The following is a 55,661-nucleotide window of genomic DNA, read 5'->3' on the forward strand; positions in this document are numbered from 1 at the left end:
AGGAACGGACGCTTCCTTCGTACTCACCCTCTCGGGCTTTCCTCCGGGCTTCGTTCTGCTTTCCTGCTGTTCTTGCGTTTCCGACTCTATCAGACTCTTTCGGGCCCGATTTCCCCGGTGCTTTCCAGTTCCCGCGCTTTCGCGCTTTCCCTTTCCGGCGATTCCGACTCTATCAGATCCTTTCGGGCCTGACCCCCGGTCAGCGGGGCTTGCCTGCGGGGCTGTTGGGCCCTTGCGGCGAGTGAGACAGTAGCGGATTCCCCGCCCCCGAACCTAATCGGCGGCGGCGTCCTCGGACGCGGATTCCTCATTCGCAAATACGCATGAAAACGGGACGACAAAGTGAGTCGTTCGTTCGAATGTGTAGGTGCGGGATGGCTGTCCGGGGACCGACCGGGGTCGGCGCTCACTTCGGACAACTCGAAGAACCTTACGGATCGGGTACACCTGTGTCAACCCCCGACTGGCCGGCCGCGCTCGGCGCAAACCTCTCGTCGCCTTCCTCCCGTTCCGTCTAGGGTGGTGCCATGACTTCGCATGCGCTCACGCTCAACCTCCGTTGGTGGGCCGCCTGACGGCGGCCGACGCAACCCGAGCACGCATGCGCTCACGGCCGCCGCTCCGGCGGCCGTTCTGTTTGCTCCCCCGGGAGTGGTCCGGTCGCCCCACGCGGCGGTCCCCCACCACACCCACGAGGGAGAGCAGGACATGACCACCGTCTTCAGCGGAATCAAGCCGACCGGGCACCTGACCCTGGGAAACTACCTGGGCGCCGTACGCCAGTGGGTCGCCGCCGACCAGCAGCCGGACGAGGCCCTGTTCTGCGTCGTCGACCTGCACGCCCTGACCGTCGAGCACGAACCGGCCCGCGTACGGCGGCTGACCCGCCAGGCGGCGACGCTGCTGCTCGCCGCCGGGCTCGATCCGCAGCGGTGCACGCTGTTCGTGCAGAGCCACGTCGACGAGCACACGCGGCTGGCGTACCTGCTGGAGTGCACCGCCACCGACGGAGAGCTGCGCCGGATGATCCAGTACAAGGAGAAGGCGGCGACGGCGCAGGCCGCCGGGAACGGCGTGCGGCTGTCGCTGCTCACCTATCCGGTGCTGATGGCCGCCGACATCCTCGCCTACCGGGCCGAGGAGGTGCCCGTGGGTGAGGACCAGCGCCAGCACGTCGAGCTGACCCGGGATCTGGCCGTGCGCTTCAACCAGCGGTACGGGCACACGTTCACGGTGCCCCGGGCCACGCACCCGGCGGTGGCCGCCCGGGTCATGGACCTCCAGGAGCCCACCTCGAAGATGGGGAAGACCGGGGCGGACGGCACGGGCGTCGTCTACCTGCTCGACGAACCGGAGGTCGTGCGCAGGAAGGTGATGCGGGCCGTCACCGACAGCGGCGTCGGCGGCGTCGTCCACGACCGGGCGGCGCGCCCCGGAGTCGCGAACCTGCTGGACATCCTGGCCGCCTGTACGGGCGGGGACCCGGTACGGCTCGCCGACGGCTACACCGGGTACGGCGCGCTGAAGCGGGACGTCGCCGACGCGGTGGTCGAGCTGCTGCGGCCGGTGCGGGAGCGGCATGCCCGGCTGGCGGCCGATCCGGCGGAGGTGGACAAGGTGCTGCGGGAGGGTGCGGACCGGGCCCGGGGGCTGGCGCGGCCGGTGGTCGACCGGGCGTACGGGGCCATCGGGCTGCTCGCTCCGTAGAGCCGCCGTGGAGTTCCGCGGCCGCGTGGACGACGGCTGACGGGTACGGGCCGCCGGACGGCCGGCGGCCCGTACGCGCGGCTCAGCTGTTGCCGGAGGCGAGCTCGCGGCTGCGGTCGCGGGCCGCTTCGAGGGCGGCGATCAAAGCGGCGCGCACGCCGTGGCGTTCGAGCTCGACGATCGCGTTGATCGTCGTACCGGCCGGGGAGGTGACGGCCTCGCGGAGCTTGACCGGGTGCTCGCCGCTGTCGCGGAGCATCACGGCGGCGCCGATGGCGGCCTGCACGATCAGGTCGTGGGCCTGGGCGCGGGGCAGGCCCAGGAGGATCCCGGCGTCGGTCATCGCCTCCACCAGGAAGTAGAAGTACGCCGGTCCTGACCCGGACAGGGCGGTGGCCGCGTCCTGCTGGGACTCCGGGACGCGCAGGGTCTTGCCGACGCCGCCGAAGATCTCCTCGGTGTGGGCGAGGTGCGCGGCGGTGGCGTGACTGCCGGCCGAGATGACGGACATGGCCTCGTCGACGAGGGCGGGGGTGTTCGTCATGACGCGGACGACGGGGGTGCCGGGCGCGAGGCGCTCCTCGAAGAAGGAGGTCGGGATGCCGGCGGCGCCGCTGATGACCAGGCGGTCGGCGGGGACGTGCGGGGCGAGCTCGTCGAGGAGCCTGCCCATGTCCTGCGGCTTGACGGTGAGGATGAGGGTGTCGGCGCGCTTGGCGGCCTCGGCGTTGCTCACGGCCTCGACGCCGTAGCGGGCGTGGAGTTCCTCGGCGCGTTCCGGGCGGCGGGCGGTGACGAGGAGCTTGGAGGCGGGCCGGCCGCCGCGGATCATCCCGCTGAGCAGGGCCTCGCCGATCTTGCCGGTACCGAGGACTGCGACTGTCTGGGTCATGCCGGATTCACCTCGCCGAACGCGCTGCGTATGTCTGCGTATGACTGCGTACGGGATCATCCTTGCACTCGAGGCGGGGGGCCGGGGGCGGTGTCCGGTCCGTGGGCGGCCGCCGAGCCGGCCGCCCGGCCGGCCGTGCTAGGGGGTGCGGCGGCGGAGGGTGGCCGCGCCGAGGGCGAGGACGAGCAGGGCGCAGCCGGCGACGATCACGGCGTCGCGGACGAAGTCGGCGGTCATGTCGGTGTGGCTGAGGACCTGGCTCATGCCGTCGACCGCGTAGGACATGGGCAGGACGTTCGAGACGCCCTCGAGGACGGGGTGCATGGTGTCGCGGGCCGCGAACAGGCCGCACAGGAGCAGTTGCGGGAAGATCACCGCCGGCATGAACTGGACGGCCTGGAACTCCGAGGCGGCGAAGGCGGAGACGAAGAGTCCGAGCGCGGTGCCGAGGAGGGCGTCGAGGAGGGCCACGAGGAGCAGCAGCCAGGGGGAGCCGACGACGTCGAGGCCGAGGAGCCAGAGGGCGAGCCCCGTGGCGAGGAGGGACTGGAGGGCGGCGACGGCGCCGAAGGCGAGGGCGTAGCCGGCGATGAGGTCGCCCTTGCCGAGCGGCATGGCGAGGAGGCGTTCCAGGGTGCCGGAGGTGCGCTCGCGCAGGGTGGCGATGGAGGTCACCAGGAACATGGTGATGAGGGGGAAGATCCCGAGGAGTGCGGCGCCGATGCCGTCGAAGGTGCGCGGGTCGCCGTCGAAGACGAAGCGGAGCAGCGTCAGCATCAGGACGGGGACCAGCAGCATCAGGGCGATGGAGCGGGGGTCGTGGGCGAGCTGGCGCAGGACTCGGCCGGCGGTGGCGGTGGTGCGGGCGGTGTTCATCGCTGGGGCTCCCGGGCTGCGGTGGCGTCGGCGGCGGCCTGGTCGACGAGGCGGAGGAAGCCCTCCTCGACGGTGGTGGAGTCGGTACGGGCGCGCAGGGCGTCGGGGGTGTCCTGGGCGAGGATGCGGCCCTCGCGCATGAGGAGCAGGTCGTGGCAGCGCTCGGCCTCGTCCATGACGTGCGAGGAGACGAGGATGGTGGCTCCGCGGGTGCGGGTGATCTCGTGGAACAGGTTCCACAGGTCGCGGCGCAGGACGGGGTCGAGGCCGACGGTGGGTTCGTCGAGGACGAGGAGCTCGGGGGTGCCGAGCAGGGCGACGGCCAGCGAGACGCGGCTGCGCTGGCCGCCGGAGAGGTTGCCGGCGAGGGCGTCGGCGCGGGTGGTGAGGTCGACGTCGGTGATGGCCTGCCGTACGGCGGCGGCGCGGCGGTCGGCGGCGGCGCGGCCGGGGTCGAGGACCGCGGCGAAGTAGGCGAGGTTCTGCCGGACGGTGAGGTCGTCGTAGACGGAGGGCGCCTGGGTGACGTAGCCGATGCGGGAGCGGAGCTCGGCGTGGCCGGCGGGGCGGCCGAGGACGTCGAGGGTGCCGGTGACGCGGGCCTGCGTGCCGACGACGGCGCGCATGAGGGTGGACTTGCCGCAACCGGAGGGGCCGAGGAGGCCGGTGATGCGGCCGCGGGAGACGTCGAAGGCGATGTGGTCGAGGACGGTGCGGGGGGCTCGGCCGGTGCCGCGCCGGACGGTCAGGCCGGCGGCGTGCACGGCGGCCCCGGCGGGGGCGGCCGGGGCTTCCCGGGTGCGTGGGGCTCCTTCGGGCAGATTATTCATCATGTGATGAATAATGCGCCCGGCTGGGCCGGGGGTCAATCCCGGGGAAGCGGGGGAAGCAGGCTCTCGGGGAGGAGCCGCCGGCTATTTCTTGCGCTTGGGGCGGCGCGCTGCCGGGTTGCCCGTGCGGGAGCTGCGGCGGCGGGCGAAGTCGGCCACGGCGCGCTCGTACTCGGCGCGGCGCAGCTTCTCGCCCGGTGCCTCGACGAGGCAGCGCAGGAAGTACGCGATGAGGGAGCCGATGAAACCGATCGCCTTCAGGCCCTTCAGGGCGGCCTCGTCGGAGGAGGGGGCCGGGCGGCGGCCGAAGGACTCCCAGGTCTTGGCGAAGGCGATGGAACTCGCGATCGCGAAGAGGACGACGACGGAGATGCTGAGGAAGGGCCCGACGTTGCCGAGCTCCAGGCCCTCGTAGGAGAGGCGGAGCAGCAGCGCGGCGGCGACGGCGGTGACCAGCGACCCGGCGGCGACGGCGGCGCGGCGCAGGGCGTAGCCGCCGTCGTGGTGCACCCAGGTGGTGCCGAAGAAGCGGATCGGCTCGGGCTCGGGTCCGGCGGCGGCCGGAGCCGGCTCGGCGGCCGGGACCGGCTTCGCTGCCGGGGCCGGCTCGGCGGGGGTCTGGTCGCGCTGGTCGTCGTTCACACCGGCGATTATTCCCCGCCGCACCGGCTGGACCGAGCGTGTCTCACGTGTCAGACGGGCGGCCGCCCACGGCCTGCTCCGAAAGACGCGGCCTAACCGCAGCGCGCGGCGACGTAGCCGTCGCTGCCGGTCTTGACGTAGGCGTCGGAGACGAACTGGCCGTTGCCGACGCAGTCCCAGAGGTTGGTCGTGCCGTACGGGCCGGAGACGGTGGTGCCGGCGCACTGGCAGCGGATGGCCACCCGGGCCCCGAGCGGCAGGACGGCGACGACCGGGTAGCCGGTGCCCGGGCCGCTGCGCACGTTGAGCTGGACGCCGGGTGCGACCGGGTAGGACGTGTAGCCGGATTCCCCGGCCAGGGTCTGGACGTCGTTCGCCGCGTCCTCAACTGCCATCGGTCATTCCCCCCTTGAGCATGACGCTCTGCAACTCGCGCAGGGTAGCAGGCCCTTGCCGCTTCATATGCGCCATCGACTAGGCTCCGGCGGGGGTGGTCGGCAGTGCATCCACTGCGCGCGGAGCGGGCCGGTTTTCCGGAGTACGCCGGGCAGTACCGGCTGGAATCCGTCCTGGGTTCCGGAGGCATGGGAGTGGTGCATCTGGCCACCTCGCCGTCCGGACTGCGGCTCGCGGTCAAGGTCGTCCACGGGCAGCACGCGCGCGATCCGGAGTTCCGGGCCAGGTTCCGCCAGGAGGTCGCGGCCGCCCGGCGGGTGAGCGGTGCGTTCACCGCGCCCGTCGTGGACGCGGACCCCGATGCCGAGCGGCCGTGGATGGCGACCCTGTTCATCGACGCCCCCACGCTCGCCGAGCAGGTACGGGAGCGGACCCTCGGACCCGGGGCGCTGGCCAGGCTCGGTGCCGGGCTGGCCGAGGCGCTGCGGGACATCCACCGGGCCGGTGTCGTGCACCGGGACCTCAAGCCCGGCAACGTCCTGATGGCGGCGGACGGGGTGCGGGTCATCGACTTCGGGATCTCCCGGCCCGCCGACAGCGATGTGCGGACCGAGACCGGAAAGCTGATCGGGACACCGCCGTTCATGGCGCCCGAGCAGTTCCAGCGGCCGCGGGAGGTCGGTCCGGCGGCCGACGTGTTCGCGATGGGGGCGGTCCTCGTCCACGCGGCGACCGGGCGCGGGCCGTTCGACTCCGACAGCCACTACCTGGTCGCTTACCAGGTGGTGCACAGCGAACCGGACCTGACGGGGGTGCCGGCCTCCCTGGTCCCGGTCATCACGCGCTGCCTGGCGAAGGACCCCGCCGACCGGCCGACGCCCGACGCCCTGCTGGGAGAGCTGCGCGCCGCCGCGTACCCCACGGGGGAGGAGACCCGCGCCTTCATCCCCCAGCCGCGGCGGCCGGTCCCGGTGGCGGTGCCGTCCGCCGCCGACGATGTCACGCACCGGCGCGTACGGGTCCCCGAGGGCCCGGTGGCGCGGCGCCGGCCGCGACGGCTCCTGCTCGCGCTCGCCCTCGCGCTGCTGCTGTCGGGCGGAGCCGCCGGAGCCTACGCCCGGTTCGGCGGCGGTGAGGACCCGGGGCAGCGGCGTACGGCGCCGCCTCCGCGGGGAGCGGCCGCGTCCGCGCCGTCCCCGGCCCCGTGGTCGGTTCCCCTCGGTGACCGCGCCCCCGGAAACACGGTGTCGGGGTGCGCGGCCGGGCCCGGCGCGCTGTACTGCTCGACGCCGGGCCTGGTCGCGGCCCGGCTGGACCCGGCCGACGGCGCGGTCGTCTGGTCGGTGCCCGCCCCGGGCACGGGCCCCCGTACGGCGGGCGCGACCGCCATCGCCCCCGCCCTCACGGCCGCCGGGAACGGTGGCCTCGTACTCGCCGCGACCCCCGGCAGCGGGCTGCTCCGGGCGCTGGATCCGGCGACGGGCGCGCCGCGGTGGCAGAAGGACGTCGCCCCGCACGCGACCGTGCTGCCGGCCGGCGCGAAGGTGCTGGTGGCCGGGGCGGACGGGACGGTCACGGCGCTCGACGCGGCCACCGGCGAGGCCGGCTGGAGCAGGCGCCCGGGGCGGACGGGCTCCGTGTGGCTCACCGGTCCCGAGCAGCCGGGGGGCACCCCAGACCTGTACGTGTCGACGCGCGCGGACGACGGCGGGTCCTCGCAGGTCTCGGCGGTCGATCCGGCCGACGGCACGGTGCGCTGGCAGCTGCGCGCTCCCGGGCTGCTCAAGCCGGTGGGGGTGGCGCAGGGCGGTCTGTACCTGCTGGCGGGTGATCTGCAGGGGATGTCGGTCGCGGTCGTACGGGTCGACCTCGCCACGCGGGCGGTACGGCGCACTCCGCTGGCGGTCGCGCAGTTGCAGGCCGAGGCGGCCGTGGGACCGGACGGGGTCGTCTACCTCATCGGCGTCTCGGGGGCGCTGACGGCGATCGACGGCGAGAAGGAGGCGTGGCGGCTGGAGACGGCCGTGGCGGCGGCCTCCCGGCCGGTCGTCGACGGCGACCGGCTGTTCTTCATGGCGGCCGACGGGCGGCTGATCGCGGTCGACGCCCGGGCCGGACGCCCGGCCGGGCAGACCGACCCCCGGATGGGGACGGGGCGGGGCACCTTCACGGCCACGGTCCCCCCGCCGGTGGTCGCCGACGGGCGGGTGTACGGCAGTGCCCCCGACGGGACGGTGTTCTCGGTGGCCGCCGCCGACCCCTCGGCGTGGTGAAGCCGCCGACCCGCGGTGAACGCCCGGGGGGCCGCTCGACGCCCCTGACGCGTGGCGCGCGTGGCGAACGCGCGAGGCCCCGCACCGGCGGGGTGCGGGGCCTCGCGGAGGTTCGGCGCGGGGGTCAGCCCAGGCGGGAGACGTCCCGGACAGCGCCCTTGTCGGCGCTCGTGGCCATGGCCGCGTAGGCGCGCAGGGCGGCGGAGACCTGGCGCTCGCGGTTCTTCGGCGCGTAGACCCCGCCGAGGGCCGCGTGGCGGGCCGCCAGCGTCTCCTGGTCGACCAGCAGCTCGATGGACCGGTTGGGGATGTCGATCCGGATCCGGTCGCCGTCCTCGACGACCGCGATGTCGCCGCCGGAGGCCGCCTCCGGGGAGGCGTGGCCGATGGACAGGCCCGAGGTGCCGCCGGAGAAGCGGCCGTCGGTCACCAGGGCGCACACCTTGCCCAGTCCGCGGCCCTTGAGGAACGACGTCGGGTAGAGCATCTCCTGCATGCCGGGGCCGCCGCGCGGGCCCTCGTACCGGATGACGACGACATCGCCCGGCTTGATCTCCTTGCGCAGGATCTTGTCGACGGCCTCGTCCTGCGATTCGCAGACGACGGCCGGGCCCTCGAAGGTCCAGATCGACTCGTCCACGCCGGCCGTCTTCACCACGCAGCCGTCGACGGCGATGTTGCCGCGCAGCACGGCGAGGCCGCCGTCCTTGGAGTACGCGTGCTGGACGGAGCGGATGCAGCCGCCCTCGGCGTCGAGGTCGAGGGTCTCCCAGCGCTCGGACTGGGAGAAGGCGGTGGCGGAGCGCTTGCAGCCGGGGGCCGCGTGCCACAGCTCCATGGCCTCCTCGGAGGCGGTGCCGGAGCGGGCGTCCCACTGCGCGAGCCAGTCCTCCAGGCCGTCCGAGTGGACCGTGGTGACGTTCTTGTTGAGCAGTCCGCCGCGGTGCAGCTCGCCGAGGATGGCCGGGATGCCGCCGGCCCGGTGGATGTCCTCCATGTAGTACGTGCCGCCGGGCGCCACGTTCGGGGCGACCTTGGCCAGGCACGGGACGCGGCGGGAGACCTCGTCGATGTCGGTGAGGTCGTACTCCAGGCCCGCTTCCTGGGCCGCGGCCAGCAGGTGCAGGATCGTGTTCGTGGAGCCGCCCATCGCGATGTCCAGGGCCATGGCGTTCTCGAAGGCCTCGCGGGTGGCGATGCTGCGCGGCAGGACGGAGTGGTCGTCCTGCTCGTAGTGGCGCCTGGTGATCTCGACGACCGTGCGGCCGGCCTCCTCGTACAGGGCGCGCCGGGCGGTGTGGGTGGCCAGGACCGAGCCGTTGCCCGGCAGGGCCAGGCCGATGGCCTCGGCGAGGCAGTTCATCGAGTTGGCGGTGAACATGCCCGAACACGACCCGCAGGTCGGGCAGGCGTTCTCCTCGATCCGCAGGACGTCCTCGTCGGAGACGTTCTCGTTGGAGGCGTCGACCATCGCGTCGATCAGGTCGAGCTTGCGGACGGTGCCGTCGACGAGGGTGGCCTGGCCGGCCTCCATCGGGCCGCCGGAGACGAACACGACCGGGATGTTGAGGCGCATCGCGGCCATCAGCATGCCCGGCGTGATCTTGTCGCAGTTGGAGATGCAGATCAGCGCGTCGGCGCAGTGCGCTTCGACCATGTACTCGACGCTGTCCGCGATGAGGTCGCGGGAGGGCAGCGAGTACAGCATGCCGGCGTGGCCCATGGCGATGCCGTCGTCGACGGCGATCGTGTTGAACTCGCGCGGGATGGCGCCGGCGGCTCGGATGGCGTCGGAGACGATCCGGCCGACGGGGGCCAGGTGCGTGTGGCCGGGGACGAACTCGGTGAAGGAGTTGGCGACCGCGATGATCGGCTTGCCGATGTCCTCGCTCGCTACGCCCGACGCACGCATAAGGGCGCGTGCGCCCGCCATGTTGCGGCCGTGGGTGACGGTGCGGGACCTCAGCTCGGGCATCGGGTTCACTCCCCATGAGTGCGACCGGCCCCTGCGGGCGCGGCCACGGCTGTGGATATGGATCAGTTACGAGGTTACGCCTCCGGCCCGGGATACGGACGGCGCGTCCGCATGCCGGGATGGGCGGCTCATTCCTCGGTCAGATAGCGCTGGAGGGTGGGGGCCACCAGGGCGACGATGTCATCCGGATCGGCGGACGCGAGGGGCTCGACCTGGACGACGTAGCGCAGGATCGCGATGCCGACCATGTGGGAGGCGGCCAGTTCGGCGCGGAAGGTCGGGTCGGGCACGTCGAGGTCGGCGGCGACCCTCTCCAGGACCCGACGCAGGACCAGCCCGCGCAGCACCTTCGCGGCGGCCTCGTGCGTGAGGGCGGAGCGGATCACGGCGAGCAGCGGGACCCGGGTGACCGGGTTCTCCCACACCCCGAGGAAGTACCGGGCCAGCCGCTCCCCGATGCCGTCCGGGCCCTCCCCGATGATCGCGGGGACGATCAGGGCCGGCTCCATGCTCAGCTCGATGGCGGCGGCGAAGAGGTCGTCCTTGCTGCCGAAGTAGTGGTGGACCAGGGCCGGGTCCACGCCGGCGGCCTTGGCGACGCCGCGTACGGAGGTCTTGTCGTAGCCGCGCGCGGCGAACTCGGAGCGGGCGGCGAGGCGAATGCGCTCCTGGGTGCCGGGGCCCTCCTCCACCTCGTCCTGGCGGGGCCGGCCGGGGCCGCGGCGGCGCTTGACGGGCTCGGGCCGGGGCTCGGTCACGGCCGCCGGGCCCTGCCGCGGGACGCCCCGCCGCGGGAGGAACCGTCGCGGGGGGACCCGTCTCGGGAGGCCCCGTCGCGCGGCGCCCGCTCGCGCGGTGCGGGGGTGGCGGCGAGGTGCAGGCGGGTGAAGGCGAGCGCCTCGGCGAGGTCGGCCTCGCGCTCGGCCGACGACATGGCGCGCCGCGTGTTGACCTCGATCACCACGTGCCCGTCGAAGGAGCCGAGGGCGAGCCGCTCCAGCAGCTCGGCGCAGGGCTGCGTACCGCGGCCCGGGACCAGGTGCTCGTCCTTCGCCGAGCCGTTCCCGTCGGCGAGGTGGACGTGCGCGAGCCGGTCCCCCATCCGGTCGATCATCCCCAGGGCGTCGGTCCGGGCGGTCGCGGTGTGCGACAGGTCGACGGTGAAGTGCCGGTAGTCGTCCTTCGTGACGTCCCACTCGGGCGCGTAGGCGAGCATCTCGCGGTCCCGGTAGCGCCAGGGGTACATGTTCTCGACGGCGAACCGGACGTCGGTCTCCTCGGCCATCCGCCAGATCCCGCTGACGAAGTCCCGCGCGTACTGCCGCTGCCAGCGGAACGGCGGGTGCACCACGACCGTGGAGGCGCCCAGCCGCTCGGCCGCCGCCCGGGCGCGCCGGAGCTTGGTCCAGGGGTCGGTCGACCACACCCGCTGGGTGATCAGCAGGCAGGGGGCGTGGATCGCGAGGATCGGCACCTGGTGGTGGTCGGACAGCCGGCGCAGCGCGTCGACGTCCTGGCTGACCGGGTCGGTCCAGACCATGACCTCCACGCCGTCGTAGCCGAGGCGCGCGGCGATCTCGAAGGCGGTCGCCGTGGTCTCCGGATAGACGGAGGCGGTGGACAGGGCGACTTTCGCGGTCGGGACAAGGACTGGTTCTGCCACGGAGACAGGGTACGGGGTGCGGGAGGGCCGGCCCCGGGCGCGTGGCCCGAAGCGGCGTTCAGGCGGGGCGCGTACCGGTCTTCAGGCGGGGCGCGTAGCGGTCTTCCGACGCGGCCCGTCGCGGATGCGAGGCGTGGCCGCTCGCGGCCCGGAGGTGCGGTTCGTCGGCCCCCGGACGTGGTCCTTCGGTCAGGACTGCCCCGTCGGCAGGTGGTCCAGCCTGCGCAGGATGACGCCCTCGCGCAGTGCCCACGGGCAGATCTCCAGGTCGTCGACCCCGAACAGGTCCATCGCGCCCTCGGCGACCAGCGCTCCGGCCAGCAGCTGGTGCGCCCGGCCCTCCGAGACGCCGGGCAGTTCCGCCCGCTGGGCCGTGGTCATCGAGGCCAGCCGCGGCACCCACTCCTCCAGCGACGCGCGGCTCAACTCGCGCTGCACGTGGAGGCCCTCCGCCGAGCGGGCGGCGCCCGCGATGCGGGCCAGCTGCTTGAAGGTCTTCGACGTGGCCACGACGTGGTCCGGGGTCCCGAAGCGGCTGAACTCGCGCACCGTCCGCGCGATCTCCGCCCGCACGTGCCGGCGCAGGGCCCGGATGTCGAGGGCGTCCGGCGGATCACCCGGGAGCCAGCCCGCCGTGAGGCGGCCCGCACCCAGCGGGAGGGAGACGGCCGCGTCCGGCTCCTCGTCGATGCCGTAGGCGATCTCCAGCGAGCCGCCGCCGATGTCGAGGACCAGCAGCTTCCCCGCCGACCAGCCGAACCAGCGGCGGACGGCCAGGAACGTGAGCCGCGCCTCGTCCTCGCCGCTCAGCACGGCAAGGTCGACACCGGTCTCCGCCTTGACGCGGGCCAGGACCGCGTCCGCGTTGGTGGCCTCGCGCACGGCGCTGGTGGCGAAGGGCAGCACGTCCTCGCACCCCTTGTCCTCGGCGGCCTGCACCGCGTCGGCGATCACCGCGACGAGGCGCTCTATGCCCTCGGACGTGACGGCGCCCGCGTCGTCGAGGAGCTCCGCCAGCCGCATCTCCACCTTGTGCGAGTGCGCCGGCTGCGGGCGCGCGCCGGGGTGCGCGTCCACCACCAGCAGGTGGACCGTGTTCGAACCCACATCGAGGACACCGAGTCTCATAGGGGGGAACGCTACTGCGGGCAACGCGCGGGCCTCACGGGAGGGGCGCATACGCTTGGGTTTGTGCCACATACGAAGAAGGCCAAGCAGACCGGGTCCGGCGACAAGGCGGGGGCCAAGGCCGCCAAGGCCGGGGCCGCCGCGCTCGCGGCCGCGCGGGCCGCCGACGAGAAGGGCCTGGACTTCCCCAGGGCCTGGGTGGAGTTCCCCGACCCCGCCGACGAGGAGCAGGTCTTCCGCTGCGACCTGACCTGGCTCACCTCCCGCTGGACCTGCATCTTCGGCAGCGGCTGCCAGGGCATCCAGGCGGGCCGGGCGGCGGACGGCTGCTGCACGCTCGGCGCGCACTTCTCCGACGAGGACGACGAGAAGCGCGTCGCCGGGCACGTGGCCCGGCTGACCCCCGAGCTGTGGCAGTTCCACGACGTGGGCAGCGAGTCCGGCTGGACGCAGGACGACGACGACGGGGAGAAGCAGACCCGCCGGTGGGACGGCGCGTGCATCTTCCTCAACCGGCCGGGCTTCCCCGCCGGCGCCGGCTGCTCCCTGCACATCCTGGCGCTGAGGGAGGGCCGGGAGCCGCTGGAGACCAAGCCCGACGTCTGCTGGCAGCTGCCGGTCCGCCGTACCTACGAGTGGATCGACCGGCCCGACGACACCCGGGTGCTCCAGGTGTCGATCGGGGAGTACGACCGGCGCGGCTGGGGCCCGGGCGGGCACGACCTGCACTGGTGGTGCACGTCGGCGACCTCCGCGCACGGCGCCGGGCAGCCGGTGTACGTGTCGTACCGCCCCGAGCTGATCGAGCTGATGGGCAAGGAGGCGTACGAGGAGCTGGTGAAGCTGTGCGAGGCACGGCTCGCCTCGCTGCTGCCGATGGCCCCGCACCCGGCCGACCCGGCGCCCCCGGCTTAGCCGTTCCCCGGCCCGGGTCCCCCGCCTGGGCTTTCCGTCGGCGCCGGCCGTCAGGTCGTCGGGGCCGACGGGTCGGGCTCCGGCTCCGGGTCGGGTTCCGGTGACGCCGTTCCTCCCGACGTCGGCGTGGGCGTCGGGGTCGGAGTGGGCGTGGGGGTCGGATCCGGGGTCGGCGTGGGGCTCGGCGGCGGGGTGGGCGTGGGAGTCGGGTCCGGAGTCGACGGCGGCTCCGGGGCCGGGGCCGGGCGCCCCCGGCCGTGGATGGAGACGACCGCGCCGGCGGGATCCACACCCACCCGGGCCGTCCAGCTCCCCACGGGCTGCGCCTGGCGGTCGACGCTGATCCACAGAGTGACCGATTCTCCAGGGGCCAGCGTGCCCGCCGTCCGGCTCGCGTGCAGCCAGGGCGCGTCGGACCACAGCCGCCAGTCCACCGGGGCGCCGCCGGACGCGGTGAGGGTGAGCAGCGTGGTGCTTCCGCGGGAGGACGCGGCCACGGTGAGCCGGCCGGGGGCGCCGGGCCGGTCGGAGGCCGGCGCGGGTCCGGTGCTGATCACCTCGACGGAGACGTCGGGTCCGGCGCCGCCGGGGGCGAACGCGACCCCGCCGGTGGTGGAGGAGGTGTTCCCGGCGTTCTCGTAGGCGGCCAGCGGGTGCCCGCCGACGTGCGGCGGCAGGGGGAGGTCGGTCTCGCTCGCCGAGATGCGGGTGGCGGCCTCGCCGACGGGATCGCCGCCCTCCGGCGCGCCCCGGTGAGCGGCCCACAGGGCCAGGACCGGCGCGGCGACGACCGTGGCCACCACGGTGGTGGTCACCGCCCGGGCCCGCATGCGGTCGCGGCGCGCCGCCCGGTCCTTGGGGTCCATCGGGAAGCCGGTGCGGTCGAAGCGCGGCGCGGGCCGCCGCCCCCGCCCGCCGGAGCGGAGCATCGCCGCGTGGACGGCGGTGCGGGGCGCCGGGACGAGCGGCAGGGCCGTGGTCCCGGTGCCGCCGGAGCCGGGCCAGGGGGCTGCGGCCCCGACGCGTTCGGCGACGCGGCGGCAGCGCGGGCAGTCGTCGACGTGGCGGACGAGCTCGGCGCGCAGGGTGGTGGACAGCAGGACCTGCCCGTCGCCGGTGAGCCGGGAGACGCTGGGGCAGTTGCCCGTCTCCACCACGGCGAGGGCGGTCCGGGTGCGCTCCACCTCGCAGGCGGCGCCGGACAGCAGCTCGCGGGCGGCGGCCGGGGGCGTGCCGATGACGGCGGCCAGTTCGGTGACGCCGAGGCGGTGGCGGACGGCCAGTTCCAGGGCCTCGCGCTGCTCGGGCGTGGTCCCGGCGGCCTCGGGCCACGCCAGCCGGGCCAGCTCGGTACGGCGGTACGCGCTCACGTCAAGCGTCCGGCGGGCGCCGCCGGGCGGTCTGCCTTCCGTCTCCCCGTCCGGCGCACGTCCCGGATCGGCGTGCCCCGGCGCACGCCGGGCGCAGTGCGTTCCCTGTCGTACGCGCCGCTGCTCCGCCAGCCGGTGCAGGCAGCCCCAGCGCGCCAGCGCGTAGAGCCAGGCCCGCCGGTCCCCTTCGTCGGGGCAGCGGCCGGGGTGCCGTTCGGCCACGGCGAGCACGTCGCCCAGCACGTCGGTGGCGGTGTCGTGGTCGCACAGGACGGAGAGGCAGTAGGTGAACAGGCCGTCGAGGTAGGGCTCGTGCCGGAAGGGCGGCGGCGCCTCCCCCTCACGGCCCGTGCGCCCTTGCGCCCGGTGTGCGCCGGAGCGTGACGAGGAGTGGGCTTGGCTGCTGCTGTTCACTCGGCGACCGTAGGCGGCGCGCCGGGATACCTCCGGAAGCCTTACCCGGATTTAGCCCTTACGGGTGAACAGATCGGTGGAGCGCTGACGGGGCGGTTGCCGGGTGCGGCCCGGCGGCAGAGGGGCGGCGGCGACGGCGTTGTCGGTGCCGGCGGCTACCGTGTGCGGCATGGCTGCCCGCACCGCTCGTTCATCCGCCAAGGACCGGCCGTCCTACCGCTGCACCGAATGCGGCTGGACGACCGCGAAGTGGCTCGGGCGGTGTCCCGAATGCCAGGCGTGGGGCACCGTCGAGGAGATGGGCGCGCCTGCCGTGCGGACCACCGCCGCCGGCCGGGTGTCGACCGCCGCCGTGCCGATCGCCCAGGTCGACGGCCGGACGGCGACCGCGCGCAGCACCGGCGTGGACGAGCTGGACCGGGTGCTCGGCGGCGGACTCGTGCCGGGCGCCGTGGTGCTGCTCGCCGGGGAGCCCGGCGTCGGCAAGTCGACGCTCCTGCTCGACGTCGCGGCGAAGGCGTCGAGCGGCGACCACCGCACGCTGTACGTCACGGGCGAGGAGTCCGCGAGCCAGGTGCGGCTGCGCGCCGACCGGATCAACGCGCTCAGCGACCACCTCTACCTGGCGGCCGAGACCGACCTCTCCGCCGTACTGGGGCACCTGGACGCGGTGAAGCCCTCCCTCCTCATCCTGGACTCCGTCCAGACCGTCGCCTCCCCCGAGATCGACGGCGCACCGGGCGGCATGGCCCAGGTCCGCGAGGTCGCCGGGGCCCTGATCCGCGCCTCCAAGGAGCGCGCCATGTCCACCCTCCTCGTCGGCCACGTGACCAAGGACGGGGCGATCGCCGGCCCCCGCCTGCTGGAGCACCTGGTGGACGTGGTGCTGAGCTTCGAGGGGGACCGGCACGCCCGCCTGAGGCTGGTGCGCGGCGTCAAGAACCGGTACGGGGCCACCGACGAGGTGGGCTGCTTCGAGCTGCACGACGAGGGGATCACCGGGCTCGCCGACCCGAGCGGCCTGTTCCTCACCCGGCGCGCCGAGGCGGTCCCCGGCACCTGCCTGACGGTGACGCTGGAGGGCAAGCGCCCGCTGGTCGCCGAGGTGCAGGCGCTGACGGTGGACTCGCAGATCCCCTCGCCCCGGCGCACCACCTCGGGCCTGGAGACCTCGCGCGTCTCGATGATGCTGGCGGTGCTGGAGCAGCGCGGCCGGATCACCGCGCTGGGCAAGCGCGACATCTACAGCGCCACGGTGGGCGGGGTGAAGCTGACCGAGCCGGCCGCCGACCTGGCGATCGCGCTGGCCCTGGCCTCCGCCGCCAGCGACGTCCCGCTCCCGAAGAACCTGGTGGCGATCGGCGAGGTCGGCCTGGCCGGCGAGGTGCGCCGGGTGACCGGCGTGCAGCGGCGGCTCGCGGAGGCGCACCGGCTCGGGTTCACCCACGCCCTGGTGCCGTCGGATCCGGGCAGGGTGCCGGCCGGCATGAAGGTGACGGAGGTCGCCGACATGGGCGACGCGCTGCGGGTCCTGCCGCGCGGGCGCTCCCGCACGCCGGCCAAGGAGCGGGACGGGTCGTAGCGGCACCGGGCCCGGAGGCGGTCCCTTGCTGGTCAGAGGGCCCCTGCGGGCTCCGAGCGGGCCCCGCCCGGCCAAGCCACGGCGGGGCCGCAGCGCACGCCGGTAGACTTCGGGATGGTCCGCCCGGCCGTACGCAGGCGGCGCAACCCGCGACCGGAGGAGTGCAGTGGCAGCCAAGGACGGGGCAGCAGCATCCGGCAAGTCGGGCGCGAGCTCCAAGCAGGAGGCCATGATGCGCGCCTCGCTGAGCGCGGTCGCACCTGGTCAGCCCCTGCGTGACGGCCTGGAACGGATTGTCCGCGGCAACACCGGCGGCTTGATCGTGCTGGGCATGGACAAGTCGGTCGAGGCCATGTGCACCGGTGGTTTCGTGCTGGACGTGGAGTTCACGGCGACCCGGCTGCGCGAGCTGTGCAAGCTCGACGGCGCGCTCATCCTGGACAAGGACATCACCAAGATCCTGCGGGCCGGCGTCCAGCTGGTGCCGGACGCGTCCATCCCCACGGAGGAGACGGGCACCCGGCACCGGACCGCGGACCGCGTCTCCAAGCAGTGCGGCTTCCCGGTGGTGTCGGTGTCGCAGTCGATGCGGCTGATCGCGCTGTACGTGGACGGGGAGCGGCGGGTCCTGGAGGAGTCCGGGGCGATCCTGTCGCGGGCGAACCAGGCGCTGGCCACGCTCGAGCGGTACAAGCTGCGCCTCGACGAGGTCGCGGGCACGCTGTCGGCGCTGGAGATCGAGGACCTGGTCACGGTCCGTGACGTGACGGCGGTCGCGCAGCGGCTGGAAATGGTCCGCCGGATCGCGACCGAGATCGCCGAGTACGTCGTGGAACTCGGCACCGACGGCCGGCTGCTCTCGCTCCAGCTGGACGAGCTGACGGTGGGGATCGAGCAGGAGCGGGAGCTGGTGATCCGGGACTACGTGCCGGAGCCGACGGCGAAGCGTTCCCGCACGGTCGAGGAGGCCCTGCCGGCCCTGGACGCGCTGTCGCACCCCGAGCTGCTGGAGCTGGGGATCGTGGCGCGGGCGCTGGGCTACACCGGTTCGCCGGAGACGCTGGACTCGGCGGTGTCGCCGCGCGGGTACCGGCTGCTGGCGAAGGTGCCCCGGCTGCCCGGCGCCATCATCGAACGTCTGGTGGAGCACTTCGGGGGCCTGCAGAAGCTGCTGGCGGCGAGCGTGGACGACCTGCAGACGGTGGACGGCGTGGGCGAGGCCCGCGCGCGCAGCGTCCGCGAGGGCCTGTCCCGCCTGGCCGAGTCCTCGATCCTGGAGCGGTACGTCTGAGGCGTGTCTTCCGGACCTGATCCGGAAGACACTCCCTAGTCCTGCTTCAGTACGAAAGAGGTCCGGGCGACCGGCATGCCCGGGGCCTTGACCTCGACCACGTAGGTGGCCGGACCGGCGGCGCCCGCCGGAGGCGTCTGGCACTGGTCGGGGGCACTGAACCCGCGGTTCCATTCGAGCGACTGCTTCGTCTCCCCTTGCGCGGGGAGCCGGAAGAACGCGCTGCCCGGGCCCGTGGGGCAGTCCGCCGAGGACCACACCGCCTTGCCGGTGCTCGCCTGAAGGATGGTCAGGACCGCCTGACGCGGCCCGAGATCGACCTTGCAGGTGGCGCCGGTGACATTGCGGGCGACGAGTTCGAGACGGGGCTTCTCGTTCGCCTCGTACTCGTTCTTCACGCTCTTGACCTCCCACTGCAGTGCCGTCGGCACGCACGTGGGCAGGGCCGGGTCCGCCGGGACCGGGGCGCCGCCGCCCTGGCCGGCGCCCGCGTCGGAGCCGGCCGCCCCGCCGGTGCCCGTACCGCTGCCCGGTTCGCCGTTCTTGCCCGCGCCGGCGGAGCCCCCGCCCTCGGAGCCGGTGCCGCCCGCGCCCGACTCCCCGCGGCCGCCCGGGGCCTGGCTGATCGCCGGGCCCGTGCCCGACGGGCCGGGGGTGATCGGGGCGTGCGGATCGGGCCGGCCCTGGCCCTTGCCGTTCGTACTCGACTTCCCCCCGCCGGAACTGACGGTCCATACGGCGAGGAGCGCCAGGAGCGCGACGACGGACGCCAGCACGGCCCTCCGTCGCCAGTAGATGGAGGAGGGGAGCGGCCCGACCGGATTGCGCAGAGATCCCACGGACGGAACTTTACGAGAATCCGCGGCCCGATCGGCGCCCCCCATGCCGCGCCGCGGGTTTGTTCTGCGGATGATCAGTCCGGAGGCGCAGCCGGAGCGCAGGAAATCGGCCATGAGTTTGATGCGGGACCCCTGATCTGTCAGTACCGTCGGTGACCATGGACAGCACCGCCCTCTACATCGACGTCACCGAGTTCGCCCGCACCACGCCCGGCTGGGTGCGATCGGCGTTCGCACACTGGACGGAGTACGGGCTGCTGCTCTTCGGCGTCCTCTTCCTGGCCGTCTGGTGGCGTTCGCGCCGGCGGGCCGACCCCCGGGCGGTCGCGCTCGCCGTCCTGGCCCCGGTGGTCACGGTCGCCGCCTACGCCGTGTCGGAGCTGGTGAAGTCGGTGGTGGACGAGGAGCGGCCGTGCCGGGCGGTCGCCGGGGCCGTCGCCCCGCTCGTGGCCTGCCCGCCGACCGGCGACTGGTCCTTCCCCAGCAACCACTCGGCCCTCGCCGGCGCCGCCGCGGTCGCGCTGGTCATGGCCGCGCGCCGGCTCGCGCTGCTGACCGTCCCGCTCGCCCTGCTGATGGCCTTCTCCCGCGTCTTCGTCGGCGTGCACTACCCGCACGACGTGGCGATGGGCCTGCTGCTGGGCGGTTCGCTGGCCGCCCTGCTCGTCCTGGCGCTCACCGGCCCGGGCGGCCGGGCCGTCGCCGCCGTGCGGGCGAGCGGCGCACCGTCAGTTGTCCGGTTCACCGGCCCGGGCCCCGCACGGGAGGGACGAAACGTGTCAGGATGCCGTCTGCCATGACTGCATCCCCCCTCGCCTCCGCCGCGTCCCCCGACTCCTCCGGCTCCCCCGACTCCGAGTCCCCGGCCGTCCCGCACGCCCTGCACTCGCCCGTCATCGCATGGTTCGACGAGCACGCCCGCGACCTGCCCTGGCGCCGCCCCGAGGCCGGCGCCTGGGGGGTCATGGTCAGCGAGTTCATGCTCCAGCAGACCCCGGTCAGCCGCGTCCTTCCGGTGTACGAGCAGTGGCTCGCCCGCTGGCCCCGCCCCGCCGACCTGGCCGCCGAGGCGCCGGGCGAGGCCGTACGGGCCTGGGGGCGGCTGGGCTACCCGCGCCGGGCGCTGCGGCTGCACGGCGCGGCCGTCGCGATAACGGAGCGGCACGGGGGCGATGTACCGCGCGAGCACGCGCAGCTCCTCGCGCTGCCGGGGATCGGCGAGTACACCGCGGCCGCCGTGGCCTCCTTCGCGTACGGGCAGCGGCACGCCGTGCTCGACACCAACGTCCGGCGGGTCTTCGCGCGCACCGCCACCGGGGTCCAATACCCGCCGACCGCCACCACCGCCGCCGAACGCCGGCTGGCCCGGGCCCTGCTGCCCGCGGACGAGAGCACCGCGGCCCGCTGGGCGGCGGCCTCGATGGAGCTCGGCGCGCTGGTGTGCACCGCCAAGAACCCGGCCTGCGCCCGCTGCCCGGTCGCCGGACTGTGCGCGTGGCGCCTCGCCGGGAAGCCGGCGCACGAGGGGCCGCCGCGGCGCGGGCAGACCTACGCCGGGACGGACCGGCAGGTGCGCGGCCGGCTGCTCGCCGTGCTCCGGGAAGCGCTGGAACCCGTACCGCAGGCCGTGCTCGACACGGTCTGGGACGAGCCGGTGCAGCGCGCCCGGGCCCTCGACGGACTGGTCTCCGACGGGCTGGTAGAACCTCTGGAGGGGGCGATGTACCGGTTGCCGCAGACCTGACCGGAGCAACCGGTAGTCGACTCAACGATTCCGCTTCCAGGGCCGAAATCCCCAGCTCACGGGCGCTGTTACACAACCTATGGGTGTCCGTGCGTCCACCGAAGTCTGGCCCGCACAGGCTCGTGACAACCCCTCCGTACCGTCTGATCCGCAAGGCAGCGGACGAGCGGTTGCACGGAACGGAGGCGGTCTGAGATGGCGCACGGCGAGGTACTCGAATTCGAGGAGTACGTACGCACTCGGCAGGACGCGCTGCTGCGCAGCGCCCGGCGCCTGGTTCCGGACCCCACCGACGCGCAGGACCTGCTGCAGACCGCCCTCGTGCGCACCTACGGCCGCTGGGACGGGATCGCCGACAAGTCCCTGGCCGACGCCTACCTGCGCCGCGTCATGATCAACACGCGTACCGAGTGGTGGCGTGCCCGCAAGCTCGAAGAGGTCCCCACCGAGCAGCTCCCCGACGCCTCCGTGGAGGACGGCTCGGACCAGCGCGCCGACCGCGCCCTGCTCATGGACATCCTCAAGGTGCTCGCGCCCAAGCAGCGCAGCGTGGTCGTGCTGCGACACTGGGAGCAGATGAGCACGGAGGAGACGGCTGCCGCGCTCGGGATGTCGGCGGGTACCGTGAAGAGCACGCTGCACCGCGCGCTGGCCCGCCTCCGGCAGGAGCTGGAGAGCCGGGACCTGGACATGCGTGCGCTGGAACGCGGTGACCACACCATCCGGTACGAGGGGCGTGAACGGTGCGCGGCCTGAACGGCCCACGACTGACCGGCAGACGGTCGCTGATCCTGGTGTCGGCGGGGACGGTCGTCCTCGTCGGCACAGCCGTGTTCGCGGTCGGTTGCGCCACGGGCGGTACCGGCCTGCGCGACGGCGGCCCCGCCCGGACGGACCCGGTGGCCAAGGCCGCCCCGACCACCGCCTCCCCCGACCCCTCCTCCGCGGCGTCCGCGGCCGCCTCCGGCAAGCCGTTGAAGAAGGTCGACCCGGTGGCGCTGCTGAAGGCGGACCCCAAGGTCAGCGCCGAGGTCAAACGGGACCTCAAGCCCTGCACGGGCAGGGAGTACCCCGTCGACGTCAGCTACGGGAAGGTCACCGGCAGCGCCGTCGTCGACATCGTGGTCAACGTCCTGTCGTGCGCCGACGCGCTCGGACGCGGCTCCTACGTGTACCGCGCGGACGGCGCGACGTACGAGAATGTCTTCTCGGACGAGCAGCCGCCCGTCTACGCGGAGATCGACCGGGGCGATCTGATCGTCACCAAGCAGGTCTACGCCAAGAGCGACCCGCTCGCCTACCCGTCCGGCGAGGACGTCATCACCTACCGCTGGGACGGCGAGCGGTTCACCGAGCAGGACCGGGTGCACTCCGAATACAGCAACGTGGTCGACGGCGGCAGCCAGCCCGCGCCGGCCCCGTCCCAGAAGAACTGACTGCCGCACAACCGAGTACCGAGGAACCGAGGCGAGGCTCCCGCATGGCCGAGACCCATGTCCTGTTCGTGGAGGACGACGACGTCATCCGTGAGGCCACGACCCTGGCGCTGGAACGCGACGGGTTCGTCGTCACCGCCATGCCCGACGGCCTGTCCGGCCTGGAGTCCTTCCGGGCGAACCGGCCCGACATCGCCCTCCTCGACGTGATGGTCCCCGGCATGGACGGCGTCAGCCTGTGCCGCCGCATCCGCGACGAGTCCACCGTCCCGGTGATCATGCTGTCGGCGCGCGCCGACTCCATCGACGTGGTGCTGGGCCTGGAGGCGGGCGCCGACGACTACGTCACCAAGCCGTTCGACGGCTCGGTGCTCGTCGCCCGGATCCGCGCGGTGCTGCGCCGCTTCGGCCACGCGGGCGGGCCGCGCAACGGTGGTCCGGGCTCCGTCGACGAGGGACAGGACGACGAGCGCGGGGTGCTCTCCTTCGGCGACCTGGAGGTCGACACGGAGGGCATGGAGGTGCGCAAGGCGGGCGCGGCCGTGGCGCTGACCCCGACCGAGATGCGGCTGCTGCTCGAGTTCTCCTCCGCGCCCGGCACCGTCCTGTCGCGCGACCGGCTGCTGGAGCGGGTCTGGGACTACGACTGGGGCGGTGACACCCGGGTCGTGGACGTCCACGTCCAGCGGCTGCGCACCAAGATCGGACAGGACCGGATCGAGACGGTCCGGGGCTTCGGATACAAGCTCAAGGCATGAGGCGGTTCACCCTGCGCACGGGGATCCGCTGGAAGATCACCATCGCCGTCGCCGCCGTGGGCGCGCTCACGGCCGTCGCGCTGAGCCTGGTGGTGCACAGCGCCGCCCGCGTGTCCATGCTGGAGAGCGCCCGCGAGGTGCAGCTGGACCGCGTGCAGTTCATCTCCCGCAATGCCGAGGCCGGCCGCAAGCCGCCCATGGGCGCCAAGCTCAACGACCCCGACCTGCCGGCCCCGCTGCGGGAGAAGGCGCGCTCCGGGCGGCGCGGCACCTACGTCCAGGAGTCCGCGAAGGGGGCTCCCGAGGTGTGGGCCGCGGTCCCCCTCGAGAACGGGCAGGTGCTGTCGCTGCACACGCAGTTCCGGGAGAGCGCCAACATGGTGCGCGACCTGGACCGGGCGCTGGTCGTCGGCTCCCTGGCCGTGGTCGTGGGCGGTTCGGCGCTGGGCGTGCTGATCGGCGGGCAGATCTCGCGCCGGCTGCGCAAGGCCGCGGCGGCCGCGCAGCGGGTGGCGCACGGGGACCCCCAGGTGCGGGTGCGGGACGCGGTCGGGGGCGTCGTACGGGACGAGACGGACGACCTCGCGCGGGCGGTGGACGCCATGGCCGACACCCTCCAGCAGCGGCTGGAGGCCGAGCGGCGGGTGACCGCGGACATCGCGCACGAGCTGCGGACCCCGGTGACGGGCCTGCTGACGGCGGCCGAACTGCTGCCTCCGGGCCGGCCGACCGAGCTCGTACGGGACCGCGCGCAGGCGATGCGCGTGCTGGTCGAGGACGTGCTGGAGGTGGCCCGGCTGGACAGCGCGTCCGAGCGGGCGGAGCTGCAGGACGTGGCGCTCGGCGAGTTCGTCGGCCGGCGGGTGCGGGCGCTGATGCCGGAGGCGTCGGTACGGGTCGTCGCGGACGAGATCGTCAGCACCGACCCGCGGCGCCTGGAGCGGATCCTGGGCAACCTGCTGGCCAATGCCGCGCGCTACGGGCAGCCGCCGGTCCAGGTCGACGTGGAGGGCCGGGTCGTGCGGATCCGGGACCACGGGCCGGGCTTCCCCGAGGCGCTGCTGCGCGAGGGACCGAGCCGCTTCCGCACCGGGTCGACGGACCGGGCCGGGGTGGGGCACGGACTGGGGCTGACCATCGCCGAGGGGCAGGCGCGGGTCCTGGGCGCCCGGCTGACCTTCCGCAACGTGGCCGCCCCGGGCGGCTACGACCGCGAGGGCCGCGCGGCGGGCGCGGTGGCGGTGCTGTGGCTCCCGGAGCACGCGCCGACGGCGACGGGCAGCTTCCCGGTGATCACCCCGTAGGAGCGCGCCGGCGGGGTGGCGGTGCGTCGGCAAGCCGGGGGTCGCGGATCCGTACCGGGCCGTACGCCCCGGCAGGGCCGTGACTTAGCATCCAGTGGCATGAGCGACGGCACGAATCCACAGAGCAACCCGCAGCCCGAGCCCGCCCCGGGGAGCGGTGGCTACGGGTTCCCGCCGGGGCCCCCCGAGCAGGGCGGGTACGGCTTCCCGCCCGGCCCGTCCGTCCAGAGCGGCTACGGTTTCCCGCCCGGCCCGCACGGCCCGGCCGCGCAGGACGCCGGCGGCTACGGCTTCCCTCCCGCGGGGCAGTCGAACCCGTACCAGCCGGACGGACAGCAGCCCGACCCCTACCGGCAGGACCCCGGAGCGCAGCAGACGCCGTGGTCGCCGGCCCAGGCGGGCATACCGGGGCCGATCGGCGACCAGCCGGACTGGGAGGCCCTGGCCGACCGCTCCGCGGCGGAGCGCCGCAGGAAGCGGCTGTGGATGCTGGGCGGCGGGGTGACCGCACTGGCGCTGCTCGCCGGCGGCGGAACGTTCTTCCTGCTGGGCCGCGAGGAGGACCCGCAGGTCCCCACCGACGACCCGGCGGTCTCGGCGTCCGCCTCGCCGGGCGGCGCCTCGGGCTCGTCGGCTCCGTACTCCCCCACCGTCGAGGGCGACGCGACGCTGCTGCGCGACAGCAACGGGAAGATCGGCATCCGGCTGGGCCCCGACACGCAGATCGCACCGGTGGGCAAGCGGTTCCAGATCGTCTCGAAGGGGACGTCGAAGTCCTACGCGCAGGCCGCCGAGCCGGCCGTGGACGTGACGAAGAGCTTCTCCGTCACGGCCCGCCTCTACAACTCGGCCGCCAAGGGGTCGCGGATCGCCGTGAGCCAGGGCGACGGCGAGTCCTTCTCGTTCGAGCTGGGCATCGATCAGGTGAACGGCAAGCAGGCGTGGATCTTCCGGGTGCAGACCGGGGACAAGGGCGCCGCCGCGACCACGCAGACCGTCGTCGCCGAGGGCCTGCCCATGGTCAAGACGCCGACGACCGTGATCGGCTCCTACGACGCGGAGAAGAAGGCCATCGCCCTCTACGTGGACGGCAAGAAGGCCGGCGAGGCCGCCGTGCCCGGCATCTGGCAGGCCCCCGGCCCGCTCCAGCTGGGCCGCTCGCGCCACCACGGCATCTGGTCCGGCGCCTGGCAGGGCGGCATGCACAACATCCGGATCTACGAGACGGCGTTCTCACCCGAGCTGGCGGCCGCCTACAAGGAGGGCAAGATGCCCGCGGCGACGAAGCCCTCGCACTCCTGGCTGCTCACCTAGGCCCTGTGGTCAACGTCCTGCCTGGCCCGCGCCTCAGAGGGAGACGCCGACGGTGCGCAGGAAGGCCACCGGGTTGACGGACGAGCCGTAGTTCGGGGTGGTGCGGATCTCGAAGTGCAGGTGCGGGCCGCTGGAGTTGCCGGTGTTGCCGGACAGCGCGATCCGCTGGGCGGCGGAGACCTTCTGGCCGATCCGGACCTGGATCTTCGACAGGTGCGCGTACTGGGAGTACGTGTTGTTCGCGTGCTTGATCACGATGGCGTTGCCGTACGCGGGGCCGTCGCCGCCGCCGTTGGGGCCGGCCTTGACGACGGTGCCGGCGCCCGCGGCCTTGACGGGGGTGCCGGTCGGAACGGCGAAGTCCTGGCCGGAGTGCTTGCGCGCCCACATGGCGCCGCCCTTGCCGTAGGTGGCGGAGAGCGTGTACTTCTCGAGCGGCTTGGCCCACAGCCCCTTCTTGGCGGCTGCGGCCTTGTTCGCGGCGTCGGCGGCCTGGGCGGCCGCCTGAGCGGCGACGAGCTCGGCGGTGCCGGCGAGGGCGGTCTGCGTCGTGTCGGCGAACGCCGCGGTCGTCCCGGCCCCCAGGGCCAGCGCCGCACCGAGGGCGGTCGCGCCGACGGCGATACGGGTACGACGGGTGGTGACGCGCTTCGCGGACATGTAGGAGACCTCCGGGGCCGGGGACAAAGACGTGGTTCACGCCCGCCACGGGCATGAAGTGACCCGGCACGGTGAGGCGTGTGCCGGGCGGGCTCATCCTTGGTAACCCGGGCCCCCGTACTTCCCCAAACCTCCGCATTACTAGCCGAACTCGTAGACCTGGTGGGTGTGACGCAGTCGTTTGACCAGGCGATTACTGGGTCGCTGCGGAACAAATCGGGTGACTGGATCTACGAAAGGTTCTAGTAGGTCCGATTTGTCCTGTGCGGCTTGTCACCGCCGGAGGACCTCCGGCTCCCCCGCCCCGGGACCTTCGGCTGCCCGCGGGGTCTTCGGCGGGCACGACGAAGGGGCGGCCCCGGAACCTCTCGGTTCCGGGGCCGCCCCTTCGTACGGCTACCGCTCTGCGGCGGTCACGCGCCCTTCGACAGGTCCGGGCCGGAGCCCGTGGCCTCGATCGGGGGAAGGTCGGGCAGGGCCGACTTCTCCTCGCCGCGGAAGGTGAACTTGGCGTCCTCGCCCTCACCCTCCTTGCCGACGACCACGATGTGACCGGGGCGCAGCTCGCCGAAGAGGATCTTCTCCGACAGGATGTCCTCGATCTCGCGCTGGATGGTCCGGCGCAGCGGCCGGGCACCCAGGATCGGGTCGTAGCCGCGCTTGGCGAGCAGGAGCTTCGCGTCGCCGCTCAGCTCGATGCCCATGTCGCGGTCCTTCAGGCGCTCGTCCACCTTCGCGATCATCAGGTCGACGATCTGGATGATGTCTTCCTCGGTGAGCTGGTGGAAGACGACCGTGTCGTCGACACGGTTGAGGAACTCGGGCCGGAAGTGCTGCTTGAGCTCTTCGTTGACCTTCGCCTTCATCCGGTCGTAGCCGGTCTTGGTGTCACCCTGGGCCGCGAAGCCCAGGTTGAAGCCCTTCGAGATGTCCCGGGTACCCAGGTTGGTCGTCATGATGATGACCGTGTTCTTGAAGTCCACGACCCGGCCCTGGGAGTCGGTCAGGCGACCGTCCTCCAGGATCTGGAGAAGGGAATTGAAGATATCCGGGTGGGCCTTCTCGACCTCGTCGAAGAGGACGACGGAGAACGGCTTGCGGCGCACCTTCTCGGTGAGCTGGCCGCCCTCTTCGTAGCCCACGTAGCCGGGGGGCGAACCGAAGAGGCGGGAAACCGTGTGCTTCTCGCTGAACTCCGACATGTCGAGGGAGATCAGCGCGTCCTCGTCACCGAAGAGGAATTCGGCGAGCGTCTTGGAGAGCTCGGTCTTACCGACACCGGACGGGCCGGCGAAGATGAACGAGCCACCCGGGCGCTTCGGGTCCTTCAGACCCGCACGGGTACGGCGGATCGCCTGGGAGAGCGCCTTGATGGCGTCCTTCTGGCCGATGACCCGACGGTGGAGCTCGTCCTCCATGCGGAGCAGACGCGAGGACTCCTCCTCGGTGAGCTTGAAGACGGGAATGCCGGTCGCGGTCGCGAGGACCTCGGCGATGAGCTCGCCGTCGACCTCGGCGACGACGTCCATGTCGCCGGCCTTCCATTCCTTCTCGCGCTTGGTCTTCGCCGCCAGCAGCTGCTTCTCCTTGTCACGGAGAGACGCCGCCTTCTCGAAGTCCTGGGAGTCGATGGCCGACTCCTTGTCGCGGCGCACGCCCGCGATCTTCTCGTCGAACTCGCGGAGGTCCGGCGGGGCGGTCATCCGGCGGATGCGCATCCGGGAGCCGGCCTCGTCGATCAGGTCGATCGCCTTGTCCGGCAGGAAGCGGTCCGAGATGTACCGGTCCGCCAGCGTCGCCGCCTGGACGAGGGCCTCGTCCGTGATGGAGACGCGGTGGTGGGCCTCGTAGCGGTCGCGCAGGCCCTTGAGGATCTCGATCGTGTGGGGGAGGGAAGGCTCCGCCACCTGGATCGGCTGGAAGCGGCGCTCGAGGGCCGCGTCCTTCTCGAGGTGCTTGCGGTACTCGTCGAGCGTCGTGGCACCGATGGTCTGGAGCTCACCACGGGCCAGCATGGGCTTGAGGATGCTCGCGGCGTCGATCGCGCCCTCGGCGGCGCCCGCACCCACCAGGGTGTGGAGCTCGTCGATGAACAGGATGATGTCGCCGCGGGTGCGGATCTCCTTGAGCACCTTCTTCAGGCGCTCCTCGAAGTCACCGCGGTAGCGGGAACCGGCGACCAGGGCGCCGAGGTCAAGCGTGTAGAGGTGCTTGTCCTTGAGGGTCTCGGGGACCTCGCCCTTGACGATCGCCTGCGCCAGGCCCTCGACGACGGCGGTCTTGCCGACGCCGGGCTCGCCGATGAGGACCGGGTTGTTCTTCGTACGGCGGGACAGCACCTGCATGACCCGCTCGATCTCCTTCTCGCGCCCGATGACCGGGTCGAGCTTGGATTCGCGGGCCGCCTGGGTGAGGTTGCGGCCGAACTGGTCCAGGACGAGCGAGGTCGAGGGCGTGCCCTCGGCCGGGCCGCCGGCCGTGGCCGACTCCTTGCCTCCGCCGGTGTAGCCGGAGAGCAGCTGGATGACCTGCTGCCGGACCCGGTTGAGATCGGCGCCCAGCTTCACGAGGACCTGGGCGGCGACGCCCTCGCCCTCGCGGATCAGGCCGAGCAGGATGTGCTCGGTGCCGATGTAGTTGTGGCCGAGCTGGAGGGCCTCTCGGAGCGACAGCTCCAGGACCTTCTTCGCCCGCGGGGTGAAGGGGATGTGCCCGGACGGGGCCTGCTGGCCCTGGCCGATGATCTCCTCAACCTGCTGGCGAACAGCCTCGAGCGAAATCCCGAGGCTCTCCAGGGCCTTAGCGGCGACACCCTCACCCTCGTGGATCAAGCCCAGGAGGATGTGCTCGGTGCCGATGTAGTTGTGGTTGAGCATCCGGGCTTCTTCCTGAGCCAGGACGACAACCCGCCGCGCACGGTCGGTGAACCTCTCGAACATCGTTTATCGCTCCTCAGAGCGGTCGGGCAGTTCGGGGTCGGTCCCCGCCCTGTCCTTCCGCATGCTAGTCCCGCGGGGCGGGACAGCTCATTCCAACTGCCGACATCCGTCCGCGGCTCACCCCCGCATCCGCGGGGAAAACCGGCCCGAAGAGCCGACAACTGCTCCAACCCGATGGTGCGAGACGATGTTCCCGCAGGCCAGGCAGATACCCGTCCTGCGTGTACGCCGATGGCGAACGGACGCCGTTCAAATCAGCGTGTCGCCCCGCTCCACTAGGAATGTCTTACCCGCCGGGACTGACACTCCATGCCCGCGCCGTCGCTTCCCTCCGCTAAGGGCGAACACAGTTCCGTCCCGAATGTGGGACTCCGCCCCTGCGGTGTTTACGTTCCGCAATGGACCGCGTGCCCTGGGTCACAGGAGGCCGTAACCCGGGCGCCCGCCGGGAGGTTGCTCAGGGCATGGCCCCCAGCACCGTCGCAGCCGCCGCCGTCCCGCTGCCCCGCCTTCCGGCCGAGGAGGCCGGTCGGTGCGTGCCCGCCGCGGGTGACCACGCCTCCTGGTACGAGCGCGTGCTCGGCTGGCCGGTCACGGAGGGTCCCCCGGTCCAGCTCGCCACCGGGTCCCGGTTCGACGTCCTGGAGCTGCCGTCCGATGCGGGGACGGCGCTCCTGCGCAGGCCGGTCGACACGGGCCCGGTCGCCCTCACGGGGCGCAGGATGCGGTTCCTGGTGGCGCCGGGGAGCGCGGAGGAACTCGAGGGGCTGCTGGACTGGCTGGAGTGGGGCGGGATCGCCCTGGACCTCACGGCCCTGGGCCCGGGCGGCCGGATCGCCGCCCCCGCTCCCCCGGGGCCGCCGCCCCGCCCCCGGGAGGCCGCCGTGTGGCTGCGGCCCCCCGAGCAGGGGTGCGAGGCACTGCTGCCCGCCCTGCCGGGTTCACCCGGGCCCGGCCACGGGCCCGACCTCGTGCGCCTGGTGGCGGCAGCGGCGACGGAATGCCACCGTGCGCGCCTCAGGCGCGGTGCCGAGCGGTGCGGTCAGCCCTTGGCCTTCTCGTAGGCCTCGCGGATCTCGGCCGGGACGCGGCCGCGGTCGTTCACGTTGTAACCGTTCTCCTTCGCCCACGCGCGGATCTCCGCGGTGTCGGGGTTGCCGGTCCCGGTCGAGGCACGGCCCTTGGCACGGGCCGCGGTCGCGCGCCCACCGGTACGGCGGCCGCCCTTGGTGTACGGGTCGAGCAGACCGCGGAGCTTTTCAGCGTTGGCGGTGGTGAGGTCGATCTCGTAGGTCTTGCCGTCCAGAGCGAACGTCACCGTCTCGTCCGCCTCGCCGCCGTCGAGGTCGTCGACAAGAAGGACCTGAACCTTCTGTGCCACCGGGATTTCCTTTCATCGAAAAGCAGTACGCGGAAAGGAAACCGCTTTTGCCTGGAAAACACAAACCCCCGGGGAGAGGTTCAGGACCGCATCGGGGCGGGAAACGTGCGCGATTCGGACATAGGCCACAGGTGCGCGGAGCACCGGAAAAGCCGGGGCTCCGATCAGAGGTGCAGAAGCATCCGGCTGTTGCCCAAGGTGTTCGGCTTCACCCGTTCGAGACCGAGGAACTCGGCGACGCCCTCGTCATAGGAACGCAGGAGCTCCATGTAGACATCGGTGTCGACCGGGGTCTCGCCGATCTCGACGAAGCCGTGCTTCGCGAAGAAGTCCACTTCGAAGGTCAGGCAGAAAACCCGGCTCACCCCGAGCTCGCGGGCCGTCCGCAACAACTGCGCGAGCACCAGATGGCCGACGCCGGCGCCCTTGAGGCCGCGGTCGACGGCGAGAGTGCGTACTTCGGCGAGGTCTTCCCACATCACGTGGAGAGCGCCGCAGCCGACCACCTGGCGGTCGGACTCGCGTTCCGCGACCCAGAACTCCTGGATGTCCTCGTAAAGGACGACCGGTGCTTTGTCGAGCAGGATCCGCTGCTGCACGTACTGGTCGAGCAGGCGGCGCAGCGCGGGAACATCACCGGTGCGGGCACGGCGGATCGTCACTGTTTCTGCGTGTGCAGAGGAAAACTCTCCCATGGGCCGGACGCTATCGTCCCGGCTCCCGCCCAGGCCCGCCGGTCTCCCCCGCCGCGGGGCCCTGACCGGGCGGCGGGGCGGCTTCGGCCGCCTCCGCGGCTTCCGCCGCCTCGTCGTCGTGCTGGACGATCCGGACGGCGTCCCGGAGGGCCTCGCGCTGTTCGGCGGACATCATCCCGAAGAAGGCGACGAGGGCCGCGGCCGGGTTGTCACTGGTCGACCACGCCTCGTTCATCAGCGCGGCCGAGTACGCGGCGCGGGTGGAGACCGCCGTATATCGATAGGCGCGGCCTTCCGCTTCCCGGCGGACCCAGCCCTTCTGATGGAGATTGTCCATAACGGTCATGACCGTGGTGTATGCGATGGACCGTTCCTGCTGGAGGTCTTCCAGCACTTCCCGGACGGTGACCGGGCGGTTCCACTGCCACACCCGCGTCATGACGGCGTCTTCGAGTTCTCCCAAGGGCCGAGGCACACCAGCACGATAGTGCGGCTTGTGGGTAATTGCCCACTATTCGCCCGGCAACGCGCGACAAAAACCGGGGCCCCATGGGGACCCCGGACGGAGCCGGCGGGCGGGCGGGCCGGGAAACGCCTCAGGGGCGGTTCTGCCGGGCGGCCTCGGCGCGGGCGAGCACGGCGTCGACCGCCTCGTCCTCCTTGGCCTTGTTGGCGCCGCCCTGGGACTTCACGATCGTCACGACGAGACCGATGAAGAACGCGGCCATCACGAAGGGGGGCACGAGCGCGGAGACGTAGTCCATGCCCCTCAGCGTAGCCAGTGCCGCGGCCGGAATGGTCTGCCGGGTCGCGGTGCCCGGTGCACGGTGCATCGCAAGGCGGAGGGCCGCGGCTCGTACTGGACGTACTCGTGCGGTCCGACGACGCGGCGGGGTGCCGTGACCGGGGGCACCTCCCAGTGGTGGCCGGGGGAGCGCCGCGACGCGGTGCACCGTTCGGTCACCGCACTAGCCGACGGCCCGGTCCTCGCCGGGGGGCGGGGTGGGCTTGCGGCGCGGCGGGAAGACCTCGCCGGGGGTGGGGACCGGCCGCGGGGGGCGCTCGGGCTGCTGCGGCTCCGGTTCGCCCGGCCGCGGCTTCGGCCCCGGTGCGGGCTCCTCCCGGCCTCCCGCCAGGGCCAGGAGCCTGGTCCGCGGGGCGGGGGCGGTCGACAGCCGGCGGCGCACGGAGCGCTCCGCGACGGCCTGGGCCCGGTCGAGCAGCGCGGCGGCGACCGGGTTGGCCCGCAGGGCGCGCAGGGCGGCCAGGTCGTCGGCAGCGGGCTCGTAGCCGGCCGCCAGGGCGTCCTGGAGCAGTTCCAGGTAGCCCGGGAGGCTGCCGGGCAGAGCGGCCCGGTAGCGGGCCAGGTCCTCCAGGAGGAAGGCTCTGAGCCGGGCCGCCTCCTGGACCACGTCGTCCACCGACTGGGCGAGGCGCAGGCAGTCCTGGACCTCGGAGGCCCGCAGGGGGACCGGGGAGGACTGGAGGGCGTGGGCGAGCGAGCGCCTGAGCACGTGCAGCTCGGCGGCGCTGAACGCCATGCCGCCGCGGGATCCGTAGGGCGTGGGCATGGGCCGACGATACGCGCTAATCGGACAAAATCCCCTGCGGCGCGGCCGGTCGCTCAGCCGTTCTCCTTGACGGCGGCCAGGAAATCGGCCCAGGCCGCCTGGGTCGTGGCGAGCACCAGGTGCGCGGGATCGGCGCGGTCCGCGACGCGCACGAGCGTGCCGGGGGCGGCGAAGACGTAGACGCAGGCGTCCTCCTCCTCGCCGCAGAACGAGGACTTCTGCCACACGGGCCGAGCGGTCATGGTCTCTCCTCGCGGGGTGTTCCGGTGAGGGGACGGTATCGCCGCGACCGGCCCCCGCCGGTGACTTTCCCGCAATTCGGCGATTCCCCGGTTCCCGCCGGGGCCCCTTCACAGGCGGTCGGTGAACTCCGCCACGGCCTCGGCGACCTCCTTCCCGGTCCAGGTCAGACCCGGCTGCGTGACCTCGACCTCGGTGACCGACAGGCCGGGGACGGGCCCGGCGGACCAGCGGCGGAACAGCACCCGGCCGGTCTCCCGGGCGACGCGCACCGACGCCTCCGTCAGGCGGTCCGGGTCGTGGGGGAGCCAGACCTGGAACTGGTGGGTGTGCGGGACCTGCGGATGGATCCGGAACCACGGGATCCCGGCCCGCGCGAAGGCCGGCCCCAGCGCCGCCGCCACCTCCCGCGCCTGCGCCACGTACGACGGCAGCCGCGGCAGCTCCCGCTCCAGCCCGGCCAGCGCGGCCAGGGCCTGCGGGAACTGGCGGAAGACCTGGCCGCCGTACCGGTGGCGCCAGACCCGGGCCTCCTCCACGAACGCCTCCGGCCCGGCCAGCGCCGCCCCGCTCAGGCCGCCGAGCGACTTGTAGAACGAGACGTAGACCGAGTCCGCGAGCCCCGCGATCTCCGGCAGCGTGCGCCCGAAGTGCACGGTGGTCTCCCACAGCCGCGCCCCGTCGAAGTGGACGACCGCCTCCCGCTCCCGCGCCGCGTCGGTCAGCGCCCGCAGCTCCTCCCAGCCGGGCAGGACGAAGCCCGCGTCCCGCAGGGGGAGCTCCAGCACCAGCGTGCCGAACGGCTCCGCGAGCGCCGCGACCTCGCCGGCCGTCGGCTGGCGGTCCTCCGTGGTCGGGTGCACCGTCCGCAGCCCGGAGACGGCCGACAGCGCGCCGCCCTCCCACCGCTCGAGGTGGCTCGAGGGGTGCAGCGCCACCACCGGGTTCCCCGTCCGCCCGGCCCAGCAGCGCAGGGCGACCTGCTGCGCCATGGTCCCGCTGGGGAAGAAGGCCGCGTCCTGCGTGCCCAGCAGCTCCGCGACGCGCCGTTCCAGTGCGGCGACCACGCCGTCCCCGTAGACGTCGGCCGGCTGGTCCGTGTCGTACGGGGCTTCGGCCAGGGGCGCCAGCAGCTCCGCCACGGTGGCGTCCCGCAGGGAGCGCGACAGCGTCCGCCCGGCTCCCCGCCATACGGACGCCTGCCGCATCTCCCGCTCGGTGTCCTCGTCGTCCTCGCTCATGGCTCACGATCATCGCCGACCGGGCGGGGGCCCAGGAGCTAGCATGGCGACGTATCGTCCGGTACCCCCCGCGGACTGGAACGGAAGGCCCTCCCCGCGTGAATTCCTCACAGCAGCCACGCCCTGCCCGGCTGGCGGTCGGCGTCGTCGGAGCCGGCCGGGTCGGCCCCGCGCTGGCCCGCGCGCTCCAGCAGGCCGGGCACCGCCCGATCGCCGTGTCCGGCGTCTCCGACGCCTCGGTGCGCCGCGCCGCGCGGATGCTGCCCGACGTCCCCCTCGTCCCGCCGGCACAGGTGTTCGAGAACGCCGATCTGGTCCTCCTCACCGTGCCGGACGACGCGCTGCCCTCCCTGGTCGAGGGGCTCGCCGAGACCGGCGCGATCCGGCCCGGGCAGCTCCTGGTCCACACCTCCGGCCGCTACGGCACCGCCGTCCTCGACCCGGCGCGCCGCGCGGGCGCCCTGCCGCTGGCCCTGCACCCGGCGATGACCTTCACCGGCACCGAGGTCGACGTGCAGCGGCTGGCCGGCTGCTCCTTCGGCGTCACCGCCCCCGAGGAGTTGCGGCTCGCGGCCGAAGCGCTGGTCATCGAGATGGGCGGGGAGCCGGAGTGGATCGCGGAGGAGAACCGCCCGCTCTACCACGCGGCCCTCGCGCTGGGCTCGAACCACCTGGTCACCCTGGTCGCCCAGGCCATGGAACTGCTGGGCACGGCCGGGGTGGCGCACCCCGCCCGCATGCTCGGCCCGCTGCTCGGCGCGGCCCTCGACAACGCGCTGCGCTCCGGGGACGCCGCACTGACCGGCCCGGTGGCCCGCGGCGACGCCGGCACGGTCGCCGCGCACGTCTCGGAACTGCGCAAGCACGCGCCCGGCACCGTCGCCGGGTACCTGGCGATGGCCCGCAGCACCGCCGACCGGGCCCTCGCGCACGGCCTGCTCAAGCCGGAGCTCGCCGAGGACCTGCTCGGCGTCCTCGCCGACACGGACGCGGAAGGGGGCACCGCCCCGTGAGCGGTCTGCTGCTCGACACCGCCGAAGAGCTGCGCGCCCTCCCGCGCGCAGGCCGCCGGGCCGTGGTGATGACCATGGGCGCCCTGCACGAGGGCCATGCCACGCTGATCCGCTCGGCCCGGCAGCTGGCCGGGCCGCAGGGTCAGGTCGTGGTCACCGTGTTCGTCAACCCCCTTCAGTTCGGGGCGAACGAGGACCTGGACCGCTACCCGCGCACCCTCGACGCCGACCTCGCCCTCGCGCGAGCGGCGGGCGCCGACGCGGTGTTCGCCCCGGCCGTCGCGGAGGTCTACCCCGGCGGCGACCCGCAGGTGCGGATCAGCGCCGGCCCGATGGGCGAGCGCCTCGAAGGCGCCACCCGCCCGGGCCACTTCGACGGCATGCTGACCGTCGTCGCCAAGCTGCTCCACCTCACCCAGCCCGACCTGGCCCTCTTCGGCCAGAAGGACGCGCAGCAACTGGCGCTGATCCGGCGCATGGTGACCGACCTGAACTTCCCCGTGGAGGTGGTCGGCGTCCCGACCGTCCGCGAGGAGGACGGGCTCGCGCTGTCCTCCCGCAACCGCTACCTCTCCCCCGCCGAGCGGCGCACCGCCCTGGCCCTGTCCCGCGCCCTGTTCGCCGGACAGGACCGGCTCGCCGCGCAGGCCGCGCTGCGGGCCCGCGCGGAGGCCGCCCCGGCCAGCGACGAGCGCGCCACGGCCCTGGCCCGCCTCGGCGAGATCCGCGCCTCCGCCGACGCGCACGCCGTCTCGGCGGCCGGCTGCGGGCTGCCGGACGCCGTACGGGCCGCCGCGGGGCACGTCCTGGAGGAGGCCGGCCGGCACGACCCGCCGCTCGTGCTGGACTACCTGGCGCTGGTGGACCCGCAGGACTTCACCGAGGCCGGACCCGGGTTCACCGGGCAGGCCGTCCTGGCCGTCGCCGCGAAGGTGGGCACGACCCGGCTGATCGACAACATCCCACTGGAATTCGGAGCACACTCGTGAGCACCCCAGGCAGAGGCCTCCCCCCGGGCGGCACGGGCGCGGGCACCGGCATACGGCTGCACGCCCCCGCCCCCGGCTGGGCCCTCGACGCCGACGTCGTGGTCGTCGGATCCGGTGTCGCCGGGCTCACCGCGGCGCTGCGCTGCGCCGCCGCCGGCCGCCGTACGGTCGTGGTCACCAAGGCCCGGCTCGACGACGGCTCGACCCGCTGGGCGCAGGGCGGCATCGCCGCGGCGCTCGGCGAGGGCGACACACCCGAGCAGCACCTGGACGACACGCTGGTCGCCGGCGCGGGCCTGTGCGACGAGGCGGCCGTACGGCTGCTCGTCACCGAAGGGCCGGACGCGGTACGGCGGCTGATGGCCACGGGCGCCGTCTTCGACACCTCCGCGGAGACCGGCGAGATAGAACTGACCCGCGAGGGCGGCCACCACCGGCGCCGCATCGCGCACGCGGGCGGTGACGCCACCGGCGCCGAGATCTCCCGGGCCCTCGTCGAAGCCGTGCAGGCCGCGGGGATCCGCACCGTCGAGAACGCGCTCGTCCTGGACCTGCTCCAGGACGCGGAGGGCCGGACCGCCGGCGTCACGCTGCACGTGATGGGCGAGGGCCAGCACGACGGCGTCGGCGCCGTCCACGCCCCCGCCGTGATCCTCGCGACCGGCGGCATGGGCCAGGTCTTCTCCGCGACCACGAACCCCTCGGTCTCCACCGGCGACGGCGTGGCGCTCGCGCTGCGCGCCGGGGCCGAGGTCTCGGACCTGGAGTTCGTGCAGTTCCACCCCACCGTGCTGTTCCTCGGCCCGGACGCCGAGGGCCAGCAGCCGCTCGTCTCGGAGGCGGTCCGCGGCGAGGGCGCGCACCTCGTCGACGCGGACGGCGTGCGCTTCATGGTCGGCGCGCACGAGCTCGCCGAGCTCGCCCCGCGCGACATCGTCGCCAAGGGCATCATGCGCCGCATGCAGGAGCAGGGCGCGCAGCACATGTACCTCGACGCCCGGCACTTCGGCGCCGAGATGTGGGAGCAGCGCTTCCCGACCATCCTCGCCGCCTGCCGGGCGCACGGCATCGACCCGGTGACCGAGCCGGTCCCGGTCGCGCCCGCCGCGCACTACGCCTCCGGCGGCGTGCGGACCGACCTGCACGGCCGCACCACCGTCCCCGGCCTGTACGCCTGCGGCGAGGTCGCCTGCACCGGCGTGCACGGCGCGAACCGGCTGGCCTCCAACTCCCTGCTGGAGGGCCTGGTCTTCGCCGAGCGCATCGCCGACGACATCGCCGCGCAGGCCCGCACCGGCAACGGCCCCGGCATCCCGGTGCCCTCGACCGGTCCGCTGCAGCCCGCCGAGGCGCGGTACGAGATCCAGCGGATCATGACGAACGGCGCGGGCGTGCTGCGCTCGGCCGCGTCGCTGGACACCGCCGCCGAGGCGCTCGAAGCGCTGTACGCCACCGCCCTGAACGACCTGGAAGCGCACGGCAAGACGGCCGAACCGGGGGTGGACACCTGGGAGGCGACGAACCTGCTGTGCGTGGCCCGGGTGCTGGTCGCCGCCGCGCAGCGGCGCGTGGAGACCCGCGGCTGCCACTGGCGCGAGGACCACCCGGACCGGGACGATGCCGCCTGGCGCCGCCATCTCGTCGTCCGCCTGTCCGCGACGCGCAAGCGCGCCCTGGTGGTCGCCCCCACCGACTCCGCGGACTTCCCGTCCGTGCACGTCCCCTTGAGCACCCCGAGCCTGGAGCAGTGACCGTGAGCACCCCCGAACTTCCCCTGATCGACCAGAACGACGGCGGCTGCGGCGACGACTGCGCCTGCGGCGACGGCGAGGAGACCGGCCTGGACCCGGCGCTGGCCCAGCTGCTGGCGGACGCGGGACTGGACCCCGTGGAGGTCGAGGACATCGCCCACATGGCGCTCTCCGAGGACCTGGACGGCGGGGTGGACGTCACCACCGTCGCCACGGTGCCCGAGGAAGCGGAGGCCGTGGCCGACTTCGTCGCCCGCGAGGCCGGCGTCGTGGCCGGCCTGCGCGTCGCCGAGGCCGTGTTCTCCGTGGTCTGCACCGAGGCGTTCGAGGTGGAGCGGCACGCGGAGGACGGCGACAGCGTCGAGGCCGGGCAGCTGCTGCTGTCCGTCCGCGCGCGCACCCGGGACCTGCTGACCGGTGAGCGCAGCGCGCTGAACATCCTGTGCCGCCTGTCGGGCATCGCGACGGCCACCCGCCGCTGGGCGCAGGTGCTGGAGGGCACGGGGGCGAAGGTCCGCGACACCCGCAAGACCACCCCGGGGCTGCGCTCGCTGGAGAAGTACGCGGTGCGCTGCGGCGGCGGCGTCAACCACCGCATGTCCCTGTCGGACGCGGCGCTGGTGAAGGACAACCACGTGGTGGCCGCCGGCGGCGTCGCCCAGGCGTTCAAGGCCGTACGGGACGCCTTCCCGGACGTACCCGTGGAGATCGAGGTCGACACCCTGGAGCAGATCGGCGAGGTCCTGGAAGCGGGCGCCGACCTGATCCTGCTGGACAACTTCACCGTCGCGCAGACCGCCGAGGCCGTGGCCCTGGTGGCCGGCCGCGCGGTGCTGGAGTCCTCGGGCCGCCTGACGCTGGACACCGCGCGGGCGTACGCCGAGACCGGCGTGGACTACCTGGCGGTCGGCGGGCTGACCCACTCCTCGCCCATCCTGGACATCGGCCTCGACCTGCGCGAGGCGGTGTAACCCGTGCTCCTCACCATCGACGTGGGCAACACCCATACGGTCCTCGGCCTGTTCGACGGTGACGAGATCGTCGAGCACTGGCGCATCTCGACCGACCCGCGCCGCACCGCCGACGAGATGGCGGTGCTGATGCAGGGGCTGATGGGCATGCACCCGATGCTCGGCAGCGAGCTGGGCGACGGGATCCACGGCATCGCGATCTGCTCGACGGTGCCGTCGGTCCTGCACGAGCTGCGCGAGGTCACCCGGCGGTACTACGGTGACGTCCCGGCGGTGCTGGTGGAGCCGGGCATCAGGACCGGGGTGCCGATCCTCATGGACAACCCGAAGGAGGTCGGCGCGGACCGCATCATCAACGCGGTAGCGGCCGTCGAGCTCTACGGGGGTCCGGCGATCGTGGTCGACTTCGGCACGGCGACCACCTTCGACGCGGTGTCCGCGAAGGGCGAGTACGTGGGCGGGGTGATCTCCCCGGGCATCGAGATCTCGATGGAGGCGCTCGGCGTCCGCGGCGCCCAGCTGCGGAAGATCGAGCTGGCCCGCCCGCGCAACGTGATCGGCAAGTCCACCGTCGAGGCGATGCAGTCGGGCGTGGTCTACGGTTTCGCCGGCCAGGTCGACGGGGTCGTGGGCCGGATGGCCAAGGAACTGGCCGGCCCGAACGGCGACCCGGACGACGTGCGGGTCATCGCCACCGGCGGCCTGGCCCCGATGGTGCTGGGCGAGTCCTCGGTGATCGACGACCACGAGCCCTGGCTGACGCTGATCGGCCTGCGGCTGGTGTACGAGCGCAACGCCCCGAACTTCGAGTAGCGCGACGCCCCGGCTTCACCGGCCCGGACCGGTGGAGCGGGGCCGACCGGTGGAACGGAGCCGGTGGAGCGGAGCCCACCAGCGGGGCCGTGGCCGCCAGCGGAGCCGGGACCGCCGGTGGGAACGGCAGCGCACAGAATGGCCCGATGAGCGTCACCATCGACATCGCCGGCCTCCCCGCGGAGCACATCCACTTCACGCCCTCGCCCCTCGCCGAGCTCTGCATGGCCCTGCACGCGCTCTCCCAGCCCGCCCACCACCCCCGGCTCGCCTCCTGGAGCGCCGCCACCGCCGCCTCGCTCGATCCGTGCCTCGCGGACCGGCTGCTGGAGGCCGGGTTCATGTGGCGCAGCTCCTTCGCCGACATCTTCATGCCGTTCGCCGGGGTCCCCGGCGGGACCGGCCTGCCCGGCGCCACCCTGGCCGAGGAACTCGACGTACTCGACCGGATGGACGACGAGCGGTTCGTGACGGCCGCCCTCGAACACTGCCGGCTCGCCGCCTACAACGACGGCGGCGACCCCTCCCCCCTCACGGATCCGTCGAGCCGTGCCAGGGCGCTGGAGGCGGCCGCCGCCCGCGGCCCCCGCCAGCTGGCCTTCTCCCTCCGGCTGCTGGACGACACCGCCGCCGTACGGGTGTGGATGCGACGGCTGGTCGAGGACTGCGACGCGGCCTTCTTCGCCGAGACCTGGAAGCGCGTCGAGCCCGCGCAGAGCGCCGACGCCCGGCACAAGACCGAGCTGCTGCGCCGCAAGGGGCTGGCGGCGGCGCTCGGGGAGGTCTCGACCGCCCTCGGTGTCGACGCGGACCGCACCACCATCACCGCCGACAAGATGGTGGACGGCTCGACGACCGCCACCGACCCCCGGACCGGCACCGGGCTGGTCTTCATACCGACCCACTTCGGCTGGCCGCACCTGCTGGTGCTGCACGCCCCGGGCTGGCGCCCGGTGGTGCACTACCCGCTCGACACCCCCGGACCGGCCTCCGCGCCCGGGTCGGTGGAGCTGCTCCGGCGGCGCATGGAGGCGCTGGCCCACCCCGTACGGATGATGCTGTGCCGGAGCCTGGCCCGAGCCCCGCACACCACGGGCGAGCTCGCCACCGTGCACGGGATCACCGCCCCGGAGGTGTCACGCCACCTGGCCGTCCTGAAAAGGGCCGGTCTGATCGATACGCGGCGTCAAGGGCGGTATGCCCAGCATCAGTTGGATCTGCCGGCAGTCGCCCGCATCGGCTCGGACTTCATCGAGGGCATCCTGCGCTAGGCCAATTCGCCGATATCCGGATTTCATGAACCGGAATCAGTTGAAAGTCTGGTCACGGCGGCTCCTCGCCGCTTAACGTGCGTCCACCGTTTGGCCCTGCTCGCATTTGCCGTGGAAGGACCTTGCATGCCCTCACGACGTATAGCCGCAGCAACCGCCGCCCTGGCGGCCGCGGCCCTTGTCTCACCGCTGCTGCTCGCCGGCCCGGCCGGCGCCACGAGCCCGCAGAGCGACGCCGCGCGGGGTGACGCGCTCGCCCGGAAGCTGGTCAAGGACGCGACCGGCAAGGGTGCGTACAACCACCTGAAGGTCCTGCAGTCCATCGCGGACTACAACGGCGGCACCCGCGTCGCCGGCTCCCCGGGCCACGTCCAGTCCGCCAAGTACGTCGAGGCGGTGATGAAGGCGGCCGGCTACAACGTCACGAAGAACGAGTTCGACTTCGTGTACGTCGAGGCCGTCGCCGAGAAGCTGACGGTGAACGGCGCCGCCGGGCGAGACGTGCCGATCCACCTGATGACCTACACGGCGAGCAGCCCGGAGGGCGGCGTCACCGCGCCGCTCGCGGTGACGCCGGTCGACGCGGACGGTACCCACGGCTGCGAGCCGGGCGACTTCGCCGCGGGCGCCTTCACCGGGAAGATCGCCCTGGTCAAGCGCGGCGGCTGCGCCTTCGCCGTCAAGCAGACGAACGCGGCGGCGGCGGGCGCCGTCGGCGCGGTCGTCTACAACAACACCGCGGGCGCCCTGAACGGCACCCTGGGCGACGCCACCGTCGGCAAGATCCCGACCGGCGGCATCACCCAGGCGGACGGCGAGAGGCTCGCCGCCGACGCCGCGGCCGGCCCGGTCGAGCTCACCCTGGACATCCGCGAGTTCCGCGAGAACCGCAAGACCTACAACGTGGTCGCGGAGACCCGCGGCGGGGACGCGGACAACACCGTCTTCCTCGGCGCGCACCTCGACTCGGTCGCGGCGGGCCCGGGCATCAACGACAACGGCTCCGGTTCGGCCGGCATCCTCCAGGTCGCCCAGCGCCTCGCGAGCAGCCAGACGAAGATCAAGAACAAGGTCAAGTTCGCCTGGTGGTCGGCGGAGGAGTACGGCCTGCTCGGCTCCGAGGCGTATGTCGCGGGCCTGACGGAGGAGCAGAAGAAGCAGATCAAGCTCTACCTGAACTTCGACATGATCGCCTCGCCGAACGCCGCCTACTTCGTCTACGACGGCGACGACTCGGACGGCGTGGGCTCGGGCCCCGGTCCGGAGGGCTCCGCGCAGATCGAGAAGGGCATCACCGACTTCCTCGACTCCAAGAAGATCCCGCACGCGGGCACGGACTTCTCCGGCCGCTCGGACTACGGCCCGTTCATCGAGGTCGGGATTCCCTCCGGCGGCACGTTCACCGGCGCCGAGGGCATCAAGACCGCGGAGGAGGCCGCCAAGTTCGGCGGCCAGGCGGGCGTCGCGTACGACGTGAACTACCACGCCGCGGGTGACGACATCACCAACATCGACCAGAAGGCGCTCGACATCAACGTCGACGTCATCGCCGACGCGGTCGGCCACTACGCCCACGACCTGGCCCCGCTCTCCAAGCCGGTCGTCTCCGTCCCGACCCCGGGCGGCAGCGGCGGCGGCGGTGGCCTGCACCCGGGCCACGACGAGGTCACGCAGTAGGCACGCACCCCGAAGGGGGCGGGTCCCGAACGGGATCCGCCCCAGGCAGGACAGCGTCAGCCGTCCGGCCAGGCCGACCCACTGCCCACCGGCTGGCAGAGCCACCGGAAGTCCCCCAGCCCCCCGCGGGCCGTCAGCTCGGCCGCCTGCCCCGCGGCGGCGAGCGCGCGGACGTAGCCCGCGGGATCCGCGGAGGCCAGGGCCAGCGGGGGCCGGGCCCCCGAGACCCCGAGGGCGGTCAGGGCCTCGCGCTGGGTCAGCAGCACCGAGCCCGGCCCCGCGCAGGCGTCCAGCGCCACATGGGCGGTGATGTCACAGCTGCCGTCGGGCACCGGCGGAACCTCCCGCCCCCCGCGAAAACCGGTCAGCGTGCCGTACGGCGGCCTCGTTCCCCGGGTGTGCCCGTAGTCCACCGCCACCGCCAGGCCCCGCTCCACACCGGCCACCGCCGCCGCCCATGCCTCGTCGCGCGTCCGGCCGATCTCCGCCCGGCCCGCGCCGGGCCACCACCGCTCCAGCCAGGCCCGGTCCGCGGCGTCCAGCGGGCCGCCGGCACGCTCCGTACCGTCCGGCCCGACCAGCACGTACCGCCCGTCCTCGGCGATGTCGAGGGGCACGTTGTCCAGCCACTCGTTGGCGAAGAGCAGCCCCGTCACCCCCTCGGGCGGCGACGCCGTCCAGCGGATCCGCGGATCGAGCCCGGCGGGCCGCTCCGCGCGTTCCACGGCGTGCGGACGCACCCGGGCGGCCACCTCCGCCGGCAGCGCGGCGAGCACCCCGCCCAGCAGCTCCGCCCGCCCGGCGCCCATGTCCACGAGGTCCAGGGCCGCCGGGCGGCCGAGCTCCGCGTCGACCCGCACCAGCAGCCGGGCCACGGCGCCGGCGTACAGACCGGAGGCGTGGACCGAGGTGCGGAAGTGCCCGGCGGGACCGGGCCCGCCCGCCCGGACGTAGAAACCGCCCGGCCCGTAGAGCGCGGCTTCCATCGCACTGCGCCACCGGACCGCGGCTCCGGCTTCCTCCTGGGGGCTCATCCCACGAAGGTTATGCGCACCCTCCACCTTGCGGAGTACGCCCCCCGAGCGAGGTTGGAACCTCTGGTTGACTCCAGCACCTGATCGCGTTCCCTACCCTGGGTGGGGTGCAGCGCCTCTACGACTTCCTCCGCAGACACCCGACGGGCGTCGACAGCTTCTGGGCTGCGCTCTTCTTCGGTGTCTCGATGCTGAACGTCGTGGGCGAGCCGGGCATCGACCGGCCGCTGAAGATCGCCGCCGTCCCCGTCGTGATCGCGCTGAGCACCGCCCTGGCCCTGCGCCGCCGGTGGACGCAGGCGGCGTTCTGGCTCACCCTCGCGGCGGGCCTCGTCCAGCTGGGCGCCGGGATCATCGCCGGGTTCTACGACATCGCCATGTTCGTGATCCTGTACACGGTCGCGGCGAGCGAGGTCCCGCGCTGGGTCTCGCGCACCGCCCTCGGCTGGGGCCTGACGGCCGCCCCGCTCTACTTCCTGCGGCACGGCGTCGACAAGGGCACCAGCGACGTCGACAACGCCCTCTTCGCCGTCTTCATGATCGTCCCCTTCGTCCTGGCCTGGGTGCTGGGCGACTCCCTGCGCACCCGGCGGGCCTACTACGCCCAGCTCATCGAACGCAACCAGCGGCTGGAGAAGGAGCGCGCGGCCCAGTCCAAGGTGGCCGTGGCCGCCGAGCGCGCCCGGATCGCCCGCGAACTGCACGACGTCGTCGCGCACAACGTCTCGGTGATGGTGGTCCAGGCCGACGGGGCCGCGTACGTCATGGACGTCGCGCCCGAGCAGGCGAAGGAGGCCCTGCAGACCATCTCCGGCACGGGCCGCCAGGCGCTGGCCGAGATGCGCCGGCTGCTCGGCGTCCTGCGCACCGGCGAGCCCCAGGAGTCGGAGGACTACGTGCCCCAGCCCGACGTCGAGCAGATCGAGGTCCTGGTCGAGCAGGTACGGGCGGCGGGGCTGACGGTCGACTTCGAGGTCGAGGGCGCGCCGCGGCGGCTGCCGAGCGGCGTCGAGCTGACCGCCTACCGGATCGTGCAGGAGGCGCTGACCAATACGCGCAAGCACGGGGGCCCCGAGGCGTCGGCGAGCGTCCGGCTGGTCTACTTCGACGACGGCCTCGGGCTGCTGGTCGAGGACGACGGGCGGGGAGCGTCCCACGAGGTGTACGAGGACGGCGGCGCCGACGGCGCCGGGCACGGCCTGATCGGCATGCGCGAGCGGATCGGTATGGTCGGCGGAACCCTGGACGCCGGGCCGCGGCCCGGCGGCGGCTTCCGGATCAGCGCACTGCTGCCCCTGAAGAAGAGTTGAAGAGGACGAGGTGACGATGTCCATCCGAGTGATGCTGGTCGACGACCAGGTGCTGCTGCGCACCGGCTTCCGCATGGTGCTCGCCGCCCAGCCGGACATGGAGGTCGTCGCCGAAGCGGGGGACGGCCTGGAGGCACTGGAGGTGCTGCGGGCCACGAAGGTGGACGTGGTGCTCATGGACGTGCGCATGCCGAAGCTGGACGGGGTCGAGGCCACACGGCGGATCTGCGAGCCGGACGAGCACCCGAAGGTGATCATCCTGACCACCTTCGACCTGGACGAGTACGCGTTCTCGGGGCTGAAGGCGGGTGCGAGCGGCTTCATGCTGAAGGACGTGCCGCCGGCCGAGCTGCTGGCCGCGATCCGCTCGGTGCACAGCGGGGACGCGGTGGTCGCCCCGTCCACGACGCGGCGCCTGCTGGACCGCTTCGCCCCGATGCTGCCGACGACCACCCAGGAGCCGCGGAACAAGGAGATCGAGCGGCTGACGGAGCGGGAGCGCGAGGTCATGCTCCTGGTGGCCCAGGGGTTGTCGAACGGGGAGATCGCCGCGCGGCTGGTGCTCTCGGAGGCGACGGTCAAGACCCACGTGGGCCGGATCCTGACCAAGCTGGGCCTGCGCGACCGCGTGCAGGTGGTGGTCCTGGCGTACGAGACGGGCCTGGTCCGGGCGGGCGGCGGCGGCGGCTTCGGCCGGGCGGCCGGCTAGCCGGTCGGGCCGGGCGGCCGGTGCCCTGCGCCTACGCCCCGGCGTCCTGCCCCTCCGGTGCCGTCATCCAGCGGTCCGGGCGGGCCGCCGCGCGGGAGGTGCGGGCGCGGGCCGCCTGGGCGTGGAGCAGCCCGGCGGCTTCGTCGGCCGCCCGGAGCCGGGCGGTCACCGTGCCGTTCGCGCCGGTGTCCACGTGCACGTCGGCGAAGCCGCGGGCACGCTCCCAGGGGCCCTGGGAGAGCCGGACGCTCTGCACCTTGGCGTGCGGGACGATCTCCGTGCGGCGGCACAGCCGGCCGCGGCGGGCGGCGAACACCTCCGGGGAGACGGCCAGCGCGTAGCCCTTCCACCACACCGGGACCACCCAGCGGGCACCGGTGTCCGGCGAGCCGCTGAAGGACAGGGCCGCCAGATCCACGCCGGGCAGCACCCGGGCGATCACCGCGTGCGCGGCGGCCCGCGAGGCCACCGGGACCAGCACGCCGTTCTTCGAACCCGCCACGGCCAGCTCGACCCGGACCCAGTCGCGCCGCCGCCACAGGAGCGGCTCCACGATCCGCACGGTCTGCACCCGGCCCGGCGGCACCGTCTCGTGGGCCCGGTCCAGCAGTCCGTGGTCCAGGCGCAGTCCGTCGGGGGACTCGGCGACCCGCCAGTCGTACTCGACGAGGAAGCGGCCCGCGGTGCCCGCCCAGACCGCGCCGAGCAGCGGGAGCAGGGTGATGACGGCCGCCCAGGGGCTGGAGCTGACCCACCACACGGCCACCGGCGCGACGAGCCCGCCGGCCAGGGCCGCCCAGACGCCCAGGCTCAGCAGCAGCGAGACGACGAGGTCGCTCGGGCGCACGCGCAGCAGCTCGCGCTCGGGGGCCTCGCCCAGGCGTACCGCCTCCTCGGGGGCGAAGCCGGCCGCACGGGCCAGCAGCTCGGCCCGCAGGGCCGCGGCCTCCTTCTCGGAGAGGAAGGACAGCTCGTCCTTGTCCTCGGTGCCTATGACGTCGAGGCGCAGTTTCGCGACCCCGGCGAGGCGGGCGAGCAGCGGTCGGGTGACGTCCACGGCCTGGATCCGGTCGAGCCGGATGTGGGCCGTGCGCCGGAACAGCAGGCCGGTGCGGATCCGCAGCTCCGTGTCGGTCACCGCGTAGTGGGTGACCCACCAGCTCAGGAACCCGTACAGGCCGAAGACGAGCACCAGCGCGGCCAGGGCGCCCAGACGCAGTGCCGTGGGCTGGTCCGCCATCCACTGCCGCGCCTTGTCCCCCTGCTGGAGGGCCACGCCGACGGTCGCCGCGATCGGCACCCAGGCACGGCGCAGCGGGGTGAAGGGGTGCAGCCGCCGCTCACCCGCGGGCACCTCCGGGGCCTCCGGGGCCGCCGGGCCCGGGGCGGCCGCGTCAGGGGTCAGGGGGTCGGGGGTCGCCGGATCGCCCTGCGCCGGCCCGGCCGTCACAGGCCCGCCGACCTTGCCTGGCCGAGCGCGGTGAGCCGGTCGCGCAGCCGCTCCGCCTCGGCGGGCGCGAGGCCCGGGATCTTGGCGTCGGTGGCCGCCGCCGCCGTGTGCAGTTGTACGGAGGCCAGCCCGAAGCGGCGCTCCAGCGGGCCCGAGGTCACCTCGACCAGCTGCATCCGGCCGTACGGGACCACCGTCTGCTCCCGCCACAGCACGCCCCGGCTGATCAGCAGGTCGTCGGCGCGCTCGGCGTACCGCCAGGACCGCCAGTTCCGCCCGGCCAGGTCCCAGCCCCAGGCCAGGACGAGCAGCCAGACCACCGCCGTCAGCGCCCAGAGCGGACCGAGCAGCAGGCCGGCCGCGATCCCCGTCGCCGCCGCCGCACCCCCGGTCCAGACCACCAGCAGCACGCGGCGCAGCCTCAGCAGCCCCCCGGGCAGCGCCACCCACACCGGCCCCGCCGTCCCACCCGCCGTCCCCGTTTCCATGCCTCAAGCGTAGGGCTGCGAGAATGCCGCCATGACGGAGACCACGGTCGGCATCGGCGGGGCGGCGGAGAGCACCGACATGGTGCTCAACATCGGCCCCCAGCACCCTTCCACGCACGGCGTGCTGCGCCTGCGGCTCGTCCTGGACGGCGAGCGGATCGTCAGTGCCGAGCCGGTGGTGGGCTATATGCACCGCGGCGCCGAGAAGCTGTTCGAGGCCCGTGACTACCGGCAGATCGTGATGCTCGCGAACCGCCACGACTGGCTGTCCGCGTTCTCCAACGAGCTCGGCGTGGTCATGGCGGTCGAGCGGATGCTCGGCATGGAGGTCCCCGAGCGGGCCGTGTGGATGCGGACCCTGCTGGCCGAGCTGAACCGGGTGCTCAACCACCTGATGTTCCTCGGCTCCTACCCCCTCGAGCTGGGCGGGATCACCCCGATCTTCCACGCGTTCCGCGAGCGCGAGGAGCTCCAGGCCGTCATGGAGGAGATCTCCGGCGGCCGCATGCACTACATGTTCAACCGCGTCGGCGGCCTCAAGGAGGACCTCCCGGCCGGCTGGCTGGGCCGGGCCCGCGAGGCCGTCGCCGACGTCCGCACCCGTATGGACGTCTACGACAAGCTGGTGCACGGCAACGAGATCTTCCGGGGCCGCACGCGGGGGGTGGGCGTGCTCTCCGCCGAGGCCGTGCACGCGTACGGGGTGTCCGGGCCCATCGCCCGCGCCTCGGGGGTCGACTTCGACCTGCGCCGCGACGAGCCGTACCTCGCCTACGGCGAGCTCCAGGACGTCCTGAAGGTGGTCACCCGCACCGAGGGCGACTGCCTGGCCCGCTTCGAGGTGCTGCTGGAGCAGACGCACAACGCCCTCGACCTCGCCGCGGCCTGTCTGGACCGGATGGCCGAGCTCCCGCCGGGGCCGGTGAACCAGCGCCTGCCCAAGGTCCTGAAGGCCCCCGAGGGGCACACCTACGCCTGGACCGAGAACCCCCTCGGCATCAACGGCTATTACCTCGTCTCGAAGGGCGAGAAGACCCCGTACCGGCTCAAGCTGCGCAGCGCCTCCTACAACAACATCCAGGCACTGGCCGTACTGCTGCCGGGGACGCTGGTCGCCGACATGGTGGCGATCCTGGGCTCGCTGTTCTTCGTGGTCGGAGACATCGACAAGTAGCGGGCACCGAGGAGCGGATGCCGCGGAGAGGACGCCAACGAGCGGGCCGGACCGCCTGTTTGGCGGGAAATGCCGCCATGTGCCCCCTAGGGTGAGCGCATGACTTCTGGCATATTCGACGCGTATCTGCGACGACTGGGCGTGCCCGACCCCGGCGCGCCGTCCGCCGAGGGGCTCCGCACCCTCCAACGGGCCCACCTGGAGCGCGTCCCCTACGAGAACATCGACATCCAGCTCGGCCGGCCCCCGGGCATCGACCCGGAGCTGTCGGTGCGCCGGTTCGCCGCCGGGCGCGGGGGTTACTGCTTCCACCTCAACGGGGCGTTCGCCGCCCTCCTCGACCACCTCGGGTACGACGTCACCCGGCACCTGGGCGGCGTCTACGAGGAGGCCGACGCGCAGGACGTCAACGGCAACCACCTCGCGCTGACCGTCCGGGTCGGCGGTGGCGCCTACCTGGTCGACGTGGGCCTCGGCGACGGACCCCACGAACCGCTGCCGCTGCGCGAGGGCGAGCACGCGCAGGGCGCGTCCTCCTACCGGCTGGAACGCCTCGCCGGGCCGGTGGAGGGCTGGAGCTGCCACAACCCGGGCAGCCCCTTCCCCCGGATGAACTTCCGCTCCGCCGCCTCCGCTCCGGACGCGTTCGAGGCGGAGCACCTGCGGCTGTCCACCGCGGAGGACTCCTCCTTCGTGCGCACCCTGGCCCTGCTCCGCCGGGACGCGGAGTCCATCGACGTGATGCGCGGGCGGATCCTGACCCACATCGACCTGGAGAAGGGGCCGAGCGAGCGGGAACTGACCACCCCGGAGGAGTTCTACGAGGCCATCGCCACCGTCTTCAACCGGGAGCTGGACGATCTGACTCCGGTGGACCGGACGGCCCTGTGGGACCGGGTGTGCCAGGCCCACGCGTCGTGGTCGGCGGCCGCGCGCGGCTGATGTCGGTGCGGCAGGGCAGACTGGGGGGCATGTCCCCTTCCCCCCGGCGGGCCTGTCCTTCCTGCGGCCGCGACTGCGCCGTCACCGGCGGCCGGATCGCCCGGCACGATCCTCCCGGGCGATCCGACCTGGTCTCCTGCCCCGGCTCCCGGGCCCGGGTGGTGCTGGGCGCCTCGGCACCGACCCTGGACGGGTTCGTCCTCGGTCCGCATCCGGGGCAACTGCCGCTGTTCTGAGCGGCGGCGGACGTACGGCGCTCTTCTAGGAGATCGCCGTACGCAGCCGGGCCACGTCGATCGGCTCGGTCTCGTCGTGCGCCGTCAGGTCGATGACCTGGCCCGCCGCGGACTCCTCGCCGGACTCCTGACCGGAATCCTGCCCGGGCTCCCGTTCCGGCTCCGACTCCCGCGTCGACGCGTCCCGTTCGGCGGCCGGGGCCTGCGCCGCCTCCGCCTCGTGGACCGCGAGGGCCTCCGCGCCGACCACGTCGGCCAGGTCCTCGTGCTGTACCGCCTCGATCGCCGCACGGGCCTGCGCCGCGTTCTTGGTGCCGAAGAAGTCGAAGCCCCCCTCGACCCGGGAGGTGGTACGCCGCTGCGCCGCGTAGGGGGCCACCGCGGCGGCCGGCCGACGGGCCGGGACGGAGGCCGCGGGACCCGGGGCGGGCGCGGAGGCGGGGCGGGGCCCGCCCGCCGGGAGGACCCGCGTGCGCCCCGTGCGGGCCAGCGCGCCCAGCGCCGCGTGGGCCCGGGCGAAACCGACCGCGGTGGGCGCGCCCGCCGCGGTGCGCTCCTCGGAGCCCGTCGTGAGTTCCCTCGGCGCCGCGGCCGGAGCGGCGGTGGCCTCCAGGGCCAGCAGCCGGCGGCCTTCCAGCGCGCTCGCGCGTTCGGTCTCGGCGGTGGCGTACCGGCGCAACAGGGACGCGTGCTCGCCGCGCAGCCCGGCCAGTTCGACGCGCTTGGCGCGCAGCTTGGCGTCCAGCTTGGCCCGCAGCAGGCGGGCCTCTTCGAGGTCCGATTCGAGCTCGGCTATGCGCTCGTCCGTCCTCCACTCGTCCTTGACCCGCTCGCGCGCCAGTTCCGCGACGCGCCGGCCCGCCGAGCGGTCCCAGGCGCGCATCACGACGGCGCCCGCGACCCCGGCGGCGGCGGTGAGGGCCACCAGCAGCCGCAGGCCCACGGGTTCGGCGAGCAGCCAGGCCGCGCCGGCGCCCGCGAGGGACACACCGGCGACGGCCGTCGGCGTGAGCAGCCGGTGCAGGGGTTCGGGATTGCGGTGGCGTCCACGGGGCATGGCCTGAAATTTACAGGGCGTGGGGGCCGCGTGGGGTACTCGCCCGGCAATCTCTTGCCGGGCGAGTTGCCCGCGCGGCCCCCACCACCCGGTGGCGGCTACTTCTCGAGGAGGCCCTTGGACTGGAGGTAGGCCCTCGCCGCGTCCGCCGGCTTGGCGCGCTCGGCGTCCACCTTGCGGTTCAGCTCGACCAGGTCGGCCGTGGTGAGCACCTTGGTCAGCCGGTCGAGCGCGGCCGCGACCTCGGGGGCGCCCGCGTCCTTGGCGTTGACCACGGGCAGCACGTTGTCGGCGTTCTGGAGCTTCTTGTCGTCCTCGAGCAGGACCAGCCCGTAGCCGTCGAGCGTGGCGTCGGTGGTGGTGGTCAGCACCAGCTGGGCCGCGCCGTCCTTCACCGCCTGCTTGGCCTGCGGGGTGCCGACGCCCTTGGGGTCGATCCCGGAGACCTGAACTCCGTACGTCTTGGTCAACCCGGGTGCGCAGAACGGGCGGACGGCGCACTCGTCACCGGCCGCGATCTTCACCTTCAGCCCGGACTTCCCGAGATCGGAGAGCGACTTCAGGTTGTTCTTCTGCGCGAACTCCCTGGTCACCGCGAAGGCGTTCTGGTCGACCGCCGCGCCGGCGGGCAGCGCCTTCAGGCCGAGCGGGGCGGCGAGCTTCTCCAGGGCCGCCACCGTCGCCGTGGCGTCGCTCGACGCGACCGGCTTCTCCTCGGGCGCCTTCGGCCCGTTCACCTTGGCGTTGAGGAACTCGGCGAGGGTGGCCGCGTACTCCGGGACGACGTCGATCTCCCCCTGCTCGAGCGACGGCTCGTACAGCTCGCGGTTGTTGACCGTCTTGACCGACGTGCTGTAGCCCGCGTCCTTGAGGACCTGCGCGTACAGCTCGGCCAGCACGGTGGACTCGGTGAACCCGGCCGCGCCGATCACCAGGGCGCCCTTGCCGCCGCCGGAGGGGGCGGAGGCGGAGGAGCCGCCGTCCTTGCTCTTCTCCAGGCTGTCGCCGCCGCACGCGGCCAGCGACACCGTCAGGGCGAGGCAGCCCAGGGACGCGCCGAGGACGCGCGTGGTCTTGCTCATGGAGTTGCTCCGTTCGAGGCGGGGAAAGGGGATCGGATCAGTGGGACGCCGCGCGCGCCGGCCGCGGCAGCAGTCGCTCCGCCGCCACCAGGGCGCCCTCCACCAGCAGGGCCAGCGCGGCCACCAGCAGGGCTCCGGCGACGACCTGCGCGGTGTTGTACGTGTTGAATCCGGCGGTGATGATCCGGCCGAGACCGCCCTGGCCGACCATCGCCGCGATCGTGGCCGTGGCGACGACCTGGACCGCGCCCGAGCGCAGGCCCGTCATCACCAGGCCCCGGGCGAGCGGCAGCTCCACCCGGAAGAAGAGCTGCGGTCCGGACATGCCCATGCCCCGGGCGGCCTCCACCACCGCGCGGTCCACCTCGCGCATGCCCACGTACGCGTTGGTCAGCAGCGGGGGCACGGCGAACAGCACCAGCGCGGCGATGGTGGGCAGATAGCCCGCGTTGCGCAGCGGGGAGACCATGAACAGGGCCAGGACCGCGAAGACGGGCACGGCGCGCCCGATGTTGGAGACGTTGACGGCGAGGCCGCCGCCCTTGCCGAGGTGGCCGAGGTACAGGCCGAGGGGCAGGGCCACCGCGCAGGCGAGCGCCAGCGCGATCCCGCTGACGTAGACGTGCTCGCCCAGCCGGTGCCAGACGCCGCCCTCCCCCGACCAGTTGGCGCCGTCCGCCAGCCAGTCCCAGGCCCCTGCCAGTGCGCCCATCTCCTCAGACCTCCTTCAGGGGCCGGGCGGAGCGGCCGGGGCGGGCCGGGCGCGCGGCTTGGCCGGTACGGGTCCACGGGGTGAGCAGCCGCTGCACCCCGAGCAGCAGCAGATCGGCCGCGAGTGCGAGAGCCACGCACAGCACCGAGGCGGTGAGCACCTGGGCCTTGAAGGAGCTGCTCACGGCCGGGGCGATGAGGTTGCCGAGGCCGCCCTTGCCGACGATGGAGCCCACCGTGGTCAGCGCGACCGTGGAGACGGTGGCGATCCGCACCCCGGCGAGCAGTGCGGGCAGCGCCAGGGGCAGTTCGACCTGCCACAGCAGCCGGCCGGGGCCGTAGCCCATGCCGCGCGCCGCCTCGCGCACCTCCTCGGGGACGGCTTCCAGCCCGGCCAGCACGTTGCGGACGAGGATGGTCAGCGAGTACAGCACGAGACCGGTCACCACGAGCGCCGCCGAGAGCCCGAACACGGGCAGCAGCAGGGAGAACATGGCGAGGGAGGGGACCGTGTAGAGGAGCGTGGTGAAGGCGAGCACGGGGGCCGCCCAGTGCCGGCCCCGCCGGGCCAGGAGGGCGAGGGGCACGGACACGGCGATGCCGATGACGACCGAGACGGCCGTGATCCACACGTGTTCGAGGGTGGCGTCGGTCAGCTCCTGGGAACGGGAGGTGACGTACTCCCAGCAGATCCAGTCGTTCGCCACCAGGCAGTTGCGTTCCGCCATGCTCCACCCCCCGTCACCGACACGTGTACGAGTCCGACCCTAACCCCAGGCACCGGCACGGGCCGGAACCCTTCGCAGCCGCGTAACACTCTCCTCATGAATCCTTCGCCCGTGACAGCGGGCCCGTAGGGAAGGATGGGGATGTGATCCGATTCGAGCATGTGACCAAGCGCTACCCGGACGGGACGACGGCCGTGGAGGACCTGTCGTTCGAAGTGGCCGAGGGTGAGCTGGTCACGCTCGTGGGACCGTCCGGCTGCGGCAAGACGACCACCATGAAGATGGTCAACCGGCTCATCGAGCCGACCTCGGGCCGGATCCTGCTCGGCGGCGAGGACGTCTCCACCGCCGACCCGGTCGAACTGCGCCGCCGCATCGGTTACGTCATCCAGCAGGTCGGGCTCTTCCCGCACAAGACGGTGCTGGAGAACACCGCGACCGTGCCCCAGCTCATCGGCACCCCCAAGGCAAGGGCCCGCGCGCGGGCGGCGGAGCTGCTGGAACTGGTCGGCCTGGACCCGGCGGTGTACGGCGGCCGCTACCCGCAGCAGCTCTCGGGCGGGCAGCGCCAGCGCGTCGGCGTGGCCCGCGCGCTCGCCGCGGACCCGCCGGTGCTGCTGATGGACGAGCCGTTCGGCGCGGTGGACCCGGTGGTGCGCGAGCGGCTGCAGAACGAGTTCCTGACGCTGCAGAAGACGGTGCGCAAGACCATCATGCTGGTCACCCACGACCTGGAGGAGGCGATCCGGCTCGGCGACCGCATGGCGGTCTACGGGGCGGGCGCCATCGAGCAGTTCGCCGCCCCGGCGGAGGTGCTCGCCGCCCCCGCCACCGACTACGTGGCCTCCTTCGTCGGCGCCGACCGGGGGCTCAAGCGGCTCGCGGTCACCGCCGTGGGGACGGCCGACCTGGCGGAGCCGGAGGCCGGCTCCCCGGCCCCGGCCACGGCCGTCCGGCTGGGGGCGAGCCTGCGCGAGGCGCTCTCCGCCCTGCTGCAGGAGGACTCGGGCCGGATCGGCGTCACGGATCCGGACTCCGGCGCGCTGGTCGGCGTCCTGACCCCGGCGGGCGTCCACCGCGCCCTGCGCCGCGCGCGGTTGCAGGAGGCGTGAGAAAAGGGGCAGGGCCCGACCGGAGTCGGGCCCTGCCCCCCGCTGCGCCGTCCCGCGCACCTGCGGCCGTCAGGCCTCGATGCGGCCGCTCATCCACATCAGCATCGGCGGGATCTCGCGGCGCCACGTGTTGAAGTTGTGGCCGCCGCTGTCGAGGATGATCGAGGAGACCCGGTCCGGGCCCTTGACCAGCTTGATGAACTTCTTGGTGTCGGTGAGGTTCGGCTCGCCGGTCTCACTGCTGGTGACCAGGAACGACGTGCCCGTGGGCTTCTTGTTCTGGATGCTGTGCAGGACGTTCGCGCGCTGCTTCAGCTTGTCGTCCCCGTGGAACAGGTCGCCGGTGGTCGGGTCGTCGGGAGCGTCGTAGTACGCGGACAGGCCCGCGGCGGCGCCGAACGTCTGCGGGTAGTGCGCGGCGATCTTCAGGGCGCAGTAGCCACCGGTCGAGTTGCCGATGAAGCCCATGTTCCGGGGCTCCTTGCCGACCCGGAAGGTGTCCTGGACGGCCTGCGGCAGGTCCACGCCGAAGAAGGTCTCGGTCTGCGGGCCCCCGGGGATGTCCACGCACTCGGTGTCCCGCGGCGGCGCCACCGTCGGCCGCAGCATGACCAGGATCATCGGCTTCATCTTGCCCGCCTTGGACAGGCTGAAGGCCTTCATCGGGTAGTCGAGCCCTTTGATCAGGTTCTCGGCGGTGCCCGGGTAGCCGGTCAGGACGACGGACGCCGGGAAGTTCTTGTCCTTGTACTGCGGCTGGAAGTACTCCGGCGGGAGCCAGACGTAGCCGGGACTCGATATCTTCGACTTCTGCCCGGAGATGGCGACCTTCAGGATCTGTCCGCCGACCTGGGGCTTGGCACCACCCGGCACGTCCAACTGCTGCTTGTCGACGACCTTGATGTCCTTGCTGCTCATCGAGTGGTCGACGACCTTGCCCATGGACGTCTCCCGGCCGAGCAGGTCGGCCCAGGAACCGTAGAAGAGGAACGACTTGTTCGCCGCGAGCCCCACAGCCGAGAACAGCGCCAGCTGGGTCGCCAGCAGGAGGCCGATCCGGCCGGTGA

At 73.3% G+C, this 55,661-nt stretch carries 54 protein-coding genes (1 of these 54 running past the window's edge); 26 read left to right on the plus strand and 28 right to left on the minus strand.

Annotated elements, in window-relative coordinates; all coding sequences use genetic code 11:
• The first annotated feature begins 708 nt into the window (after nucleotides 1–708).
• Nucleotides 709–1,707 carry a tryptophan--tRNA ligase gene (gene trpS, locus AC07FY_RS09970; protein ID WP_479003226.1) on the plus strand — a complete coding sequence of 333 codons (999 nt, stop codon included), beginning with the start codon at nucleotides 709–711 and terminating at the stop codon, nucleotides 1,705–1,707.
• An 82-nt stretch (nucleotides 1,708–1,789) separates the two neighbouring features.
• Here trpS and proC read toward each other — a convergent pair whose 3' ends face one another.
• The 5 genes from proC to AC07FY_RS09995 form a co-directional block, all read right to left on the minus strand.
• Complete coding sequence (proC, locus tag AC07FY_RS09975; RefSeq protein WP_479003229.1) at nucleotides 1,790–2,599, minus strand: pyrroline-5-carboxylate reductase; 810 nt, start codon at nucleotides 2,597–2,599, stop codon at nucleotides 1,790–1,792.
• Nucleotides 2,600–2,737: 138 nt separating this feature from the next.
• Nucleotides 2,738–3,475 (minus strand): ABC transporter permease, encoded by a 738-nt coding sequence (locus tag AC07FY_RS09980; protein ID WP_479003231.1) that lies wholly within the window; start codon nucleotides 3,473–3,475, stop codon nucleotides 2,738–2,740.
• Complete coding sequence (locus tag AC07FY_RS09985) at nucleotides 3,472–4,308, minus strand: ABC transporter ATP-binding protein (RefSeq protein WP_479003234.1); 837 nt, start codon at nucleotides 4,306–4,308, stop codon at nucleotides 3,472–3,474. Before AC07FY_RS09985 ends, AC07FY_RS09980 begins: the two co-directional genes overlap by 4 nt.
• Before the next feature lie 81 nt (nucleotides 4,309–4,389).
• A complete protein-coding gene (locus AC07FY_RS09990) occupies nucleotides 4,390–4,947 on the minus strand; it encodes a hypothetical protein (protein ID WP_479003237.1) in 558 nt (185 codons plus the stop codon).
• A gap of 92 nt (nucleotides 4,948–5,039) precedes the next feature.
• On the minus strand, nucleotides 5,040–5,342 hold the full coding sequence (locus AC07FY_RS09995) for a peptidase (protein ID WP_479003240.1): 303 nt from the start codon (nucleotides 5,340–5,342) through the stop codon (nucleotides 5,040–5,042).
• A gap of 105 nt (nucleotides 5,343–5,447) precedes the next feature.
• Here AC07FY_RS09995 and AC07FY_RS10000 point away from each other — a divergent pair, with 105 nt between their 5' ends.
• Nucleotides 5,448–7,616 (plus strand): serine/threonine-protein kinase, encoded by a 2,169-nt coding sequence (locus AC07FY_RS10000; protein ID WP_479003243.1) that lies wholly within the window; start codon nucleotides 5,448–5,450, stop codon nucleotides 7,614–7,616.
• Nucleotides 7,617–7,740: 124 nt separating this feature from the next.
• Here AC07FY_RS10000 and ilvD read toward each other — a convergent pair whose 3' ends face one another.
• The 4 genes from ilvD to AC07FY_RS10020 all read right to left on the minus strand — a co-directional run bounded on the left by ilvD (nucleotide 7,741) and on the right by AC07FY_RS10020 (nucleotide 12,382).
• Nucleotides 7,741–9,591, minus strand: a complete 1,851-nt coding sequence (ilvD, locus tag AC07FY_RS10005) for a dihydroxy-acid dehydratase (protein ID WP_479003246.1) — start codon at nucleotides 9,589–9,591, stop codon at nucleotides 7,741–7,743.
• A 128-nt stretch (nucleotides 9,592–9,719) separates the two neighbouring features.
• On the minus strand, nucleotides 9,720–10,349 hold the full coding sequence (locus AC07FY_RS10010; RefSeq protein ID WP_479003248.1) for a TetR/AcrR family transcriptional regulator: 630 nt from the start codon (nucleotides 10,347–10,349) through the stop codon (nucleotides 9,720–9,722).
• The gene (locus tag AC07FY_RS10015) at nucleotides 10,346–11,254 is read right to left on the minus strand and encodes a sugar phosphate isomerase/epimerase family protein (RefSeq protein WP_479003251.1); all 909 of its coding nucleotides are present in this window, start codon (nucleotides 11,252–11,254) and stop codon (nucleotides 10,346–10,348) included. The genes AC07FY_RS10010 and AC07FY_RS10015 overlap by 4 nt, the downstream gene beginning before the upstream one ends.
• 189 nt (nucleotides 11,255–11,443) lie before the next feature.
• Nucleotides 11,444–12,382 (minus strand): Ppx/GppA family phosphatase, encoded by a 939-nt coding sequence (locus AC07FY_RS10020; protein ID WP_479003254.1) that lies wholly within the window; start codon nucleotides 12,380–12,382, stop codon nucleotides 11,444–11,446.
• Between the two features lie 177 nt (nucleotides 12,383–12,559).
• Here AC07FY_RS10020 and AC07FY_RS10025 point away from each other — a divergent pair, with 177 nt between their 5' ends.
• On the plus strand, nucleotides 12,560–13,297 hold the full coding sequence (locus tag AC07FY_RS10025; protein WP_479004503.1) for a DUF3109 family protein: 738 nt from the start codon (nucleotides 12,560–12,562) through the stop codon (nucleotides 13,295–13,297).
• A 50-nt stretch (nucleotides 13,298–13,347) separates the two neighbouring features.
• Here AC07FY_RS10025 and AC07FY_RS10030 read toward each other — a convergent pair whose 3' ends face one another.
• Nucleotides 13,348–15,081: a BACON domain-containing protein gene (locus tag AC07FY_RS10030; RefSeq protein ID WP_479003257.1), complete on the minus strand. Its 1,734-nt coding sequence runs from the start codon at nucleotides 15,079–15,081 to the stop codon at nucleotides 13,348–13,350.
• Nucleotides 15,082–15,250: 169 nt separating this feature from the next.
• Here AC07FY_RS10030 and radA point away from each other — a divergent pair, with 169 nt between their 5' ends.
• Together radA and disA are read left to right on the plus strand one after the other, a co-directional pair.
• The gene (radA, locus tag AC07FY_RS10035) at nucleotides 15,251–16,663 is read left to right on the plus strand and encodes a DNA repair protein RadA (RefSeq protein ID WP_479003258.1); all 1,413 of its coding nucleotides are present in this window, start codon (nucleotides 15,251–15,253) and stop codon (nucleotides 16,661–16,663) included.
• A gap of 166 nt (nucleotides 16,664–16,829) precedes the next feature.
• Entirely contained in the window at nucleotides 16,830–17,954 is a 1,125-nt protein-coding gene (gene disA / locus AC07FY_RS10040; RefSeq protein ID WP_479003260.1) for a DNA integrity scanning diadenylate cyclase DisA, read from the plus strand.
• Nucleotides 17,955–17,989: 35 nt separating this feature from the next.
• Here the strand turns inward: disA and AC07FY_RS10045 are convergent, their stop codons facing one another.
• A complete protein-coding gene (locus tag AC07FY_RS10045; RefSeq protein WP_479003263.1) occupies nucleotides 17,990–18,793 on the minus strand; it encodes a hypothetical protein in 804 nt (267 codons plus the stop codon).
• Nucleotides 18,794–18,951: 158 nt separating this feature from the next.
• Here AC07FY_RS10045 and AC07FY_RS10050 point away from each other — a divergent pair, with 158 nt between their 5' ends.
• From AC07FY_RS10050 to AC07FY_RS10080, 7 genes are all read left to right on the plus strand, one after another.
• On the plus strand, nucleotides 18,952–19,593 hold the full coding sequence (locus AC07FY_RS10050) for a phosphatase PAP2 family protein (protein ID WP_479003266.1): 642 nt from the start codon (nucleotides 18,952–18,954) through the stop codon (nucleotides 19,591–19,593).
• A complete protein-coding gene (locus tag AC07FY_RS10055) occupies nucleotides 19,590–20,537 on the plus strand; it encodes an HhH-GPD family protein (RefSeq protein WP_479003269.1) in 948 nt (315 codons plus the stop codon). Before AC07FY_RS10050 ends, AC07FY_RS10055 begins: the two co-directional genes overlap by 4 nt.
• Nucleotides 20,538–20,732: 195 nt before the next feature.
• Nucleotides 20,733–21,293 carry a SigE family RNA polymerase sigma factor gene (locus AC07FY_RS10060; protein ID WP_069920779.1) on the plus strand — a complete coding sequence of 187 codons (561 nt, stop codon included), beginning with the start codon at nucleotides 20,733–20,735 and terminating at the stop codon, nucleotides 21,291–21,293.
• On the plus strand, nucleotides 21,281–21,973 hold the full coding sequence (locus AC07FY_RS10065) for a hypothetical protein (RefSeq protein WP_479003273.1): 693 nt from the start codon (nucleotides 21,281–21,283) through the stop codon (nucleotides 21,971–21,973). Before AC07FY_RS10060 ends, AC07FY_RS10065 begins: the two co-directional genes overlap by 13 nt.
• Nucleotides 21,974–22,017: 44 nt before the next feature.
• On the plus strand, nucleotides 22,018–22,731 hold the full coding sequence (cseB, locus tag AC07FY_RS10070; RefSeq protein WP_479003276.1) for a two-component system response regulator CseB: 714 nt from the start codon (nucleotides 22,018–22,020) through the stop codon (nucleotides 22,729–22,731).
• Nucleotides 22,728–24,035 (plus strand): two-component system sensor histidine kinase CseC, encoded by a 1,308-nt coding sequence (gene cseC, locus AC07FY_RS10075; RefSeq protein ID WP_479003279.1) that lies wholly within the window; start codon nucleotides 22,728–22,730, stop codon nucleotides 24,033–24,035. The genes cseB and cseC overlap by 4 nt, the downstream gene beginning before the upstream one ends.
• Nucleotides 24,036–24,134: 99 nt before the next feature.
• Entirely contained in the window at nucleotides 24,135–25,349 is a 1,215-nt protein-coding gene (locus AC07FY_RS10080; protein WP_479003281.1) for a LamG-like jellyroll fold domain-containing protein, read from the plus strand.
• A 33-nt stretch (nucleotides 25,350–25,382) separates the two neighbouring features.
• Here AC07FY_RS10080 and AC07FY_RS10085 read toward each other — a convergent pair whose 3' ends face one another.
• The gene (locus AC07FY_RS10085; protein WP_479003284.1) at nucleotides 25,383–26,009 is read right to left on the minus strand and encodes a M23 family metallopeptidase; all 627 of its coding nucleotides are present in this window, start codon (nucleotides 26,007–26,009) and stop codon (nucleotides 25,383–25,385) included.
• Nucleotides 26,010–26,422: 413 nt separating this feature from the next.
• Nucleotides 26,423–28,948: an ATP-dependent Clp protease ATP-binding subunit gene (locus AC07FY_RS10090; RefSeq protein WP_033219171.1), complete on the minus strand. Its 2,526-nt coding sequence runs from the start codon at nucleotides 28,946–28,948 to the stop codon at nucleotides 26,423–26,425.
• A 464-nt stretch (nucleotides 28,949–29,412) separates the two neighbouring features.
• Between AC07FY_RS10090 and AC07FY_RS10095 the strand changes: the two genes are divergently transcribed.
• Nucleotides 29,413–30,012 carry an SCO3374 family protein gene (locus AC07FY_RS10095; protein WP_479003287.1) on the plus strand — a complete coding sequence of 200 codons (600 nt, stop codon included), beginning with the start codon at nucleotides 29,413–29,415 and terminating at the stop codon, nucleotides 30,010–30,012.
• Here the strand turns inward: AC07FY_RS10095 and AC07FY_RS10100 are convergent.
• The 7 genes from AC07FY_RS10100 to AC07FY_RS10130 all read right to left on the minus strand — a co-directional run bounded on the left by AC07FY_RS10100 (nucleotide 29,991) and on the right by AC07FY_RS10130 (nucleotide 34,076).
• Nucleotides 29,991–30,329, minus strand: coding sequence for a histone-like nucleoid-structuring protein Lsr2 (locus AC07FY_RS10100; protein WP_479003290.1), 339 nt, complete (start codon nucleotides 30,327–30,329; stop codon nucleotides 29,991–29,993). The two genes, AC07FY_RS10095 and AC07FY_RS10100, sit on opposite strands and share 22 nt — an antisense overlap.
• A gap of 164 nt (nucleotides 30,330–30,493) precedes the next feature.
• Nucleotides 30,494–31,024: an amino-acid N-acetyltransferase gene (locus tag AC07FY_RS10105; protein WP_479003293.1), complete on the minus strand. Its 531-nt coding sequence runs from the start codon at nucleotides 31,022–31,024 to the stop codon at nucleotides 30,494–30,496.
• A gap of 10 nt (nucleotides 31,025–31,034) precedes the next feature.
• Nucleotides 31,035–31,499, minus strand: coding sequence for a BlaI/MecI/CopY family transcriptional regulator (locus AC07FY_RS10110; protein WP_479003296.1), 465 nt, complete (start codon nucleotides 31,497–31,499; stop codon nucleotides 31,035–31,037).
• A 121-nt stretch (nucleotides 31,500–31,620) separates the two neighbouring features.
• Nucleotides 31,621–31,788 (minus strand): hypothetical protein, encoded by a 168-nt coding sequence (locus AC07FY_RS10115; RefSeq protein ID WP_479003299.1) that lies wholly within the window; start codon nucleotides 31,786–31,788, stop codon nucleotides 31,621–31,623.
• 204 nt (nucleotides 31,789–31,992) lie between these two features.
• Nucleotides 31,993–32,595 carry a hypothetical protein gene (locus tag AC07FY_RS10120; protein WP_479003302.1) on the minus strand — a complete coding sequence of 201 codons (603 nt, stop codon included), beginning with the start codon at nucleotides 32,593–32,595 and terminating at the stop codon, nucleotides 31,993–31,995.
• Nucleotides 32,596–32,648: 53 nt separating this feature from the next.
• A complete protein-coding gene (locus AC07FY_RS10125; protein ID WP_479003305.1) occupies nucleotides 32,649–32,837 on the minus strand; it encodes a DUF397 domain-containing protein in 189 nt (62 codons plus the stop codon).
• A gap of 108 nt (nucleotides 32,838–32,945) precedes the next feature.
• Nucleotides 32,946–34,076 (minus strand): threonine aldolase family protein, encoded by a 1,131-nt coding sequence (locus tag AC07FY_RS10130; protein WP_479003307.1) that lies wholly within the window; start codon nucleotides 34,074–34,076, stop codon nucleotides 32,946–32,948.
• A gap of 98 nt (nucleotides 34,077–34,174) precedes the next feature.
• Here AC07FY_RS10130 and AC07FY_RS10135 point away from each other — a divergent pair, with 98 nt between their 5' ends.
• From AC07FY_RS10135 to AC07FY_RS10165, 7 genes are all read left to right on the plus strand, one after another.
• The gene (locus AC07FY_RS10135) at nucleotides 34,175–35,089 is read left to right on the plus strand and encodes a Rossmann-like and DUF2520 domain-containing protein (RefSeq protein WP_479003310.1); all 915 of its coding nucleotides are present in this window, start codon (nucleotides 34,175–34,177) and stop codon (nucleotides 35,087–35,089) included.
• Nucleotides 35,086–36,078: a pantoate--beta-alanine ligase gene (gene panC / locus AC07FY_RS10140; protein ID WP_479003313.1), complete on the plus strand. Its 993-nt coding sequence runs from the start codon at nucleotides 35,086–35,088 to the stop codon at nucleotides 36,076–36,078. Before AC07FY_RS10135 ends, panC begins: the two co-directional genes overlap by 4 nt.
• Nucleotides 36,075–37,829 carry an L-aspartate oxidase gene (locus tag AC07FY_RS10145; protein WP_479003316.1) on the plus strand — a complete coding sequence of 585 codons (1,755 nt, stop codon included), beginning with the start codon at nucleotides 36,075–36,077 and terminating at the stop codon, nucleotides 37,827–37,829. Before panC ends, AC07FY_RS10145 begins: the two co-directional genes overlap by 4 nt.
• Before the next feature lie 2 nt (nucleotides 37,830–37,831).
• Nucleotides 37,832–38,800 (plus strand): carboxylating nicotinate-nucleotide diphosphorylase, encoded by a 969-nt coding sequence (gene nadC / locus AC07FY_RS10150; protein WP_479003319.1) that lies wholly within the window; start codon nucleotides 37,832–37,834, stop codon nucleotides 38,798–38,800.
• Between the two features lie 3 nt (nucleotides 38,801–38,803).
• On the plus strand, nucleotides 38,804–39,613 hold the full coding sequence (locus tag AC07FY_RS10155; RefSeq protein WP_479003322.1) for a type III pantothenate kinase: 810 nt from the start codon (nucleotides 38,804–38,806) through the stop codon (nucleotides 39,611–39,613).
• Nucleotides 39,614–39,759: 146 nt separating this feature from the next.
• The gene (locus AC07FY_RS10160; protein WP_479003324.1) at nucleotides 39,760–40,884 is read left to right on the plus strand and encodes a DUF5937 family protein; all 1,125 of its coding nucleotides are present in this window, start codon (nucleotides 39,760–39,762) and stop codon (nucleotides 40,882–40,884) included.
• Nucleotides 40,885–41,010: 126 nt separating this feature from the next.
• Nucleotides 41,011–42,561: a M28 family metallopeptidase gene (locus tag AC07FY_RS10165; RefSeq protein ID WP_479003325.1), complete on the plus strand. Its 1,551-nt coding sequence runs from the start codon at nucleotides 41,011–41,013 to the stop codon at nucleotides 42,559–42,561.
• 56 nt (nucleotides 42,562–42,617) lie between these two features.
• Here the strand turns inward: AC07FY_RS10165 and AC07FY_RS10170 are convergent, their stop codons facing one another.
• Entirely contained in the window at nucleotides 42,618–43,595 is a 978-nt protein-coding gene (locus AC07FY_RS10170; protein ID WP_479003328.1) for an SAM-dependent methyltransferase, read from the minus strand.
• Nucleotides 43,596–43,702: 107 nt separating this feature from the next.
• Between AC07FY_RS10170 and AC07FY_RS10175 the strand changes: the two genes are divergently transcribed.
• Together AC07FY_RS10175 and AC07FY_RS10180 are read left to right on the plus strand one after the other, a co-directional pair.
• Nucleotides 43,703–44,905, plus strand: a complete 1,203-nt coding sequence (locus AC07FY_RS10175) for a sensor histidine kinase (RefSeq protein WP_479003331.1) — start codon at nucleotides 43,703–43,705, stop codon at nucleotides 44,903–44,905.
• Nucleotides 44,906–44,921: 16 nt separating this feature from the next.
• Nucleotides 44,922–45,614 carry a response regulator transcription factor gene (locus AC07FY_RS10180; protein WP_479003334.1) on the plus strand — a complete coding sequence of 231 codons (693 nt, stop codon included), beginning with the start codon at nucleotides 44,922–44,924 and terminating at the stop codon, nucleotides 45,612–45,614.
• Between the two features lie 31 nt (nucleotides 45,615–45,645).
• On the opposite strand, the gene AC07FY_RS10185 is transcribed toward AC07FY_RS10180, so the two are convergent.
• Together AC07FY_RS10185 and AC07FY_RS10190 are read right to left on the minus strand one after the other, a co-directional pair.
• Nucleotides 45,646–47,064 (minus strand): PH domain-containing protein, encoded by a 1,419-nt coding sequence (locus tag AC07FY_RS10185; protein WP_479003337.1) that lies wholly within the window; start codon nucleotides 47,062–47,064, stop codon nucleotides 45,646–45,648.
• On the minus strand, nucleotides 47,061–47,552 hold the full coding sequence (locus tag AC07FY_RS10190; RefSeq protein WP_479003340.1) for a PH domain-containing protein: 492 nt from the start codon (nucleotides 47,550–47,552) through the stop codon (nucleotides 47,061–47,063). Before AC07FY_RS10190 ends, AC07FY_RS10185 begins: the two co-directional genes overlap by 4 nt.
• 31 nt (nucleotides 47,553–47,583) lie before the next feature.
• Between AC07FY_RS10190 and AC07FY_RS10195 the strand changes: the two genes are divergently transcribed.
• The 3 genes from AC07FY_RS10195 (at nucleotide 47,584) to AC07FY_RS10205 (ending at nucleotide 49,904) form a co-directional block, all read left to right on the plus strand.
• Nucleotides 47,584–48,726 (plus strand): NADH-quinone oxidoreductase subunit D, encoded by a 1,143-nt coding sequence (locus AC07FY_RS10195; RefSeq protein ID WP_479003342.1) that lies wholly within the window; start codon nucleotides 47,584–47,586, stop codon nucleotides 48,724–48,726.
• Between the two features lie 99 nt (nucleotides 48,727–48,825).
• On the plus strand, nucleotides 48,826–49,668 hold the full coding sequence (locus AC07FY_RS10200; RefSeq protein WP_479003345.1) for an arylamine N-acetyltransferase family protein: 843 nt from the start codon (nucleotides 48,826–48,828) through the stop codon (nucleotides 49,666–49,668).
• Between the two features lie 29 nt (nucleotides 49,669–49,697).
• On the plus strand, nucleotides 49,698–49,904 hold the full coding sequence (locus AC07FY_RS10205) for a hypothetical protein (protein WP_479003347.1): 207 nt from the start codon (nucleotides 49,698–49,700) through the stop codon (nucleotides 49,902–49,904).
• Nucleotides 49,905–49,929: 25 nt separating this feature from the next.
• Here AC07FY_RS10205 and AC07FY_RS10210 read toward each other — a convergent pair whose 3' ends face one another.
• The 4 genes from AC07FY_RS10210 to AC07FY_RS10225 all read right to left on the minus strand — a co-directional run bounded on the left by AC07FY_RS10210 (nucleotide 49,930) and on the right by AC07FY_RS10225 (nucleotide 53,482).
• On the minus strand, nucleotides 49,930–50,961 hold the full coding sequence (locus AC07FY_RS10210) for a hypothetical protein (protein WP_479003349.1): 1,032 nt from the start codon (nucleotides 50,959–50,961) through the stop codon (nucleotides 49,930–49,932).
• A 98-nt stretch (nucleotides 50,962–51,059) separates the two neighbouring features.
• Complete coding sequence (locus AC07FY_RS10215; protein ID WP_479003352.1) at nucleotides 51,060–52,043, minus strand: ABC transporter substrate-binding protein; 984 nt, start codon at nucleotides 52,041–52,043, stop codon at nucleotides 51,060–51,062.
• 37 nt (nucleotides 52,044–52,080) lie between these two features.
• Nucleotides 52,081–52,755, minus strand: coding sequence for an ABC transporter permease (locus AC07FY_RS10220; RefSeq protein WP_479003355.1), 675 nt, complete (start codon nucleotides 52,753–52,755; stop codon nucleotides 52,081–52,083).
• A 4-nt stretch (nucleotides 52,756–52,759) separates the two neighbouring features.
• Nucleotides 52,760–53,482: an ABC transporter permease gene (locus AC07FY_RS10225; protein ID WP_479003357.1), complete on the minus strand. Its 723-nt coding sequence runs from the start codon at nucleotides 53,480–53,482 to the stop codon at nucleotides 52,760–52,762.
• 143 nt (nucleotides 53,483–53,625) lie between these two features.
• On the opposite strand from AC07FY_RS10225, the gene AC07FY_RS10230 reads away from it, so the two are divergent.
• A complete protein-coding gene (locus AC07FY_RS10230; protein ID WP_479003360.1) occupies nucleotides 53,626–54,594 on the plus strand; it encodes an ABC transporter ATP-binding protein in 969 nt (322 codons plus the stop codon).
• Between the two features lie 69 nt (nucleotides 54,595–54,663).
• Here AC07FY_RS10230 and AC07FY_RS10235 read toward each other — a convergent pair whose 3' ends face one another.
• Nucleotides 54,664–55,661, minus strand: the 3' portion of a protein-coding gene (locus AC07FY_RS10235) for an alpha/beta hydrolase (protein ID WP_479003363.1). The gene runs 112 nt beyond the window's last position; the window shows 998 of its 1,110 coding nt (coding positions 113–1,110); the start codon falls outside the window, past its right edge — the gene reads right to left on this strand; its stop codon occupies nucleotides 54,664–54,666.

The sequence above is a fragment of the Streptomyces sp. NPDC045967 genome, from assembly GCF_056430495.1.

Coding starts and splice junctions, on each gene's coding strand:
- trpS (WP_479003226.1), top strand. CDS start 709: ATGACCACCGTCTTCAGCGGAATCAAGCCGACCGGGCACCTGACCCTG.
- proC (WP_479003229.1), bottom strand. CDS start 2,599: ATGACCCAGACAGTCGCAGTCCTCGGTACCGGCAAGATCGGCGAGGCC.
- AC07FY_RS09980 (WP_479003231.1), bottom strand. CDS start 3,475: ATGAACACCGCCCGCACCACCGCCACCGCCGGCCGAGTCCTGCGCCAG.
- AC07FY_RS09985 (WP_479003234.1), bottom strand. CDS start 4,308: ATGATGAATAATCTGCCCGAAGGAGCCCCACGCACCCGGGAAGCCCCG.
- AC07FY_RS09995 (WP_479003240.1), bottom strand. CDS start 5,342: ATGGCAGTTGAGGACGCGGCGAACGACGTCCAGACCCTGGCCGGGGAA.
- ilvD (WP_479003246.1), bottom strand. CDS start 9,591: ATGCCCGAGCTGAGGTCCCGCACCGTCACCCACGGCCGCAACATGGCG.
- AC07FY_RS10020 (WP_479003254.1), bottom strand. CDS start 12,382: ATGAGACTCGGTGTCCTCGATGTGGGTTCGAACACGGTCCACCTGCTG.
- radA (WP_479003258.1), top strand. CDS start 15,251: ATGGCTGCCCGCACCGCTCGTTCATCCGCCAAGGACCGGCCGTCCTAC.
- AC07FY_RS10050 (WP_479003266.1), top strand. CDS start 18,952: ATGGACAGCACCGCCCTCTACATCGACGTCACCGAGTTCGCCCGCACC.
- AC07FY_RS10055 (WP_479003269.1), top strand. CDS start 19,590: ATGACTGCATCCCCCCTCGCCTCCGCCGCGTCCCCCGACTCCTCCGGC.
- AC07FY_RS10060 (WP_069920779.1), top strand. CDS start 20,733: ATGGCGCACGGCGAGGTACTCGAATTCGAGGAGTACGTACGCACTCGG.
- cseB (WP_479003276.1), top strand. CDS start 22,018: ATGGCCGAGACCCATGTCCTGTTCGTGGAGGACGACGACGTCATCCGT.
- cseC (WP_479003279.1), top strand. CDS start 22,728: ATGAGGCGGTTCACCCTGCGCACGGGGATCCGCTGGAAGATCACCATC.
- AC07FY_RS10080 (WP_479003281.1), top strand. CDS start 24,135: ATGAGCGACGGCACGAATCCACAGAGCAACCCGCAGCCCGAGCCCGCC.
- AC07FY_RS10085 (WP_479003284.1), bottom strand. CDS start 26,009: ATGTCCGCGAAGCGCGTCACCACCCGTCGTACCCGTATCGCCGTCGGC.
- AC07FY_RS10090 (WP_033219171.1), bottom strand. CDS start 28,948: ATGTTCGAGAGGTTCACCGACCGTGCGCGGCGGGTTGTCGTCCTGGCT.
- AC07FY_RS10095 (WP_479003287.1), top strand. CDS start 29,413: ATGGCCCCCAGCACCGTCGCAGCCGCCGCCGTCCCGCTGCCCCGCCTT.
- AC07FY_RS10105 (WP_479003293.1), bottom strand. CDS start 31,024: ATGGGAGAGTTTTCCTCTGCACACGCAGAAACAGTGACGATCCGCCGT.
- AC07FY_RS10115 (WP_479003299.1), bottom strand. CDS start 31,788: ATGGACTACGTCTCCGCGCTCGTGCCCCCCTTCGTGATGGCCGCGTTC.
- AC07FY_RS10120 (WP_479003302.1), bottom strand. CDS start 32,595: ATGCCCACGCCCTACGGATCCCGCGGCGGCATGGCGTTCAGCGCCGCC.
- AC07FY_RS10125 (WP_479003305.1), bottom strand. CDS start 32,837: ATGACCGCTCGGCCCGTGTGGCAGAAGTCCTCGTTCTGCGGCGAGGAG.
- AC07FY_RS10130 (WP_479003307.1), bottom strand. CDS start 34,076: ATGAGCGAGGACGACGAGGACACCGAGCGGGAGATGCGGCAGGCGTCC.
- AC07FY_RS10160 (WP_479003324.1), top strand. CDS start 39,760: ATGAGCGTCACCATCGACATCGCCGGCCTCCCCGCGGAGCACATCCAC.
- AC07FY_RS10165 (WP_479003325.1), top strand. CDS start 41,011: ATGCCCTCACGACGTATAGCCGCAGCAACCGCCGCCCTGGCGGCCGCG.
- AC07FY_RS10170 (WP_479003328.1), bottom strand. CDS start 43,595: ATGAGCCCCCAGGAGGAAGCCGGAGCCGCGGTCCGGTGGCGCAGTGCG.
- AC07FY_RS10180 (WP_479003334.1), top strand. CDS start 44,922: ATGTCCATCCGAGTGATGCTGGTCGACGACCAGGTGCTGCTGCGCACC.
- AC07FY_RS10190 (WP_479003340.1), bottom strand. CDS start 47,552: ATGGAAACGGGGACGGCGGGTGGGACGGCGGGGCCGGTGTGGGTGGCG.
- AC07FY_RS10195 (WP_479003342.1), top strand. CDS start 47,584: ATGACGGAGACCACGGTCGGCATCGGCGGGGCGGCGGAGAGCACCGAC.
- AC07FY_RS10200 (WP_479003345.1), top strand. CDS start 48,826: ATGACTTCTGGCATATTCGACGCGTATCTGCGACGACTGGGCGTGCCC.
- AC07FY_RS10205 (WP_479003347.1), top strand. CDS start 49,698: ATGTCCCCTTCCCCCCGGCGGGCCTGTCCTTCCTGCGGCCGCGACTGC.
- AC07FY_RS10210 (WP_479003349.1), bottom strand. CDS start 50,961: ATGCCCCGTGGACGCCACCGCAATCCCGAACCCCTGCACCGGCTGCTC.
- AC07FY_RS10215 (WP_479003352.1), bottom strand. CDS start 52,043: ATGAGCAAGACCACGCGCGTCCTCGGCGCGTCCCTGGGCTGCCTCGCC.
- AC07FY_RS10220 (WP_479003355.1), bottom strand. CDS start 52,755: ATGGGCGCACTGGCAGGGGCCTGGGACTGGCTGGCGGACGGCGCCAAC.
- AC07FY_RS10225 (WP_479003357.1), bottom strand. CDS start 53,482: ATGGCGGAACGCAACTGCCTGGTGGCGAACGACTGGATCTGCTGGGAG.